The 57,230-nt window shown below is 66.3% G+C and carries 47 protein-coding genes and 2 pseudogenes (1 of these 49 running past the window's edge); 31 read left to right on the forward strand and 18 right to left on the reverse strand.

Going from position 1 to position 57,230, the window contains the following annotated elements:
* The 5 genes and pseudogenes from A9K58_RS05820 to A9K58_RS05840 all read left to right on the forward strand — a co-directional run.
* Nucleotides 1-281, forward strand: a 281-nt coding sequence (locus tag A9K58_RS05820; RefSeq protein ID WP_155760440.1) for a transposase, incomplete at its 5' end; no start/stop codon positions are given.
* A gap of 152 nt (nt 282-433) precedes the next feature.
* On the forward strand, nt 434-937 hold the full coding sequence (locus tag A9K58_RS05825) for an RNA polymerase sigma factor (protein ID WP_065198460.1): 504 nt from the start codon (nt 434-436) through the stop codon (nt 935-937).
* A 33-nt stretch (nt 938-970) separates the two neighbouring features.
* Nucleotides 971-1,966 (forward strand): annotated as a pseudogene (locus A9K58_RS05830) (sensor histidine kinase); the annotation flags it as partial.
* A 65-nt stretch (nt 1,967-2,031) separates the two neighbouring features.
* Nucleotides 2,032-2,373, forward strand: a complete 342-nt coding sequence (locus A9K58_RS05835; RefSeq protein ID WP_065198462.1) for a type II toxin-antitoxin system prevent-host-death family antitoxin — start codon at nt 2,032-2,034, stop codon at nt 2,371-2,373.
* A gap of 3 nt (nt 2,374-2,376) precedes the next feature.
* Nucleotides 2,377-3,000 carry an ATPase gene (locus A9K58_RS05840; RefSeq protein WP_065198463.1) on the forward strand — a complete coding sequence of 208 codons (624 nt, stop codon included), beginning with the start codon at nt 2,377-2,379 and terminating at the stop codon, nt 2,998-3,000.
* Nucleotides 3,001-3,050: 50 nt separating this feature from the next.
* On the opposite strand, the gene A9K58_RS05845 is transcribed toward A9K58_RS05840, so the two are convergent.
* Nucleotides 3,051-3,740 carry a hypothetical protein gene (locus A9K58_RS05845; protein ID WP_065198464.1) on the reverse strand — a complete coding sequence of 230 codons (690 nt, stop codon included), beginning with the start codon at nt 3,738-3,740 and terminating at the stop codon, nt 3,051-3,053.
* Nucleotides 3,741-3,859: 119 nt separating this feature from the next.
* On the opposite strand from A9K58_RS05845, the gene A9K58_RS05850 reads away from it, so the two are divergent.
* The gene (locus A9K58_RS05850) at nt 3,860-4,456 is read left to right on the forward strand and encodes a hypothetical protein (RefSeq protein WP_065198465.1); all 597 of its coding nucleotides are present in this window, start codon (nt 3,860-3,862) and stop codon (nt 4,454-4,456) included.
* A 33-nt stretch (nt 4,457-4,489) separates the two neighbouring features.
* Here the strand turns inward: A9K58_RS05850 and proP are convergent, their stop codons facing one another.
* Nucleotides 4,490-5,977, reverse strand: coding sequence for a glycine betaine/L-proline transporter ProP (proP, locus tag A9K58_RS05855; RefSeq protein WP_065198466.1), 1,488 nt, complete (start codon nt 5,975-5,977; stop codon nt 4,490-4,492).
* Between the two features lie 566 nt (nt 5,978-6,543).
* Here proP and A9K58_RS05860 point away from each other — a divergent pair.
* Complete coding sequence (locus A9K58_RS05860; RefSeq protein WP_065198467.1) at nt 6,544-6,960, forward strand: baeRF12 domain-containing protein; 417 nt, start codon at nt 6,544-6,546, stop codon at nt 6,958-6,960.
* Between the two features lie 5 nt (nt 6,961-6,965).
* Entirely contained in the window at nt 6,966-7,289 is a 324-nt protein-coding gene (locus A9K58_RS05865; protein ID WP_065198468.1) for a thioredoxin family protein, read from the forward strand.
* Nucleotides 7,290-7,311: 22 nt separating this feature from the next.
* Here A9K58_RS05865 and A9K58_RS05870 read toward each other — a convergent pair whose 3' ends face one another.
* From A9K58_RS05870 to A9K58_RS05885, 4 genes and pseudogenes are all read right to left on the reverse strand, one after another.
* Nucleotides 7,312-7,902, reverse strand: coding sequence for an NUDIX hydrolase (locus A9K58_RS05870; protein WP_065198469.1), 591 nt, complete (start codon nt 7,900-7,902; stop codon nt 7,312-7,314).
* A 165-nt stretch (nt 7,903-8,067) separates the two neighbouring features.
* Nucleotides 8,068-10,401: pseudogene (locus A9K58_RS20110) on the reverse strand (autotransporter family protein).
* 72 nt (nt 10,402-10,473) lie between these two features.
* The gene (locus tag A9K58_RS05880; protein WP_065198470.1) at nt 10,474-12,837 is read right to left on the reverse strand and encodes an autotransporter family protein; all 2,364 of its coding nucleotides are present in this window, start codon (nt 12,835-12,837) and stop codon (nt 10,474-10,476) included.
* 96 nt (nt 12,838-12,933) lie between these two features.
* Nucleotides 12,934-15,276: an autotransporter family protein gene (locus A9K58_RS05885; RefSeq protein WP_065198471.1), complete on the reverse strand. Its 2,343-nt coding sequence runs from the start codon at nt 15,274-15,276 to the stop codon at nt 12,934-12,936.
* A gap of 348 nt (nt 15,277-15,624) precedes the next feature.
* Between A9K58_RS05885 and A9K58_RS05890 the strand changes: the two genes are divergently transcribed.
* Nucleotides 15,625-17,976: a GH92 family glycosyl hydrolase gene (locus A9K58_RS05890; protein WP_065198472.1), complete on the forward strand. Its 2,352-nt coding sequence runs from the start codon at nt 15,625-15,627 to the stop codon at nt 17,974-17,976.
* Nucleotides 17,977-18,086: 110 nt separating this feature from the next.
* On the opposite strand, the gene A9K58_RS05895 is transcribed toward A9K58_RS05890, so the two are convergent.
* Complete coding sequence (locus A9K58_RS05895) at nt 18,087-18,827, reverse strand: SDR family oxidoreductase (protein ID WP_065198473.1); 741 nt, start codon at nt 18,825-18,827, stop codon at nt 18,087-18,089.
* 106 nt (nt 18,828-18,933) lie between these two features.
* On the opposite strand from A9K58_RS05895, the gene A9K58_RS05900 reads away from it, so the two are divergent.
* Entirely contained in the window at nt 18,934-19,827 is an 894-nt protein-coding gene (locus tag A9K58_RS05900; RefSeq protein ID WP_065198474.1) for a LysR family transcriptional regulator, read from the forward strand.
* Between the two features lie 63 nt (nt 19,828-19,890).
* Here the strand turns inward: A9K58_RS05900 and fdhD are convergent, their stop codons facing one another.
* Both fdhD and blaL1 read right to left on the reverse strand, forming a co-directional pair.
* Complete coding sequence (gene fdhD, locus A9K58_RS05905; RefSeq protein WP_065198475.1) at nt 19,891-20,742, reverse strand: formate dehydrogenase accessory sulfurtransferase FdhD; 852 nt, start codon at nt 20,740-20,742, stop codon at nt 19,891-19,893.
* A 99-nt stretch (nt 20,743-20,841) separates the two neighbouring features.
* Nucleotides 20,842-21,714 carry a L1 family subclass B3 metallo-beta-lactamase gene (gene blaL1, locus A9K58_RS05910; protein ID WP_065198476.1) on the reverse strand — a complete coding sequence of 291 codons (873 nt, stop codon included), beginning with the start codon at nt 21,712-21,714 and terminating at the stop codon, nt 20,842-20,844.
* A 203-nt stretch (nt 21,715-21,917) separates the two neighbouring features.
* Between blaL1 and A9K58_RS05915 the strand changes: the two genes are divergently transcribed.
* Nucleotides 21,918-22,184: a hypothetical protein gene (locus tag A9K58_RS05915; RefSeq protein WP_065198477.1), complete on the forward strand. Its 267-nt coding sequence runs from the start codon at nt 21,918-21,920 to the stop codon at nt 22,182-22,184.
* Nucleotides 22,185-22,193: 9 nt separating this feature from the next.
* Nucleotides 22,194-23,366, forward strand: coding sequence for a low temperature requirement protein A (locus tag A9K58_RS05920; RefSeq protein ID WP_065198478.1), 1,173 nt, complete (start codon nt 22,194-22,196; stop codon nt 23,364-23,366).
* Nucleotides 23,367-23,375: 9 nt separating this feature from the next.
* On the opposite strand, the gene A9K58_RS05925 is transcribed toward A9K58_RS05920, so the two are convergent.
* The 5 genes from A9K58_RS05925 to A9K58_RS05945 all read right to left on the reverse strand — a co-directional run bounded on the left by A9K58_RS05925 (nt 23,376) and on the right by A9K58_RS05945 (nt 26,982).
* On the reverse strand, nt 23,376-23,891 hold the full coding sequence (locus A9K58_RS05925; protein WP_065198479.1) for a DUF1697 domain-containing protein: 516 nt from the start codon (nt 23,889-23,891) through the stop codon (nt 23,376-23,378).
* On the reverse strand, nt 23,888-24,529 hold the full coding sequence (locus tag A9K58_RS05930; protein ID WP_065198480.1) for a response regulator transcription factor: 642 nt from the start codon (nt 24,527-24,529) through the stop codon (nt 23,888-23,890). Before A9K58_RS05930 ends, A9K58_RS05925 begins: the two co-directional genes overlap by 4 nt.
* Complete coding sequence (locus A9K58_RS05935) at nt 24,522-25,577, reverse strand: sensor histidine kinase (protein WP_065198481.1); 1,056 nt, start codon at nt 25,575-25,577, stop codon at nt 24,522-24,524. The genes A9K58_RS05930 and A9K58_RS05935 overlap by 8 nt, the downstream gene beginning before the upstream one ends.
* A gap of 236 nt (nt 25,578-25,813) precedes the next feature.
* Nucleotides 25,814-26,551: an MgtC/SapB family protein gene (locus tag A9K58_RS05940; protein ID WP_065198482.1), complete on the reverse strand. Its 738-nt coding sequence runs from the start codon at nt 26,549-26,551 to the stop codon at nt 25,814-25,816.
* A gap of 131 nt (nt 26,552-26,682) precedes the next feature.
* Nucleotides 26,683-26,982 carry a hypothetical protein gene (locus tag A9K58_RS05945; RefSeq protein ID WP_065198483.1) on the reverse strand — a complete coding sequence of 100 codons (300 nt, stop codon included), beginning with the start codon at nt 26,980-26,982 and terminating at the stop codon, nt 26,683-26,685.
* Between the two features lie 350 nt (nt 26,983-27,332).
* Here A9K58_RS05945 and A9K58_RS19815 point away from each other — a divergent pair, with 350 nt between their 5' ends.
* The 3 genes from A9K58_RS19815 to uilS all read left to right on the forward strand — a co-directional run bounded on the left by A9K58_RS19815 (nt 27,333) and on the right by uilS (nt 31,023).
* Complete coding sequence (locus tag A9K58_RS19815; protein WP_155760441.1) at nt 27,333-28,448, forward strand: hypothetical protein; 1,116 nt, start codon at nt 27,333-27,335, stop codon at nt 28,446-28,448.
* 3 nt (nt 28,449-28,451) lie between these two features.
* Nucleotides 28,452-29,879, forward strand: coding sequence for an autotransporter family protein (locus tag A9K58_RS19820; RefSeq protein WP_155760442.1), 1,428 nt, complete (start codon nt 28,452-28,454; stop codon nt 29,877-29,879).
* A gap of 283 nt (nt 29,880-30,162) precedes the next feature.
* On the forward strand, nt 30,163-31,023 hold the full coding sequence (gene uilS, locus A9K58_RS05955; RefSeq protein WP_065198484.1) for a UilS family quorum-quenching N-acyl-homoserine lactonase: 861 nt from the start codon (nt 30,163-30,165) through the stop codon (nt 31,021-31,023).
* A gap of 165 nt (nt 31,024-31,188) precedes the next feature.
* Here the strand turns inward: uilS and pip are convergent, their stop codons facing one another.
* Nucleotides 31,189-32,148, reverse strand: a complete 960-nt coding sequence (gene pip / locus A9K58_RS05960; RefSeq protein WP_065198485.1) for a prolyl aminopeptidase — start codon at nt 32,146-32,148, stop codon at nt 31,189-31,191.
* Between the two features lie 193 nt (nt 32,149-32,341).
* On the opposite strand from pip, the gene A9K58_RS05965 reads away from it, so the two are divergent.
* Complete coding sequence (locus tag A9K58_RS05965) at nt 32,342-32,926, forward strand: outer membrane beta-barrel protein (RefSeq protein ID WP_065198486.1); 585 nt, start codon at nt 32,342-32,344, stop codon at nt 32,924-32,926.
* Nucleotides 32,927-33,000: 74 nt separating this feature from the next.
* On the opposite strand, the gene A9K58_RS05970 is transcribed toward A9K58_RS05965, so the two are convergent.
* Nucleotides 33,001-35,085, reverse strand: coding sequence for a M13 family metallopeptidase (locus A9K58_RS05970; protein ID WP_065198487.1), 2,085 nt, complete (start codon nt 35,083-35,085; stop codon nt 33,001-33,003).
* 334 nt (nt 35,086-35,419) lie between these two features.
* On the opposite strand from A9K58_RS05970, the gene A9K58_RS05975 reads away from it, so the two are divergent.
* Both A9K58_RS05975 and A9K58_RS05980 read left to right on the forward strand, forming a co-directional pair.
* Nucleotides 35,420-38,083, forward strand: coding sequence for an ATP-binding protein (locus A9K58_RS05975; RefSeq protein ID WP_065198488.1), 2,664 nt, complete (start codon nt 35,420-35,422; stop codon nt 38,081-38,083).
* A gap of 5 nt (nt 38,084-38,088) precedes the next feature.
* Nucleotides 38,089-41,487: a hybrid sensor histidine kinase/response regulator gene (locus A9K58_RS05980; protein WP_081283987.1), complete on the forward strand. Its 3,399-nt coding sequence runs from the start codon at nt 38,089-38,091 to the stop codon at nt 41,485-41,487.
* Between the two features lie 26 nt (nt 41,488-41,513).
* On the opposite strand, the gene A9K58_RS05985 is transcribed toward A9K58_RS05980, so the two are convergent.
* The gene (locus A9K58_RS05985; protein WP_065198489.1) at nt 41,514-42,155 is read right to left on the reverse strand and encodes a response regulator; all 642 of its coding nucleotides are present in this window, start codon (nt 42,153-42,155) and stop codon (nt 41,514-41,516) included.
* Nucleotides 42,156-42,211: 56 nt separating this feature from the next.
* Here A9K58_RS05985 and A9K58_RS05990 point away from each other — a divergent pair, with 56 nt between their 5' ends.
* From A9K58_RS05990 to A9K58_RS06045, 12 genes are all read left to right on the forward strand, one after another.
* Nucleotides 42,212-42,889, forward strand: a complete 678-nt coding sequence (locus tag A9K58_RS05990; protein ID WP_065198490.1) for a response regulator — start codon at nt 42,212-42,214, stop codon at nt 42,887-42,889.
* Between the two features lie 89 nt (nt 42,890-42,978).
* Nucleotides 42,979-43,197, forward strand: coding sequence for a hypothetical protein (locus tag A9K58_RS05995; protein WP_155760443.1), 219 nt, complete (start codon nt 42,979-42,981; stop codon nt 43,195-43,197).
* Between the two features lie 99 nt (nt 43,198-43,296).
* Entirely contained in the window at nt 43,297-44,226 is a 930-nt protein-coding gene (locus tag A9K58_RS06000; RefSeq protein ID WP_065198492.1) for a hypothetical protein, read from the forward strand.
* An 89-nt stretch (nt 44,227-44,315) separates the two neighbouring features.
* A complete protein-coding gene (locus A9K58_RS06005) occupies nt 44,316-45,005 on the forward strand; it encodes an outer membrane protein (protein WP_065198493.1) in 690 nt (229 codons plus the stop codon).
* Nucleotides 45,006-45,175: 170 nt separating this feature from the next.
* On the forward strand, nt 45,176-45,706 hold the full coding sequence (locus tag A9K58_RS06010) for a fimbrial protein (RefSeq protein WP_065198494.1): 531 nt from the start codon (nt 45,176-45,178) through the stop codon (nt 45,704-45,706).
* A gap of 66 nt (nt 45,707-45,772) precedes the next feature.
* Nucleotides 45,773-46,516 (forward strand): fimbrial biogenesis chaperone, encoded by a 744-nt coding sequence (locus tag A9K58_RS06015; RefSeq protein WP_081283988.1) that lies wholly within the window; start codon nt 45,773-45,775, stop codon nt 46,514-46,516.
* 85 nt (nt 46,517-46,601) lie between these two features.
* On the forward strand, nt 46,602-49,211 hold the full coding sequence (locus A9K58_RS06020) for a fimbria/pilus outer membrane usher protein (RefSeq protein WP_065198496.1): 2,610 nt from the start codon (nt 46,602-46,604) through the stop codon (nt 49,209-49,211).
* Nucleotides 49,212-49,267: 56 nt separating this feature from the next.
* Nucleotides 49,268-50,308 (forward strand): fimbrial protein, encoded by a 1,041-nt coding sequence (locus tag A9K58_RS06025; RefSeq protein ID WP_065198497.1) that lies wholly within the window; start codon nt 49,268-49,270, stop codon nt 50,306-50,308.
* A 39-nt stretch (nt 50,309-50,347) separates the two neighbouring features.
* Nucleotides 50,348-51,076, forward strand: a complete 729-nt coding sequence (locus A9K58_RS06030) for a fimbrial biogenesis chaperone (protein ID WP_065198498.1) — start codon at nt 50,348-50,350, stop codon at nt 51,074-51,076.
* A gap of 102 nt (nt 51,077-51,178) precedes the next feature.
* Nucleotides 51,179-52,231 carry a fimbrial protein gene (locus tag A9K58_RS06035; RefSeq protein WP_231109257.1) on the forward strand — a complete coding sequence of 351 codons (1,053 nt, stop codon included), beginning with the start codon at nt 51,179-51,181 and terminating at the stop codon, nt 52,229-52,231.
* Between the two features lie 32 nt (nt 52,232-52,263).
* Nucleotides 52,264-52,971 carry a fimbrial biogenesis chaperone gene (locus A9K58_RS06040; protein ID WP_065198500.1) on the forward strand — a complete coding sequence of 236 codons (708 nt, stop codon included), beginning with the start codon at nt 52,264-52,266 and terminating at the stop codon, nt 52,969-52,971.
* A gap of 463 nt (nt 52,972-53,434) precedes the next feature.
* Complete coding sequence (locus tag A9K58_RS06045; RefSeq protein ID WP_065198501.1) at nt 53,435-53,791, forward strand: hypothetical protein; 357 nt, start codon at nt 53,435-53,437, stop codon at nt 53,789-53,791.
* A gap of 631 nt (nt 53,792-54,422) precedes the next feature.
* On the opposite strand, the gene A9K58_RS06050 is transcribed toward A9K58_RS06045, so the two are convergent.
* On the reverse strand, nt 54,423-56,621 hold the full coding sequence (locus tag A9K58_RS06050; RefSeq protein ID WP_065198502.1) for a TonB-dependent receptor: 2,199 nt from the start codon (nt 56,619-56,621) through the stop codon (nt 54,423-54,425).
* A gap of 241 nt (nt 56,622-56,862) precedes the next feature.
* Between A9K58_RS06050 and A9K58_RS06055 the strand changes: the two genes are divergently transcribed.
* Nucleotides 56,863-57,230: the 5' portion of a TetR/AcrR family transcriptional regulator gene (locus tag A9K58_RS06055; protein WP_065198503.1), read on the forward strand. The gene runs 235 nt beyond the window's last position; the window shows 368 of its 603 coding nt (coding positions 1-368); the start codon lies at nt 56,863-56,865; the stop codon falls past the right edge of the window.

Consider the following 57,230-nt stretch of genomic DNA (forward strand, 5'->3'; position numbering starts at 1 on the left):
AAGCCATAGCATCACTGGTGGGTTTGGCCCCGATGAACCGCGAAAGTGGCACTTGGCAGGGTCAGCGACGCATCAGTGGTGGGCGCGCGGTGGTGCGCGAAGCCCTTTACATGGCGGCCCTCACCGCCATCCGGTACGAGCCGAGACTGCGCGCGTTTTACGCTGGCTTGAAGGCCAAGGGCAAAGCGAGCAAGGTGGCGCTCGTGGCGGTTATGCGCAAAATGCTGGTAATCCTCAACGCCCGCAAGCGGGACGCCGAGGTGACCCCCGGCTGCCCCTGACAAGACAGTTGCTACTGGACCTGCGCCCCGGTAGCTCCGCCATGCGTGCATGATGTCGGGGCGCGGCTTGCCGCCCACGGCCGCGCAGCCCACAATCCACGCCCGGACCGTCGCCATCACGCCCATCATTCCCCGGTCCGGCCTTGGCACCTATGTCTCCCAATGCCCTGGCGCTGGTCGAGCTGCTGATCCGCGAGCGCCGTGCGCTGTCCCGCTTCATCGCGCGCTATCTCGACCCGGCCAGTACCGAGGACATCCTGCAGAACCTGTATCTGAAGGCCAGCAGCGTGCCCGGCGACCCGCCCATCCTGGAGCCGCGCGGCAATCTGTACCGGATGGCCTACCATCACGCGCTCAACCGCAGCCAGGCCGAGGCCCGCGAACGACGTACCGTGGCCGAGTACGCCGCCGACATGGCCGAGGCCAGTCGCGATGGTGAGGCGCAGGCGCTGGACCAGGCGCAGTTGCGCGAGATCACCCAGACCATCCTGGCCCTGCCGGCCCAGGTGCGCGAGTGCTTCGTGCTTAACCGCTACCTGGGTTTGAGTGAGCGTGAAATCGCCACGCGCCAGGAAATCTCCAAGAGCCTGGTCGGCAAGCATGTGCTGCGCGCAGCGCTGCTGATCCAGCAACAGCAGCAGGGAATGCGTCGATGAGCGGCGATTGCCGTGGGCAGATCGCGCCCGCCGTTGTCGGTGGGTGTCTGCATTGTCGACGCCGACGGCAACCTGCAGCTGTCCAACGACCAGATGCGCACCTATCTTTCCACCGGCAAGGTGCCCTCCACGGATCGCCCCAACCACTACCGGTGGCAGGGTACGCATCCCGATGGCACGGCCATTGAACCGCACGACTTTGCCATCGCCCGCGCGATCCGTGGCGAGACGGTCGTGCCGGGGCTGGAATTCCAGTATCTGCACGATGATGGCCGCCCGCGCTGGACCCGGGTCGCCGCCGCGCCGCTGCGCGATGGCAACGCCGAAGTGACCGGCGTGTTCGCCATTGCGGTGGACATCGACGACCTCAAGCGCGCCACCGAGCGCCAGTCGGTATTGCTGGCCGAACTGCAGCACCGGGTCCGCAACATCATGGCGACCGTTCATGCGCTCGCCTGGCGCAGCCGCGAATCGGTGGGCAGCGTCGAGGAGTATGCCGAACGCCTGTGCGGGCGGCTGATGTCGCTGGCACGTACACAGCGCCTGCTGACCCGTGGCGCCAATGCCGGCGTCTGCCTGCGCGGCATGCTCGACGGAGAAATCGCCGCCCAGGTCGCGTCGCCTGCCGTCTATCGGCTGGAGGGCGAGGACGTGCTGCTGCCGCCGAAGGCGGCGGAGGTGCTGTCGCTGGCCATCCACGAGCTGACCAGCAATGCGTTGCGCCATGGTGCGCTGGGCCACGCTGATGGCCGGATCGATGTGTCGTGGACCTTGCAGGCGGAGGACGGCGGGCCGTGGTTGAGCCTGCACTGGCGCGAGCGCCATGGGGGCGCCGGGCAGCGGGAGGCACCGCTCCAGCGTGGGCTGGGCCGGGCCCTGATCGAGCAGCGTGTGCCGTATGAACTGGCCGGCCGGGGGGAGTTGCGCTTCGGGCCGGAGGGGCTCGATGCGTGGATCCGCTTCCCGCTGCGGGAGCGCGGCAGCCTGCTGCAGACCGATGCGCCCGAGGCCGGGGTAGAGGGCAAATAGGCATTTATCCCCAATTTGGACAAATTGGGTATAGTGGCCCTGTCCATCCTGCCCTGGAGCCTGCCATGACCCTGCCACTGGATCTGCCCGGCCTTGAGAAGGCCCCGGCCTCGTCGGTGAAAACCCGTGGCTGGCCGAGCCTGATGCGCACCGTGCGCGAGAAGCAGGCACTGGTCATCACCAACCACAACCATCCCGAAGCGGTGATCGTGGACATCCGCACCTACCAGGAGCTGCTGGCCAAGGCCGCCGAGGGGGACGCCGGCGAGCGCAGCGAGGAGTTGTTGCGCCTGCGCGGCGCGTTCGACCAGACCCTGGCCAGCCTGCAGCAGGGGGAGGGCCTGGGCAAGGTGCTGGGCCAGCCGATCCGCCGCGGCCGCAAGGTCGTGCTCGGCCGTTCGCTCTGACCGATGGGGCGGATCCTGGTGCTTGCCGGCGTCAATGGCGCCGGCAAGAGTTCGCTGTTGGGCACGTGGCTGGAAGCCGAGGGGCTGAGCTGGTTCAACCCTGATTCGTTTACCCGTCGCCTGGTCGAGGCCGGTTGGCCGCTGCCCGAGGCCAACGCCGAGGCCTGGCAGGAAGGGACGCGACGGTTGCGCCAGGCCATGGCCGGCGATAGCGATTTCGCCTTCGAGACCACGCTGGGGGGAAACACCATTCCCCGCCTGTTGCGAGAGGCCTGCGACCATCACCACGTGGCGATCTGGTTCTGCGGCCTGGCCACGGTTGAACTGCACATCGCCCGCGTTGCCGCGCGGGTGGCCGCCGGTGGCCACGACATCCCGGTGGAGAAGATCCAGGCGCGCTTCGATTCGGCACGCGAGAACCTGTTGGCGCTGCTGCCGCACCTGGCCGAACTGCATGTCTACGACAACAGTGCACCGGCCGATGCTGCGGGGTGCGCCGAGCCCCTGCCGGTGCTGGCGATGGCGCATGGGCAGCTGCAGTATCCGGTTTCGGTGGCCGAACTGTTGCACACCCCGGACTGGGCCAAGCCCATCGTGATGCGCGCGATGGAACTCAACACGCTGTAGCCGAGCCCATGCTCGGCGGCCTTCTCAGGCCCGGCGAACATGGAACCGCCCTAGGGCACGTAGCTCATCTCCGCCTGGAAGCGCAGCAGCTCGCTGCGTGCCTGCTGCACCAGCCCCGAGGGCAGCACGACGTCCGGCAGTGCCCCTGCGGCCGCGAACGACGTCACCGGGCGCATCAGCAGGTACTGTGTGGCCGGGCCACCGATGCGCAGGCGGTACCAGCTCTGCCGCCCTTTGCCCGTCGCGGCCTGTGTGGTGATTGCACGTTCGAATGCGGCCTCCTGCCCGGGCCAGACCTCATACGTGTCCAGTGCGAGGAAAGGCGAGGTATCCGGCACCGGCGCCCCCCGGCTGGCGGCCTCGATGCGCATGAAGATGCCATGGCTGCGGAAGTCGGCATGCGGGGTGACGTTCACCGCATTGTCGGCGGCATCGGCGGCGGGCGCGACGGCATGGTCGAAGTCCTGCAGCGCGTGTCCAAAGGTGCCATCCATGAACTGGCCAAGCCGGTCGCCGAGCACGAACGTCCAGCCGTACCAGGTCCAGGTGTCGCGGTTGTCCCTGTGCCAGCCAAGGTGGCGCTGGTAGCCGGTCGCGAAGGCGTCCGCCTGGCCCGGCTTGGGTTGCAGCGTGACGATGCGCGCATAGGGCCCGGACGCGGTCCCGGCGAATGCGGCCTGCGGGAGCGCCGGGAGACAGAGCAGCAGCGCGAACACGGCACGACGCAATGCAAAGGGCATGGTTCCTCCACGCTTGGACCGGTGGGCGAACGATAGCAGCACGGGCCGGACGTGCGGAGGGGCCCGCATCGCCCGCCAGGCCGTTGCAGTATGCTGCGGATACATTCAAGGAGGATGTCATGCACGGATCCGCAGTTCTCCATTCAGCCCCGATGCGCCTGGCGTTGGCCCTGCTGGCGTTGTCCAGCCTGCCGGCCGCAGTCGCGGCGGTCCCACCGCCCAGCCTGGTGCAGGCGTTCCACGCAGCCGAGGCCAATCTCCGGCGCATTCCGGGCGACGACATCGAATCGGATTTCCGCCCAGTCTGGACCGGCGTTGCCGATCTGGATGGCGACGGTCAGGCCGAGGTCGTGTACTTCTACACCTCCACCTACAGCGGTGGAACCTTCGCGCAGAGCAATAGGGTGGCGGTGATGACGGCCCTGGCGGCGAACGACCCGCGTGGCCAGGAGAATCCGAAGAGCCTGTCGCCGGTCGATGCCGAGGATTACGCCGCCATCCGCAGGTACGGCTATGGCGATGATGCGAAGTTGCAGATTCCCGGCGCCGTGCAATCGCTTCGCATCGAAGGCGGCCGGATCATGGTCAATTTCAGGGTCACCGCCGGGGCCACCGTCTGCGAATGGAAGCGCCCGAACGAGCGCGACTGTCCCCCCGAGGGCGACTACACCTGGACCCTGCGCTGGACGCCGGGAACACTGGCCCGCGTGCCGTAGCGCCGGGCGCGTGCCCGACGCAGGGTGCGGTCATCAGGCGGGCTTCACCTGCTCGGCCTCCACCGCCTCCGGCAGCGGGGGCAGGGCGGGGTCCACGGTTACCGGCACATCACTCTTCAGCAGTGCAGCGGCTTCCTTGTCGCTGCCGACCGCCGGCGGCGAACCGCGCAGCGGCAGGCCGGCGGTTTCCTTCACGAACAGCATGGTCACCAGGCCGATCACGGCCGCACCCATCAGGTAGTAGGCCGGCACCAGCGGATCGCCCGTGCGTTCCACCAGCCACGCCGTCAACAGGGGCGTGGTGCCACCAAACAGCGACACGGACACGTTGAAGGCGATCGACAGCGCGCTGTAGCGCACCGGGGTATAGAACAGCGCCGGCAGCGTGGACGGCATCGAACTGGTGAAGCACACCAGCGCCAGGCCCAGCAGCATCAGGCCGAGGAAGATCAGCCCGTCGTGGCCGCTGCCGACCAGCAGCAGGCACGGTACCGCCAGCACCAGCAGCGCGATGCAGGCGCCGATGATCATCGGGCGACGGCCCAGCTTGTCGCTGAACACCCCGCCGACGATGTTCAGCGGCATCATCACCAGCATCACGATGATGATCAGCAGCAGGCCCTTGCTTTCGGCATAGCCCATGGTGACGCTGAGGTAGCTGGGCATGTAGGTCAGCAGCATGTAATCGGTGACGTTGAACACCAGTACCAGGCCCATGCAGACCAGCAGCTGGCGCCCGTGCACCCGGAACAGTGCGCCCAGCCCGGGGCGGTCGTGCTCGCGCTTCTCCGCTTCATCGGCGAAGGCACGGAAGGCCGGGGTTTCTTCCAGCTTCATGCGCATGTACAGGCCGAGCAGGCCCAGCGGGCCGGCTACCAGGAACGGGATGCGCCAACCCCAGTCCAGCATCTGCTCGCTGCCCAGCAACATGTGCAGCGCGGTCACCGTACCGGCGCCGGCGATGTAGCCGCCCAGCGTGCCGAACTCCAGCCAGCTGCCCATCAGGCCGCGATTGCGGTCGGTGGAATATTCGGCGATGAACGTGGCCGCGCCGCCGTACTCGCCCCCGGTGGAGAAGCCCTGTACCACGCGTGCCAGCAGCAACAGCGCCGGTGCCCAGAGGCCGATGCGCTCATAGGAGGGAATCAGGCCGATCGCAAACGTGCCCAGCGCCATCAGGATCATGGTGAAGGCCAGCACTTTCTGGCGGCCGTAGCGATCACCCAGCGGGCCGAACACCAGCCCACCCAGTGGCCGTACCAGGAACGCTACGGTGAAAGTGGCGAACGCGGCGATCACCTGCGCGGTCGGATTGCTGGACGGAAAGAACACCTGGCCGAGGGTGACGGCCAGATAGCCGTAGACACCGAAGTCGAACCACTCCATGGCATTGCCGAGTGCGGCGGCGCCGACGGCGCGCTTGAGCATGGGGGTGTCGACAACGGTGATCTCGTCGACCTTGAGGTGGCGGCGGCGCTTGAACCAGCCGAAATGGGCATGTGCCTCGGGTGTGTCCTGCATGGAGGGCTCCCTTGTAGGTATGGAATCGGGGAATGGGCGGTAGGTGATGTGTCCCGGAAAATCGGAAACGGCGATGCAGGCGCAAGCGGCGCAGGGGCATCGGGGGCGGCGTGGGGCCGGGAAATGTGGGCAGGCCGAACGCCACGCGCACGGCAAGGCACGGCCGCAGGGCCGGAAGCGTGGCAACGGCCTCACGACGGCGCGCGATCAGCGCCGGAAGTCACAGCGTCGTGGGAGATGCAGGCAGCATGCCCGCAGGCGTCATCCGCCGGGATCCAGCGCGAGGCGATGGAAGTGCACGGCGGGAGCATTGGCAAGTGAAGCGCCGGTCGGCAGTGCTTCCCGCGTAACAGGTGTGCCCGTTACGTAGTAGGTCGTGTCGATCATCCGTTCATGATAGCTGCTTCGACGTGAGCGTGCGGCGAAGCGGGCTGATCTGCACGCTGTGTTCCACGTCGCCTGTTCATGCCGGCGTGATGCTGACGCAGGTTCAACATCGCTTGGCCGCGCCGCTCACGCCTTGCTGTCTAGGGTGGAGGCAAACGCCCTGCAGAAGGAGAAGCGCAATGACCCGTCGCATTCCCGAAGGCACGCTCATCGTCGTTGCCGACGCCGGCTCGGCCCGCGTGTTCATCAACGTGGGAAACGAGCATCGGCTGGCGTTGAAGCAGGAAGGCGAACTGCGCCTGCAGGACCTCAGTGAGCATGGCATCTCCGGGCAGGGGCCGGGAGGCACCGTACCGAAGGACATGTCCGTCTCCCAGCTCAACGAAGCAACCTTTGCCAAGCAGGTGGCCGAGCAGCTCAACGAGGATGCATTGAACAACCGCTATCGGCATCTGGTGCTGGTCGCAGACCCGACCACGCTGGGACGCATCCGTCCCCTCCTGCACAAGGAAGCGCAGGCGCGCCTGCTCGGCGATATCGCCAAGGACCTGACCAACGTGCCGCTGGAAGACATCCAACGCACGCTCGCGGGGTAAGCCGGATGCCCTTCATGCGTGACCCGCTTTCCCGGGAGCCAAGCCGTGCGGATGTCGAGGCGCAGGCGGGTTGGCACCTGCTCGAATTCGGCGCGACCTGGTGCGGTCATTGCCAAGTGGCGCAGCCTGCGCTGCAGGCATTTGTGGGTGCCAGCGATCTTCTCCATTCGAAGATCGAAGACGGCAAGGGCAAGCCGCTGGGCCGCTCCTTCAAGGTGAAACTGTGGCCGACCCTCGTGCTGCTGCATGACGGGAAGGAGGTCGCGCGAGTGGTTCGCCCGGTGTCCAGCGCGGACCTGGCCACGCTGCAGGGCGCGTTGCCGGGGTGATGGGCGCCGGTAGCCAGCGCCACTATCGCAACGGATAGAACGGTTCGACCAGTCGCGTGCCGGTCGCCTTGTCGCCCTCGAACGACAGCTCGAAGGCGCCGCCCCACAGGGTTCCGGGATGGTCGAGCACCTGCAGCGTTTCCATGCGCAGCGATGGCATGCCGATCAGTGCCGCCGCCTCATCGCGGGTGACCCAACGGTACGCCTTGTCGGCGGTCGCGGCCGGGGGCTGGCCAGCGCGCAGCTCGGCGCGGTAATGCTGGCGGAAGGACACCGCATCGTGCGCCGGGTCCGGCGGGTCTTCGTTGAATCGATAGCTGAAGATGCCGGCCAGCCTGACCGCGGAGATCTGCAGGCCAAGCTCCGCAGCCAGCCCCCGCAGCGCCTGTTGCAGGCTCTGCTTGCGATTGGCGCGCACCGCGGGGGTCATCCAGCCACTCGGGTTGCGCTCCAGCAGCAGCCGGCCCTGGTCGTCGGTGACCAGCAGGCGCAGGATGGTGTAATCATCCTGCGGCGCCCGGGCGGAAGCCGGCACGGCCGGCGGCGCAGCCAGGCATACCGCCGGGCCGAGCAGGCCTGCCATCACCATCCATCGTGCCACGCTGGCGACCATGCGTGCTCTCCCGGGTGTGCGCGCAGGGTAGGGCGGGGGCAGGGCGTTCGACAAGTACCGGACCCGCTTGCCGCGTAGCCCGGCAAGGGGCGGGCAATGCCGCCGACCGCTGCCTCCGCCCGGGTCGGCGCGCAATGCACGCGGCCCCGGGTCGAAGGCAAGGCCCTACCAGCTGTAACTGACACCCACCTGCGCACTGGTCTGGTGATAGCCGCTGGCCTTCTGCAGCGACAGCCCGCCCCAGGCACCGATGCCGTTGCTGAACTTCACCGACGCGCCGCCGCTGAACTCGCCACGGCTGCGCGGCACGCGCGCATCGGCGATCTCGTCATCCATGCGGATCTGCGATTCGGCGCGGGTGTGCAGCCAGTTGGCGGCAAGGTACGGCTGCACCTCCGCCGCGCCATTGCCCCAGCGTGTCACGCCGGACAGGCGCAGGCCTGCACGCCCGAACACGCCATTGGCATTCTCGGTGCTCACCACCGTGCCGTTGGCCTCGGTGTGGCGGTTGCTGTCCCAGCGGCTGTAGCCCACCTGCAGCTGCGGCTCCAGGTAGATGCCGCCGTTGCTGGCACCGCCGACGCGGAACGCATACCCGGTCTCCACCGCACCCTGCCAGGCATGGCTGTCGTAGCGTTCCGTATCCAGGCCGATGCCTTGCACGCGGTTGCGGAACTGCGCGCGCTGCAGCGAGCCGTCCACATAGAAGCCTGCATACGGGTCGGCACCGTTGCCGCCGCGCCAGGTGCCGTAGATGCCCAGCGCTTCGCCCTTCACCTTGCCGCGGGCGTAGTAGCCGGTCAGCGCGTTGGTGGAGGTGCTGCTGGCGTTGCCGCTGGACAGCATCACGCCCACGCTGCTGCCCGAATCGTGACGCCACAGATCGGCACCGACGGTCAGTGCCTGGCTGTTGCCACGGATGTCGAGCTGGCGGCTGATGGCATCGAAGCCGTTGCGCGAGCCATCCACGCGCGCCCAGGCGCGGCCGGCATTCTGGCCGGCATGGCGATCGTGGTAACCCAGCCGGAACATGGTCTGCGCCGCCTACAGGTTGGCCAGGTAGGCGCCGGGCTCGGGGCGCAGCACCGGCTCCGGATCGACCGGATTGCACTCGGGCAGGCTCGGATCGACCACGCACGGATCCGGCTGGGTCGGCAGCTGCGAGCGCAGGTACCAGTTGCCGTCGGCGCCGGTGCCCTTGTGCAGGAAGTACTCGTACTGGCCACCCACCGCGCGGCCGGCCAGGTTGAACTGGCCGTTGGAAGCGCCGCCGACCTGGATCAGTTCGATGCCCTTGTCGGTCTGAGCACCGGCGCCGCCGACATTGTTGACGCGTACGTTGGCCGTGCCGCTGGTGTCACCGCCGATGATCAGCTTGTCGGTGGCTGCGTCGTCGCCGGCCAGTACGGTGTTGAAGATGATCGTGCCATCGGCACCGCTGAAGTTGCCAGCCACGTTCAGGGTGTGGAAGGCCGAGCCGTCGCCGAGGGACACGGTGCCGTTACCGAGGCTGAGCGTGCCGACCGAGGAGTTGCCGGTCATGTTCCAGGTAGCCGTGTCCAGCGTGGTACTGGTGACGTTGGTCATGACGCCGGTCAGTACCGCGCCATTGGAAAGCTCGGCGTGCAGCTGCGAGGTTGCATCGGCACGAAGCGTACCCTGCAGTTGTGACGCGCCGACGTTCAGATTCAGCGTACCGCCATCGACGGCTTCAGCAATCACGCCATTGCCGCCGCTTACAGTGCTGCCGTTTAGAACGTTGACAGTGGTTGGGGCGATGATCCCTGCACCACTGACAACAATGCCCGAGCCGTTTCGACCGGCGACGCGTGACTTGTCGATGGTGAGGACGTTGTCACTGATCGGACTGGTGGGAGTTCCCCCGATGTCCTTCACAACGATGCCGTTCTCATCTCCTGCAATTGCGGAACCATTGGTGATGTTGACGTTGGAATTGGAGAAGACCGCCAGACCGGACGAGATTTCGGGCGGAAGGAGGCCGGCTCCGATGCCGATTCCATCAATCGTTGTGTTGCTTAGCGCCAGCACGCCACCCTGAACATAGCTGCCGATCCCTTGGCCGGCGATGCTCGAGTCAGTGACCGTTGCGGTGCCGGCAGCACCACCAGTGATACGACCGGTTACCGCCAAACCCGCAGCGCGGTTGTTCTGGATCCGGGTGCCAGCGATCGTTGCGCTGGAGGAGGCAATCTGGACGGCGGCAAATGACTGGCTGGCGATGACTGCCGCCCCCGTCATGGCAAGCGTGGATCCGTCGCTGATGCCTACGGATGTGGCGGCGCTGCCGGTGTTGAACGTCAGTGTGGCGCCGTGGGCAGACCAGCCTTCAATGGGGTCTCCGGCATTGACTGTTGCGCTTTCACCCGGGTTGAGGGTGCCGGCCTGGCTGGGACCGGCAACGGCAAGGCTGGCGGCAATGGCCAACGCAAGGGAACGGCGAACAGCAATCTTCATGGAAAGTCTCCTGCGGACCGCCATCGAAGCGGTCCGCGAAAGGTCATGTGCATCGGCTGGGAGAGGCCGGTGTCGCCCGGTCTCCTGCCGCAGGGGTCACCAGCTGTAAGTCACACCTACCTGCGCATTGGTCTGGTGATAGCCGCTGGCCTTCTGCAGCGACAGCCCGCCCCAGGCAGCGATGCCGTTGCTGAACTTCACCGACGCGCCGCCACTGAACTCGCCACGGCTGCGCGGGATGCGTGCATCGGCGATCTCGTCATCCATGCGGATCTGCGATTCGGCGCGGGTGTGCAGCCAGTTGGCAGCAAGGTACGGCTGCACCTCCGCCGCGCCATTGCCCCAGCGGGTCACGCCGGACAGGCGCAGGCCTGCACGCCCGAACAGGCCATTGGCATTCTCGGTGCTCACCACCGTGCCGTTGGCCTCGGTGTGGCGATTGCTGTCCCAGCGGCTGTAGCCCACCTGCAGCTGCGGCTCCAGGTAGATGCCGCTATTGCTGGCACCGCCGACGCGGAACGCGTAGCCGGTTTCCACCGCCCCCTGCCAGGCACGGCTGTCGTAGCGTTCCGTATCCAGGCCGATGCCTTCCACACGGTTGCGGAACTGCGCGCGCTGCACCGAGCCGTCCACATAGAAGCCTGCATACGGGTCGGCACCGTTGCCGCCGCGCCAGGTGCCGTAGATGCCCAGCGCTTCGCCCTTCACCTTGCCGCGGGCGTAGTAGCCGGTCAGCGCGTTGGTGGAGGTGCTGCTGGCGTTGCCGCTGGACAGCATCACGCCCACGCTGCTGCCCGAATCGTGACGCCACAGATCGGCACCGACGGTCAGTGCCTGGCTGTTGCCACGGATGTCGAGCTGGCGGCTGATGGCATCGAAGCCGTTGCGCGAGCCATCCACGCGCGCCCAGGCGCGGCCGGCATTCTGGCCGGCATGACGATCGTGGTAACCCAGCCGGAACATGGTCTGCGCGGCCTGCAGGTTGGCCAGGTAGGCGCCGGGTTCGGGGCGCAGCACCGGCTCCGGATCGACCGGATTGCACTCGGGCAGGCTCGGATCGACCACGCATGGGTCGGGCTGGGTCGGCAGCTGCGAGCGCAGGTACCAGTTGCCGTCGGCGCCGGTGCCCTTGTGCAGGAAGTACTCGTACTGGCCACCCACCGCGCGGCCGGCCAGGTTGAACTGGCCGTTGGAAGCGCCGCCGACGGAGATCAGCTCGATGCCCTTGTCGGTCTGCGCACCCGCGCCGCCGACATTGTTGACGCGCACGTTGGCCGTGCCGCTGGTGTCACCGCCGATGATCAGCTTGTCGGTGGCTGCGTCGTCGCCGGCCAGCACGGTGTTGAAGATGATCGTGCCATCGGCACCGCTGAAGTTGCCGGCCACGTTTAGGGTGTGGAAGGCGGAGCCGTCGCCGAGGGCGACGACGCCACCGTTGCCGACACTCAGGCTCGCTACATCGCTGTTCTTGTTGAGCTGCCACTGGCCACCCTGGCTGAGTGCGACGTCGATTGCCCCGGTAATGCCGCCGACCAGCGATGCGTTGTCGCGCAGTGCCAGCGAACCGGTTGCCCCGGCACCGGCGCGGAGATCGCCGCGCAACTGGCTGTTGCTTGCATCTACGTCTGCGTGGACCTTCAGCGCAGGGGTACTGGTATTGGACTGGATGTCAATCAGAACACCGTTGCCAGCGACCAGCTCGGCGCCGTTGCGCAGAGTGATATCCACATCGGTGTCACTTCTGAAGCTGGGCCCCACATAGATCGCGCTGCCCGTCGTCCCTTCCAGGCGTGAGCCGTCCAGAACCAGCGTTGAGGGCTGCGCGGTGAACCCGGCCATCTGTGTGGAAACCAGGTATGCACCATGCAGATCGCCACGGACGGAAGAACTGCTCTGGATCACCGCGCCGCCTGCCTCGACCCATAGGCCGACACCGTTGTTGGGATCGTTGGGCAGGCTGGGGTCGGCCTTGCCGATCAGCGTGGAGCCAGAGACGGCTAGCTGACCGTTGCCATTGACCAGCGCGGCGGCCTGCAGCCCCTCTACCGTCGACGCATCCAGGGTTACCGTCGAGTGGGGTGCGCTTGGGCTACTCAGATTCGTACCCAGCGCGAGGCCATAGCCGGCGTCATTGTGGATGCTGCTGCGAAGAAAGCTGGCATTGGAATTAACGATGCTGATCAGCTCGAAGGGGGCGCTACCAGAGAGCTGGGCATCGGTAGCGTTGAGCGTGCTTTGTTCCCGGATACTGACGAGCCCTGCGGTCGCACCCGCAGCAAGGTTGAGGGTAGAGGCACCATACACCTGCCAATCTTCCTTGGCATCGCCAGCGACGACTGTGTGGCTGGCACCGCCGCCAAGGTTGCCGGCGACAGCGGGCGCTGCCATGCAGAGTGACAGTGCGGTGGCCAGCAGGCACGGTGCGAACTGGGTGGGGGAACGGCGAACAGCAATCTTCATGGAAAGTCTCCTGCGGACCGCCATCGAAGCGGTCCGCGAAAGGTCATGTGCATCGGCTGGGAGAGGCCGGTGTCGCCCGGTCTCCTGCCGCAGGGGTCACCAGCTGTAAGTCACACCTACCTGCGCACTGGTCTGGTGATAGCCGCTGGCCTTCTGCAGCGACAGCCCGCCCCAGGCACCAATGCCGTTGGCAAACTTCACCGACGCGCCGCCGCTGAACTCGCCACGGCTGCGCGGCACGCGCGCATCGGCGATCTCGTCATCCATGCGGATCTGCGATTCGGCGCGGGTGTGCAGCCAGTTGGCGGCAAGGTACGGCTGCACCTCCGCCGCGCCATTGCCCCAGCGTGTCACGCCGGACAGGCGCAGGCCTGCACGCCCGAACACGCCATTGGCATTCTCGGTGCTCACCACCGTGCCGTTGGCCTCGGTGTGGCGGTTGCTGTCCCAGCGGCTGTAGCCCACCTGCAGCTGCGGCTCCAGGTAGATGCCGCCGTTGCTGGCACCGCCGACGCGGAACGCATACCCGGTTTCCACCGCACCCTGCCAGGCACGGCTGTCGTAGCGTTCCGTATCCAGGCCGATGCCTTGCACGCGGTTGCGGAACTGCGCGCGCTGCAGCGAGCCGTCCACATAGAAGCCTGCATACGGGTCGGCACCGTTGCCGCCGCGCCAGGTGCCGTAGATGCCCAGCGCCTCGCCCTTCACCTTGCCGCGGGCGTAGTAGCCGGTCAGCGCGTTGGTGGAGGTGCTGCTGGCGTTGCCGCTGGACAGCATCACGCCCACGCTGCTGCCCGAATCGTGACGCCACAGATCGGCACCGACGGTCAGTGCCTGGCTGTTGCCACGGATGTCGAGCTGGCGGCTGATGGCATCAAAGCCGTTGCGCGAGCCATCCACGCGCGCCCAGGCGCGGCCGGAGTTCTGGCCGGCGTTGCGATCGTGGTAGCCCAGGCGGAATATCGTCTGTGCGGCCTGCAGGTTGGCCAGGTAGGCGCCGGGCTCGGGGCGCAGTACCGGCTCCGGATCGACCGGATTGCACTCGGGCAGGCTCGGATCGACCACGCATGGGTCGGGCTGGGTCGGCAGCTGCGAGCGCAGGTACCAGTTGCCGTCGGCGCCGGTACCCTTGTGCAGGAAGTACTCGTACTGGCCACCCACCGCGCGGCCGGCCAGGTTGAACTGGCCATTGGACGCGCCGCCGACGGAGATCAGCTCAATGCCCTTGTCGGTCTGCGCACCGGCGCCGCCGACATTGTTGACGCGCACGTTGGCCGTGCCGCTGGTGTCGCCGCCGATGATCAGCTTGTCGGTGGCTGCGTCGTCGCCGGCCAGTACGGTGTTGAAGACGATCGTGCCATCGGCGCCGCTGAAGTTGCCAGCCACGTTTAGGGTGTGGAAGGCGGAGCCATCACCCAGCGAGACCGTGCCTCCGCTGGCCACGTCCAACTGGGCCACAGTGCTGGCACCGGTCAGCTGCCAGTAGCCTTCATTACCGATGCTAGCCTGGTTGACCCCAATGAACCTGCCATTGATGCGACCGCCATTGGACAGTGCGACATTGCCGGTGCTGCCGTCATTGGCCACCATCACATTGCCTTCGAGCACAGTGCCCTCGACATTGAAGTTGGCTGTTGTACTTCGCGTGGTGCCCACTCCCTGCTCGACGGTGATCAGGTTCCCGTCTCCACCGCTGAGGGTTGCACCATTGCGAACGAAAATGTTGGTGGTGGAAAGGGTGCCGGTGCCGCTCGCGGCAGCATGAAGTGCACTGCCCGAAGTGGCAACGACTGTCGAATTGTCGATGATGACATCGCCATCCCCTGGGCGGGCCAGGCCGCCATCACCCAGCCTCAAGCTGATACCGTGCGACTCGCCGACGACCTGCGAGCCATTTTTCAAGGTAATGGCGCCGCCAAACGAAGTGATGGCGCCGTTCTGTCCTGTCACGCCGCTGCCGGTGACGCGAGTGTTGGAAAGCGAAAGGCTGCTTCCCGAGCTGACGGTCGCCGCGCGCCCTACACCGGAGATGCTGCTGTCGGTAAAGGTGGCGCTGGCACCAACCGTGGAAGTGGTAAATACCTGCAGCCTCAGAGCTTCTCCCCCGGTGTTGGTCAACGAGCCGCCGTTGAAGTTCGCCTTTGATTCTCCGCCGACGGCCAGCCCAGTATCACTTGCCGCGAGTATCGAGCCGCCCGTGACATTGAGTGTGGACTGGCTCTGCAGCACAGTAGCGTCGGCCACGCCGCCAGCGTGGATGTTCAGTGTCGAGGCATCCTGTACCCGCCAGGTCTCAATCGGATCGCCCGCATTGATGTCATGGGTCTGTCCGCCAATGAGATCTCCGGCGAATACCGGCATGGACAGGCAGAGTGCTAGTGAGTTGGCCAGCAGGCAGGGGGCGAGCAGGCGAGGGGAACGGCGAACAGCAATCTTCATGACGTGCTCCTGTTGGAATCAGAACCTCAGGAAAGAGGACCGCGTTCACTCGTCGGCGTTAATGAAGCGCCGAGATGTTGTGAAGCCCAGGTGATACCCGTGCCCTTTTCCGGCCCGCCCGACGCAAACTGCGCGAGAGATCACACAACGGCAGGAAATGTCGTCACTCGCTTTGCCGCGCCGTTTTGGGCACGGGGACAGTCTGGTGAAGGGGGATGGATCGATCCATGCAATTAATTGCAGTCTTCATTCGCCATAGGCTGTGTGATTGGAACCGTTCAGCCGCACCGCAACATGCGATGCCAGAACGCGGGTGCTAGGATCTGACCACCACCTGAATCGATCCAAATGCCGATGCCCACGCTGGACCGTCGTCTCCTGATCGCTTTTGCCGCGACCGCCATGCTTGCCTCTGGGGCCGCCTTGGCTGCCACGCCAAAAACCGCTGCCGAACGCGCTTATGCGTCGGTCGATCCTTTCATTGGTACCGGCGGCGAGGGCCATACCTACCCGGGGGCCACGGTGCCGTTCGGCATGGTCCAGCTCAGCCCGGACACGCGCATCCAGCCGCGCGAGAAGGCCTATGGCTGGGCAGCAGGCTATCGCTACGACGACAGCAGCATCGTCGGCTTCTCGCACACGCACTTCTCCGGCACCGGCCATTCGGACCTGGGCGACATCCTGCTGATGCCGTTTACCGGCAACCCCGGCCTGGAGCGCGGCGACGCGGAAAAGCCGCGCAGTGGCTATGCCTCGCGCTTCCGTCATGACGATGAAAAGGCCGAGCCGGGCTATTACGCGGTCACCCTCGATGACTACAAGGTGCGTGCCGAGCTGACCACCAGTGCGCGCGTGGGCGTGCATCGCTATGCCTTCCCCAAGGGCGCCGATGCCAAGGTGCTGCTGGACATGCGCACCAGCATGTACGACTACCCGGGCAAGGTGCTGTGGTCGCGGGTACGGGTGCGTGCCGACGGCACGGTCACGGGCTTCCGCGAAACCCGCGGCTGGGCGCCGGGCCGGCAGCTGTTCTTCGCGATGCGATTCTCACGCCCGCTGGCCGGGCATGAGTTGCACAACACCGAGCAGGACATCGTCTACAAGGGCTTCCCGCCGCCGGGCGAGAAGGATCCTGCGCAGCGCGCGCAGATCGAGGGCCGTCAGCTGGTCGGTACGTTCGCGTTCGGCAAGCTGGACGCGCCGCTGGTGGTCAAGGTGGCCATCTCGCCGGTCAGTGAAGCCGGTGCCATCGCCAACCTCGACGCGGAAGTGGCCGACTTCGATTTCGACCGCGTGCGTGCGCAGGCGAAGCAGGACTGGACGCAGGCGCTGTCGGTACTCGATATCGATGCCCCCGAGCATGCGCGGCGCAGTGCCTATACCGCGCTGTACCACACGATGCTGGGGCCGACGTTGTTCATGGATGCCGATGGCCAGTACCGCGGCCCGGACAATGCGGTGCACAAGGCGGATGGCTTCACGAACTACTCGACGTTCTCGCTGTGGGACACCTACCGCGCACTGCATCCGTTGCTGACGCTGGTGCAGCCGGAGAAACGCAACAGTGACTTCGTCAATTCGATGCTGGCGCACCATGAGCACAGTCCCTACGGCATGCTGCCGGTGTGGTCGTTCCATGGCCTGGAAGACTGGTGCATGATCGGCTATCACGCGGTGCCGGTGATCGCTGATGCCTATGTGAAGGGCATTCGCGGCTTCGACGCCGGCAAGGCATTGAAGGCGATGGTCGAGACCGCCAACTACGGCCCCTACGACGGTATCGCCCAGTACCGCGAGCTGGGCTACGTGCCGATCGACGAGGAAGGCGAAGCGGCCAGCAAGACACTGGAGTACGCCTTTGACGACTGGACCATTGCGCGCATGGCACAGGCGATGGGCAAGACCGATATCGCGGCCACCTTCGACAAGCGTGCAGGCAATTGGCGCAACGCCTTCGACAAGGACACCGGCTTCATGCGCGCACGCAAGCGCGATGGCAGCTTCCGCACGCCGTTCGATCCCAGCGCCAGCGGCTACGGCACCGACTACACCGAAGGCAACGCCTGGCAGTATTCCTGGTACGTGCCGCAGGACGTCGCCGGCCTGGCCGCAGTTCACGGCGGCAGCGACAAGCTGCTCGCGCGCCTGGACGAAGTGTTCAATGCCAAGGTCGATCCATCGATCTTCGCGCACATGGAGGACATTACCGGGCTGATCGGCTGGTACGCGCACGGCAACGAGCCCAGCCACCACGTAGCCTACCTGTATTCGTATGCCGGCCAGCCGTGGCGCACCCAGGCGCGGTTGAAGCAGATCATGGATACCCAGTACGCCGACCGCCCCGATGGCCTGGCCGGCAATGATGACGTCGGCCAGATGTCGGCCTGGTATGTGTTCACCGCGCTGGGCTTCTACCCGGTGGCGCCGGGCTCGGGCGAGTACATCCTTGGACGCCCGTTCCTGCCGAAGACCGCGATGCGCCTTCCCAACGGCAAGACCTTCACCATCGTGGCCGAGGGACTGGACGACAGGCATACCTACGTCGGCAGCGTGAGTCTCAACGGCAAGCCCCTGCGGCGCACCTTCCTGCGCCATGACGAGATCCTGGCCGGTGGTGAGTTGCGCTTCACCATGCAGGCCGAGCCGAACAAGGACTGGCCGGGGCAGGGCGCGCAGGCGCCGTATTCGATGAGCCGCTGATGCGCCGTTGGCGGCATACGGGGCCCCGCTTCTGGTAGATGCCAACCTTGGTGGGCACGCGGCGAGGCGCCCACCAAGGTGGGCGACTACCGGTGTGCGATGGCCGCGACCTACACCATGCCGCCGTTGGCGCGCAGCACCTGGCCGTTGATCCATCCACCGTCCGCGCCGGCCAGGAACGCCACCGCGCCGGCGATGTCGTCCGGGGTGCCCAGCCGCTCCAGGGGACTCAGCTTCGCCAGTCGCTCGATCAGCGCCGGTGACTTCCCGTCCAGGAACAGCTCGGTCGCGGTGGGGCCTGGCGCCACGGCGTTGACGGTGATGCCGCGGCCGCGCAGTTCCTTGCTGAGAATGGCGCACAGCGTTTCCACCGCCGCCTTGCTGGCGGCATACGCGCCGTAGTTCTCCGGGCGGGTGCCCACCACGCTGGTGGACAGTGCGATGATGCGGCCGCCGTCGCGCACCCGGCGCGCGCTTTCCCGCAGGACGTTGAAGGCACCGCCGAGATTGATGCCGATCACCTGCGCGAAGGCGCTGTCCTCCGTTTCCGCCAACGGTGCCAGGCGCAGCACGCCGGCACTGTTCACCACCACATCGAGACCGCCGAAGCGGGCCTCGGTCGCGTCGAACAGCTGGCGGGTGGCATTCGCATCGGAGACGTCGGCCTGCAGCGCGACGGCATGCGCGCCTGCAGCTGCCAGTTCGCTGGCCAGCGCTTCGGCCTCCTCGCGGCGGCCGGCGTAGTTGATGGCCACGGTGTAGCCGTCGGCAGCGAGACGGCGCGAGATGGCGGCGCCGATGCCACGGGAGCCGCCGGTGATCAGGGCGACGGGGGATGGGGACGTTGGCATGGAGGGCTCCAGAAGGACGCACCGGAATGGCGCCACACCATCTTCCGCAAGTCGGTGCTGCGGATAATCAGGCATAATTCGTCAACATCATCCGGTGAGTCGAACAATGGATCGTTTCACGGCCATGCGCGCCTTCGTCCGTATCGTCGAGCGGCGCAGCTTCACCCGTGCCGCCGAAGACCTCGGCCTGCCCCGGGCGACGGTCACCGACGCGATCAAGTCGCTGGAACAGCGGTTGGGTGTGCGCCTGCTGCACCGGACCACGCGGCTGGTGGTGCCGACGCTGGAAGGCGAGGCCTTCTATGGCCGTTGCCTGCGCCTCATCGCCGACATGGACGATGCCGAGGCTGCGTTCCGTGACGCGCCGCCGCGCGGACCGTTGCGCATTGAAGTGCATGGCACGCTGGGCCGGCACCTGCTGTTTCCGCACCTGCCGGGCTTCCTGCAGCGCTACCCGGAAATCGAGCTGGAGGTCAGCGAGGGCGACCGCTATGTGGACCTGCTGCGCGAGGGCGTGGACGCCGCATTGCGGGTCGGAACCCTGGCGGACAGCGACCTGGCCGCACGACGGCTGGCGATGCTGCGCGAGGTCACCGTGGCATCGCCGGGTTACGTGCAGGCGCAGGGCCTGCCGCGCACCCTTGCGTCATTGCAGGACGGCCACATCATGGTTGGCTATCGCTCCAGTGCCACTGGCCAGCTGATCCCGCTGGAGTTCCAGCAGGGCGGGCAGGTGCGCTACGTGCCGCTGCCGGCGCGGGTACGGGTGTCCGGTGCAGACGCGTTCCTCGGCGCCGCGCTGGCAGGGCTGGGCATCATCCAGGCGCCGCGCTACCGGATGGATCCGTATATCGCAGGTGGTCAGCTGGTCGAGTTGCTGCCGGACACGCCGCCGACGCCGAGCCCACTGAGCCTGGTCTACCCGCGCAACCGCACACCGTCGCCGCGGCTGCGGGTGTTCATCGATTGGGTGGCGGCCGTCTTCGAACAACGTGCCTAGCGCCGGGCCATGCCTGCAGTGATGCAGCGGCCGTAACCTGTGCCGCCAGTACCCTTCTGGCGGTTACCCGATGTGCCCGTCATCCGCTCGCAGCCGTTCGGGGTGGGTATAGACATTGAAGCCGTCCTCGCGCGCGAACCCGACCAGGCACAGCCCGGCGCTGCGCGCCAGGTCGATCGCCAGCGCGGTCGGCGCCGAAACCGCGGCCAGTACGCTGGCGCCGGCCCGTACCGCCTTGCTCACCATTTCATAGCTGGCCCGGCTGGAGATCACCAGCAACCCGCCGTCGATGACGTGCTCGTTGTGGTGCAGGGCGCCGATCAGCTTGTCCAGTGCGTTGTGGCGGCCGACGTCCTCGCGCACCCAGCCGATCCTCCCGCTGGCATCGGCCCACGCGGCCGCGTGGGTGGAGCCGCTCACCGCATTCATCGGCTGCTGGGGTGCCAGCCCGGCCAACGCCCGCCGCAGGGCGGCGTGGGAATAGGTGCGGCGCTCGCGGATCTGCGGCAGGGGCCGCAACACGTCCTCCAGTTCGCGTGCGCCGCACAGGCCGCAGCCGCCACGGCCGGGCAGCAGGCGTCCGTTGGCCGGGTCCAGGCCGGCGGCAGGGGCCTCCGCGGCCACCGTCATCTGCAGCGCGATGCCTTCAAGCTGCGGGCGCACGTCGATCGACAGCAGCTGCGAAGGCGTGCTGATCAGCGCTTCGCCCAGCGAGAAGCCCAGCGCGAAGTCCTCCAGGTCGCACGGCGTGGCCATCATCACCGCGAAGGTGGCGCCGTTGTAGCGCATGGCGATGGGCACTTCCTCGGCCACCCCGTCGACCTGCGCCTGCCACCGCTCGCCACGCCAGCGCTGCAACGGGCGCTGGGTCGTGCCTGCGGGCGGCGGAGGGGGTGATGGGGGCGAATCAGGCATTCAGCATGTCCGGACGGGGGCAGGAAGGGAGTGGGCGATCCGCCTCGCCACGGAGCATAGCGCCGTCGCGGGGCGAGGGGCACGCCTGTCGCCCTGCGCTCAGCGCCGTGCAGCGGTTTCCTTGGCCAGCTGCGCGTCGAACCTCTTCTCGGCTTCATCCGCATATGCCTTGCAGGACAGTGCCTGGGCACCAGCGTTGCGACCGGCGGCATAGTTCCAGTGGCTGGCGCCCGGATGCGGGGTCAGCAGCAGGTCGCAGGGCAGGGCACGCACCGTGGCGAAGCTGCGCCGGTAGTCGTCGATCAAGCGTGGGTAGCGGGCGTTGCCCTGCAACTGGTAGCCCGGCGCGCTCAGGCTGTCGGCGTAGGCGATGCGTACCGGCAGGCCATCGCGGGTGTCGGTCCAGGTCCAGGCCGTGCTGCCGGGCGTATGCCCGGGCATGAAATGGGCGGTGAACGCGATGCCGCCGATCGAAACGACCTCGCCATCCATGACGATGCGGTCGGCAGTGACTGGCGGGAAGGTGATGTCGTTGCCGAAGTGCAGGTCATCGCTGCCGCCGCGTGCCAGCAGCACCGCCGATTCCGCATTGGCGGCCACGTGCGCGCCGGTGCGCCGCTTCAGTTCGGCGACCGGCCCGGCGTGATCGGCGTGGGCATGGCTGAGCAGGATCAGCCGCAGGTCCCGCGGCGCCACGCCGCGTGCCGTCATGTTGGCCAGAACATGGTCGGCCATCTGCGGCATGCCGCCATCCAGCAGCACCGCGCCCTGGTCGGTCTGTACCAGCAGGGCGGTGAGGTCCTGGGTACCGATCTGCCAGGTGTGGTCGGCAATCTGCAGGGGCGCCATCGGCTGCAGCCATGAGGCGTCCACGGTGTAGGCCTGCAGCTGCGGCAGCGGGGCGTCGGCGGCGGTGGCGTCGAGGGCGAGCAGCGTGGCGGCGAGGGCAAGGGATGACAGGCAAGGGTGCATGGGGGAAGCGGGGCCGGAAGGAGGAGGTGAAACTAGCACGCAGGCGCGGCCGGCCGTTTCGCGAATAACTCATGGCTCCGATAAGGCCCCGCCACGGAAGGCGGGGTGATTGTTCGCCGGGTATGGATTGTGAATCCACGTGCACGGGCTGGAGCGCAGAATCCCCCGCAGCTAGCCTGCCTGCAGGCGCAAGGAGGTGAACCATGCATGTGCTTCTGGTGATGGTGGGCGGCCTTGTGCTGCTGGGTGTATTCCTGTTGTTCGGGCATCTGTGGAGCGTGGGCACCTCGCAGCTGCCCACGGCCCTGCTGGCATTCATCGCCACCTGGCTGCTGGTGTCGGTGGCCAACATGTGGGTGGGCGTGAGCAGGGCCGGTTACGCCGTCCGCGAGGAACTGCCGATCCTGCTGCTGGTATTCGCCGTGCCGGCGTTGCTGGCCGGCTTCCTGTACTGGCGCCTGGCGCGCTGAAGGACACCCATGACGACACGACTGCGCCTGCCCGCACTGCGCCATCGCGACGGGCACCATGCCCGCGTGACCTACGAGGAACTGTTCTTCGATCTGGTCTATGTCTTCGCGGTCACCCAGCTCAGCCACCACCTGCTGCATCACCTGGATCTGGCCGGGGTGCTGCAGGCCCTGGTGCTGTGGTTCGCGGTCTGGCTGGGCTGGCAGTACGCCTGCTGGGTCAGCAACTGGTTCGATCCGCAGGCGCCGCGCATCCGGGCGCTTCTGTTTGCCACCATGCTGCTGGCGCTGCTGATGTCCTCGTCGATTCCCGAGGCCTTCGCCGGGCGCGCCTGGGTATTTGCGGCGGCTTACGCCACGATGCAGGTCGGGCGCACCGTGTTCGTACTGTTCGAGGTTGGCCGCCGCCACCCGCTGGCGCCGAACTTCCGTCGCATGCTGGCCTGGGTCAGCGTCTCGGCCTGCTTCTGGCTGGCCGGCGCCGCAGCCGAGGGCAACGCCCGTTTGGCGCTGTGGGCCGCTGCGGTGGCCTGCGAATATGTGTCACCGATGTTCGGCTTCGCGTTTCCGGGGCTGGGCCGCTCGCATACCCGGGAATGGACCATCGAGGGCGGGCACCTGGCCGAGCGCTGCCAGTTGTTCGTCATCGTCGCGCTGGGCGAGACGCTGCTGGCGACGGGGGGCGTGCTCAGCGAGGTGGACGACTGGAGCGGCGCGGTGGTCTCGGCGGTGCTGGCAACGTTCGCCGGCACCCTCGCCATGTGGTGGCTGTACTTCGGCATCTCCAGCCGCGATGCCACCGAGGCCATCACCCATGCCGATGACCCCGGGCGGATGGGCGCCAACTTCCACTACGTGCATGCCCTGCTGATCGCCGGCATCATCGCCACCGCCGTGGGCAACGATCTGGTCATGGTCCATCCGGGTGCCGCAGTCACCCCGCTGTATGCCACGGTGCTGGTGGCCGGTCCATTGATCTACCTGCTGGGCAGTGCGCTGTACAAGCGGGTGGTCTACGGGCGTACGCCGCGTTCCCACCTGATCGGGGCGGTGGCACTGGGGGTGCTGGGCATGGCGTTGCCGCAGACCCATCTGCTGGCCGCTGGCTGGCTGACCAGCGCGGTGCTGCTGGTGGTGGGATGGATGGACACGCGGTTGAAGCGGCGGCTGCAGCGCGCCTGATGCCGACTGTCAGCGCAGCGCTGCCGCCATCGCCGCGAGCTTTGCAACGGTGTTGAGATTGCGTGCGGTGCCCTGTGCCGCACAGGGAATCCGCAGGCGCGAGTCGGCCATGCCGTCGCCATAGTGCACGAAGAGCTCGCGGGTACCCAGCGCCAACTGCTCACCGCGCAGGCCGGTCACCCCGGCCAAGGGATCGGTGGGCAGTGCGGCATCCACGAACAGCGCGACCACGCGGTTGCCGGCAGCGTCCGGAAATGGATTGCGGGCCACGACGTCGGCCATCTCGCGGGCCGAGCGCACCAGCACGCCCACCGGCTTGCCAGCGTAGGCCTGCAGGCGCTGGGCCAAGGCCTGGCGCGCGCCGGCTTCGTCAAGCGCGCTGCGGAACACCACATTGCCGCTGGCGATGTAAGTACGGATGTCGGTGAAGCCGGCGTCCACGCACAGGGCCACCAGCTCAGCCATCGGCAGCTTGCCGGTCCCGCCGACATTGACCGCACGCAGCAGCGCAACATGCACGCTCATGGGGTGCCCACCTGCAGCCGGTCGTACAGGCGTACCAGGTCGACCAGAGTGCGCGCGCCCATCTTGCGCATCACCTGAGCGCGGCGCACCTTCACGGTGATCTCGCTGACACCCAGATCGGCCGCGATCTGCTTGTTGAGGCGACCCTGCACCACGCCGACGATCACCTCGCGTTCTCCTGCGTTCAACGACGCCCAGCGCTGCTGCAGCGCGGCCAGCACGTCGTCATCGCGCCGCCGCTGGCGATCGATCTCGATGCCCCTGTGGATGGCATCGAGCAGCTCCTGGTCACGGAAGGGTTTGGTCAGGAACTCGATGGCGCCATTCTTGATCGCGTTGACCCCCATCGCGATGTCGCCGTGGCCGGTGATGAACACCACCGGCAGCTGCAGGCCTTGGCTGGCCATCGTGCGATGGAATTCCAGGCCGCTCTGGCCGGGCATGCGCACGTCCAGCACCAGGCACGCCGGTGCGTCTTCCCGTTCGTGCTCCAGGAACGCCTGGATGGAGGCGAAGGCCCGGACCTGCAGGCCCATCGAAGCGAGCAGGTCTTCCAGTGCGGCGCGCACCGACGGGTCATCGTCAATCACGTGCACGATGGGGGCCGGGTCAGCAGCAGGTGCAGCGCGCTCAGGCATGGGACACATCCGTGGCGATCGGCAGGTCGAAGCGGAAACAGGCGCCGCCCTCTGGCGGTCGTTCCGCACGGATGTTGCCGCCGTTGGCTTCGATCATCGAGCGGCTGAGGCTCAGGCCGAGGCCGAGGCCGTGCGGTTTGGTGGTCCAGAAGGCGTCGAACACGCGTTCCGGGGCATCGGCGGGCAGGCCGGCGCCGCGGTCGCGCACGCTGAGGCTGGCGCGCGTGCCCTCGCGGCGGGTGAGCAGTGACAGGCGGCGATCGGCCACGGGGGCGGCGGCCATGGCGTCCACTGCGTTGAGGATCAGGTTGCCGATCACCTGCTGAACCTGCACGCGGTCGGCCTGTATCAGGGGCAGGCCCGGATCCAGCTGCAGGGCCACGGTCACGCCCTGGCGGTCCAGTTCGCTGCGCGACAGCGCCAGCATTTCCTCGGCGGCCTGGTTCAGGTCGAAGATCGTGCGTTGGGGGGCCGCGCCCTGGGTCAGGCCACGGATGCGGGCGATCACGTCACCGGCGCGATGCGCATCGGCGAGGATGCGGGCTACCGTCTGCCGTGCCCTGTCCACGTTCGGCGGATCCTGCGCCAGCCAGCGCTGGCAGGCCTCGGCACTGCTGGCAATGGCGGCCAGCGGCTGGTTCACCTCATGGGCGATGGAGGTGGTGAGCTCGCCAACGGTAGAAGCGCGGGCGACCCGCAGCAACCGGGCCTGTGCGTCCTGCACCGCGGCCTTGGCTGCCTCCATTTTCAATGCAAGGTACGTGGTGATGATGATCACCAGCATGCCGATCACCGAATTGACCAGGCCGATGCGATAGGTGCCAAAGCGGGTGAGGGCGAAGCTCAGGGCCGTGAGCGCGACGCAGGCAACGGCCAGGGTGATCAGCCCGCGCGCCGCCATCGTCCGCGAGGCGGCCAGAATGACCGCTGCGTAGAAACAGGCGGCCGCCACCGCGTAGTCGGTCACCGTATCGAGCAGGAAGATCGCCGCCATCACGACGATCAGGGCCAGCAGCACCAGCGGGCGGCGGGGCGACAGCGATGGCATCGGGACGGCTCCCTGGCGTGGGGTGAAAGGATAGCAAAGCCGCCATCGGTGGATGCCGACCCTGGTCGGCAGGCTCTTGTGCTGTGGGTGCCGGCTCCTGGTAGGTGCCGACCGTTGGTCGGCACAGCAATTGAATGGCGGGGGCGATGAGGGTTTGTGCCGACCAACGGTCGGCACCCACCAAAGCGATGCACGGCGCGTCCGGAGATCATGAGGTTGCCGGCCAGCGGCCCGCGCTACTCCTCCAGGCTGGCGTTCCAGAACCCCTGCAGCACACCGGGCGTGGCTGCCAGCGTGGCCAGCGCGGCATCCAGTTCAGCGCCGTCGACCGTGGTGGCATACAACACCGCTTCGATTTCCACGTCACGCTCACCGAATGGCCGCTGGTCCACCGCGCGCACCGGGTACTGCGCCCGCTCCAGCAACAGCAACAACTGGTCCAGCACCTCGGCCTGCTGCTCGCGCTGGCAGACCACATTGATCGCATAGGTGGCCTCGCTGAACGCTTCCGGTAGCGGCTGTCGCTGGATGCGGTTCACCAGCGGCCGCAACAGGGTGTTGGCGGCCAGCACGAACAGCGCCGCCAGCACCGCCTCCGGCAGCAGCTTGATGCCGGCGCACGCGCCCACCGCTGCCGATCCCCACAGCGTGGCGGCGGTGTTCAGGCCCGACACCTGCGCGCCATCTTTCATGATCGCGCCGGCACCCAGGAAACCCACGCCGGAGATCACATAGGCCACCACGTGCAGCGGCGACGGCGGGCCGCCGTACAGGTCATGGAAGCGCACGGCCAGGTCGACGAACACCGCCGCGCCCACGGCCACCAGGGTGTTGGTACGCAGGCCGGCGGTGCGTTGGCGCAGCTGGCGCTCCAGGCCGATCAACGTGCCCAGCACGAAGGCGACCGACAGGCTGATCAGCGAGCTGAGGGTCGCGCCGGCATTGAATGCCGGCAGGTTCGGATTGATGTCCATTCGGGTCCTCCCGGGTGCAGGGTGGCGGGGTTGCCGCCGGCGATAACGGTGGACCTGGAAGGTCCTGGATGACGTGGCCTGCAACGCATGGCCGGGCAGGATCGGGGTCGGCCACGGACGACCGCTGCCGATCAGGCGGAGCGCAGTGCCAGCACCGCCGGTGACCACGGCTGCAGGCGCAGGCGCTGGCTGCCGCCAGTGCACAGAGGCTTCATCGCGTCACGCAGTGGATGGGGCAGGTGGCGCAGCACGTTGATGCGCTCGCTGATCGGCAGCAGCGACAGGGCATCGGCCACCACGCGTGGCGAGCCCAATGACAACGCCCGCGCGAACATCACCGGTCCGTGCTGCAAGAGCTGGCTGCGCAGGCCGGCGACATCACGCTCAGCGATCAGGCGGCGGACGGTGATGGAAAGGATCGTGGTGGACATGGCGGTGATCTCCAGGCAGGCGGCGCCTGGCGACCCCCGTCACTCGGGCAGGGAACGCTGGGCAGGCGCCAGGGAATGGCGGGAAGCGGGCGTCGCGGGCGCGTCGCGCCCAGCAGGGTCGGGGTTCATCTGCGTCTCCATGAGAGGAGGGTGCCGGGCAGGGGTGCCTTGGCCGGTGGCAATTGTCCGCCACTGGATGGGGTCGTCCTAGAGGCCCGTGGGTTAGCCCGGCTATACGTGGGTATAGCCGGTGACGGCGACCCGGCAAGGTCAAGCATTCGAATTCGTTCTATGGAGGGAAGCATGGCGGACAGAGACCATGCACGATCTCTTTCACGGATTCATAACAAATGACCACGCTACGCCGTTCACTGCTGGCGATCTCGCTGTCCTCTGCCATTGCCGCCCTCCCGGCCATGGCCGCTCCATTGATCGCCGACGGCAACGTCGTGATCGCGACACCGGACACGTACGACACGGCCGGAGTCGGTGAACATGCGTTCCATGTGCTGAACGGTGGCGAGATCGATGCCAGGGCCAGGGGATTCCATCTGAAGACCGCTGGTGATGGTGCCTACGGTGTACGCGTCGACAGTGGTGGCATCGCCACGCTGGCGGGGACCTCGGAGTTCTCGCGCTTCAACATCGAGACTGTTGGCGAAGGCGCGACCGGCATCTCGCTCAGCAGCGGCACGTTGGATTCTGCGGCCATGATGATGGTCTATACCCAGGGCAGGAATGCGCACGGCATCCAGGCGGACGACGCCGACTTCTGGGTGGAGCACAGCCAGATGATCACGCAGGGCGAAGGCGCCCACGGTGTGCTCATGCAGGGATCGAGCACGGGCACCCTGGGCAGCATCATCCTCGTCACCCAAGGGAACGAGGCCACCGGGCTGAAGGTCGTCGACAGTACCCTCAACGTGATGGGGGGCGGCAGGATCGTCACTCAGGGCGAGCGCGCCCACGGCCTGGTGATCGAGGGGACCGGCGCCGTTGACCTTCAAGACAGCACGGTGACGGCAACGGGCGCCGATGCGTGGGGCGCGGTGATCGAAGACGCCGACCGGCTGTCGCTCGACAACGCCAGCATTACGGGCAACGCCGGCGGTGTCCGGGTGACGGCGGGCACCGATTCGACGCTCGCGCTGCAGCATCGATCCGAAATCTCCGGCGGCGCTACGGGCCCCGCCGTTTCCGTGGATGCCGACGTCGACGGGCGGTTCACCGTGGACCTTGATGCGTCCGTTCTGAAGGGCGACATCGTCTACACGCAGACGGATCTGGACGCAGGTCGCATGCCGCTGTCCAGCGTCCATGTGGCGCTGGGGAACGGCTCACGCTGGGAAGGAACGTCGTCCATCGTGGATACCCTGTCGATGCAGGGCAGCGAGTGGGCGCTGCACGGTGATGCCACGATCAAAGGCCTGCATGCCCGCGGCAACAGCCATCTGGAGGTGCAGTAGCATGTGCTGAACATCGACGGCAACCTCGATGTGCAGGACACCCACTTCACCATCGGCGTTGATCTTGGCGAGGATGCATCGCCGGGCGGCCGCGTGCGCGTGCGCGGCGACACGGCTGGCAATGGCAGCATCAGCGTGTCGCGACTGGATGCGAGCCGAGGTGGGCAGACCGTCGACGGTATTCCGCTGATCGAGGTCGAAGGCAATTCCCTGGCGGACTTTACCTTGGCTTCGCGCGCCGTCGCCGGTAGCTACGAGTACTTCCTGCACAAGGGGGGCGTTCCCGGCGGCGAAGGCAACTGGTACCTGCGCTCGGAGCTGCCGACCCTGCCGGACCCGTGCGTGACCGACCCCACGGCACCGGGTTGCGTGCCGGTTGACCCGGTTGACCCGGTTGGTCCGACCGACCCGACTGATCCGACCGACCCGACTGATCCGACTGATCCGATCGACCCGACTGATCCCACCGACCCGATCATTCCGGTGGATCCGGTCAATCCCATCGTGCCACCGCAGCCGGTGCTGCGCCCGGAAGCGGGTGCCTATCTTGCCAACCAGTCCGCCGCGCTGGGCATGTTCAGTCATCGCATGGCGGACCGGCAGGGAGCCTTGGCCAGTGAAGATGCCCGCGCCGCGTGGGCGCGCATCGGCCGCCAGCAGGCCGATTTCAGCGCGGTCGGCGGCCAGCTTTCGGTGGACGGCAACACCTCGGTGCTGCAGATCGGCAGCGACCTGGCACGTGTTGGCACTACCGCCTTCGGCGTAATGCTGGGCAGTGGCCGCGCCGACAGCGTGGCGACCTCCGCATTGACCGGCTACCGCGCCAAGGGCAGGGTGCAGGGCAATGCCGTGGGTGTCTACGCCACCTGGCAGCAGAACGCCGGCGAGGGCGCCTATGTCGATGCCAGTGTCCAGCATGGCCGCTTCCGCAACAGCGTGCATGGCGAAGGCCTGCAGGTGGAACGCTACGATTCGCGCGTGAGCAGCGCCTCGCTGGAAGGCGGCTATACCCTGCCGGTGTGGAGCAGTGCGGCAGCCCGCCTGTACGTGCAGCCGCAGCTGCAACTGTCGTACAGCCGTTATGGCGCCGACCGCCATGTCGAGGACAACGGTTCGGTGGTCACCAATGCCGATGACGGTAGCCTCAGCGGCCGCGCGGGTGTGCGCGTATTCGGTCATGCCACTGGAGGCATCAACCGGGTGCAGCCGTTTCTGGGCCTGAACTGGCTGCGCAGCAGCACCGCGCATCGCCTGCAGTTCAATGGCGACGCCTTGTCGGCCGACCTGCCGCGCAACCGTTACGAAGCCCAGGCCGGTGCCGAGCTGCAGCTGGGCGAGCGTATCGACGCATGGGGAGGCATGAGCGTGCAGCGGGGTGAACAGGGTTACCGCAACGTGGGCGCCCAGGTGGGCGTGCGGCTGGCCTGGTAAACCCGGCCGGCCTGCCGCGTGCGAACACCGGCCAGGGGCACATCAGCGATGCGCCCCTGGCTGCGGTGAACCTAGCGACAGCCGCATGACCCGAACGGAATCGGGGAGGGGGGCTTGACGCTTTCGGCTCGACTCGAAGGAGGGGCCTCTGCACGCAGCGTCCCGGTGTCCTTCTTTGCTGGCGGTCTACGTCACGGATTGTGCGGAATACGAAGAGACGTTGCTCCGGGAGGCGTTGCTCTGGAAATAGACTGGCGTCCACCAGACAGACCCAGGGCCATCAATGAAGACTTCGACTCTGCATCTTCCCGAGGGGATATCCCTGACTGTTCGCGAGCCCGGAAATGGCCCGTCAAGGCCCGTCATCATCATGTGCCATGGCTTCTGCGGCATCAAGGACCTGCTCCTTCCAGACTTTGCCGATGCCTTTGCGAAGGCAGGATTTGTGACCCTCACGTTCGACTATCGGGGCTTTGGAGACAGTGACGGTGAGCGAGGCCGGCTTGTGCCTGCGATGCAGATCGAGGACATTCAATCTGTCATCAAGTGGGTTCGCGCACGTTCGGATGTGGACAGTACGCGGATCGCGCTATGGGGCACGTCGCTGGGTGCAGGGCATGTCTTCGGGGCGGCTGCGAAGGACGGCGGGATTCGCTGCGTGATCAGTCAGCTGGGCTTCGCGGACGGCGAGGAGGTGGTGACCGGACACATGAGCGATGTTGAAAAGGCGGCATTTGTGGCAACGCTGGACAAGATGGCTGAAAGGAAAGCCACGACCGGCAAGGAAATGTTCGTAGGCATCACCAAGGTGCTGAACGATGCCGAATCGAAGGCATTCTTTGAAGAGAACAGGGAGAAGCATCCAAAGATGGATGTCAAGATTCCGTTCCTGACGGTCCGCGAGACCCTGAACTACAAGCCTGCCCTGGCGGCCGCGCGGGTCACCTGTCCAACGCTGGTGGTGATTGCCGGCCAGGATCGCGTGAATCCCCCTGCGCAGGGGCGCGCCCTGTTCGATGCGGTTGCCGCAGACGAGAAGACGCTTTACCAAGAGCCGGGGGCGCGCCACTACGATGCCTACAGTGGCGAGTACTTCCACAGGATCATCAAGATCCAGATCGAATGGCTCAGGGCACATCTCTAGCTCCACGTCTCCGCCCGGAAGTGCAGCAGGTAACCAGCAGGCAGGGTTACGGCTGTCGTATGACTGCTTGCGGGGTGAGATGCATGTCGAAGGCGATTTCGTCATGGTCACCTGACCAGGACGGGCGCGCGATTGCAGGGCAGGAAGCTGCCCTGCGCTTCGTAATCAGTTGCCCGCAGTAACAGGGTCCGCGAAGTCGTCGGTGGCCCGCACCAGCGCATCCACCGTGGCCGGCTCGTTCGCGCTGTGGCCGGAGGTCACCATCTCCAGCCGCGCCTCCGGCCAGGCCTTGGCCAGGTCCCATGCGCTGCGCGGCGGGCAGATGATGTCGTAGCGCCCTTGCACGATCACGCAGGGCAGGTGGCGGATGCGATCAACGTTGCGCAACAGCTGGTCCGGTTCCAGGAAGATGCCGTTGCGGAAGTAGTGCGCTTCGATGCGGGCCTTGGCCAGTGTGTCCAGCGGATCATCGGTGGATCCGGCATCCACATCGTGCTGCAGGGTGGCCGCATTGTCCTCCCAACCCAGCCAGGCCTGTGCGGCTTCGATGCGGGTCGCCTCGTCCGGGCTGTCCAGCCGCGACCAGTAGGCCGCGATCATGTCGCCACGCTCGGCTTCCGGGATGTAGGCCTCGTAGCGGTCCCAGCGCTCCGGGAAGATCCAGCGTGCACCACCGTCGGCCTCGGCGAACCAGCGGTTCTCGATCCCGCGCCCGAGGAACACGCCGCGCAGGATCAGCCCGGTGGCGCGCTGCGGGTGTGCCTGCGCATAGGCCAGCGACAGCGTTGAGCCCCAGGAGCCGCCGTACACCAGCCAGCGCTCGATGCCGAGGTGCTCGCGGACCTTCTCGATGTCGGCGACAAGGTCCTGCGTGGTGTTGTCGCGCAGCTCGCCGAACGGCGTGGAACGGCCGCTGCCGCGCTGGTCGATCAGCACGATGCGGTAGCGCGCCGGGTCGAAGAAGCGGCGATGGGTAGGTGAAATGCCGGCGCCCGGGCCACCGTGCAGGTGCACCACCGGAATGCCATCAGGCGTGCCGCATTCTTCGACATGCAGCGTGTGCAGATCGCTCACCTTCAGGATGAACTCGCGGTAGGGCTTGATGGCGGGGTACAGCGTGCGCATGGCGGGCGTCTCACAAGCAGGGGCGGCCAGCATAGCGCTCCGCCTGCGCCGTCGGCAGTGAACGCGCTCCACGGTGCTTCATGAACGGTGACAGAGCGCCTGTTCGGGCTTCTGCGGACTCTCGCCGTTGTCCGATGCCTGTGTGCCCTCACCGTGAAGATCCTGAAATCTCCCCATCCAGGAATCGTACGGAATGAAGAAGCACATTGTCCCCCTTGCCATCGCAACCGCCTGCCTGGCTGCACCGTTGTCGGCGAGCGCTGCGGATCGGGAGGGCCTCTACGGATTCGCAGGCATGGGCATGACGTCCATCGATGCGGAATTCTCCACGGGCGGAGATCGCCGCGATCAATCTGCGAACGGAACCACGGTGCTGGCCGGCGCCGGCTATCGCATGTCGCGCCACCTTGCCGTCGAAGCAGACGCGCATTCCATGGTGCGCAAGGCGGATCTCGGGGCGCTGGGCCGGGTTGCAAGCTACGGCGTGCGCGGCTCGGTCGTGGGCATTGTTCCCATTGGAGAGAAGGTCGAGCTGTTCGGCAAGGTGTCCGTTGGCGCGGAACGGACGCGCTGGGGCGCGGGCAGTGACAAGGTATCTCGCAACGCTGCGACCACCGTGAATCTCGGTACGGGCGTGGGTGCGCGTTACTGGCTGTCACCGAATACCGGGATCAGCCTGGGTATCGATGCGGTGCCGGGCATGAAGATCAATGGTACGCGTGGCCGTGGCGAGCTGTCCGGGGCATCCGTCGGTGCCGGCGCGCAACACCAGTTCTGAACGGGTTGTAGTCATTGGCAGGGCGGCTGCGCCGTCCTGCCGTCCCGTGGAAAGCGGGCACGCCATTTCGGCCGTTACCAGATGGCGGCCCTGTCCTTGTCCGGGCGCACCATGGCTGCCCCTGGCGTGCACGCGAAGGCGGCCGCGAATGCCGGCAGATTGCCTGGCGCGGCAATGGCGCGGAACCGGTTCGGTGCGTGGGGATCCATCGCCAGCAACATCCGGGTGATTTCCGGGGCCTCCTTGCTCCGCCACAGTGCCGTCCAGCTGTAGAAGAAGCGCTGATCGCGCGTGAGCCCTTCAACCATGGGATCAGCGCGACCTTCCGAGGCCATCTGCAAGGCATCGTATGCCGTCGCCAGGCCCCCCAGGTCGGCGATGTTCTCGCCCAGCGTCATCTGCCCATTCACCGGCTGGCCATCAATGCGGTACTCGTTGAACTGGCGGACCAGCGTGTCCCCCAGCGACTTGAAGTGCTGGGCATCCTGCTCCGACCACCAGTTCTCCAGCCGCCCGGTCGCGCTGAAGCGGCTTCCCTGGTCGTCGTAGGCATGCAGCAGCTCATGGCCGATCACGGCACCGATGGCGCCGTAATTGACGGCATCATCGGCATCCACGTCAAAGAACGGCGGCTGCAGGAGGGCGGCGGGGAAGGTCAGCGCATTCAATGTTGGGTTGAACGACGCATTGACGTCCTGGGGATTCAGTGCCCACTGCTGTGTGTCCACCGGCTGGCCAATCCGGGCCATGGCCTGGCGATGACGGAATGCCATCGCCTCGTGCAGGTTGCCAAGGTAGCTGTCACGGCCGGTCTGCAGGCCATCCCAGTCGCGCCATGTGTCGGGGTGGCCAATATTCACGCTGAAGCGTTCCCATTTGGCGAGCGCCTGGGCCCGTGTGGCTTCGCTCAACCATTCTGCGCCGGCAAGGCGGTCCCTCAACGCGGATGATACGTCGTGCACCAGCACTTCCATCCGCGCCTTGGCTTCAGGCGGGAAGGCAACATGGGCATACAACTGCCCAAGCGCCTCACCCGCAGCGCCGTTGACACCCTGCAGGACCCGCTTCCAGTGCGGTTGCATTTGCTTGGCACCCATCAGCGTTTTGCCATGGAAGTCAAAGGCCTGCTGCGCGAAGGCGTCACCCAGATGCGGCGCGGCGCTGTCCAGCGTGCGGAACCGCAGATAGGCGCGCCACGCCTCGACGCTGGTGTCGCTGAGCGCCCGGCTTGCTTCCTGGTGGAATGCAGGCATGGACAACGAGAACATCTCCGGGGCCGGAACGCCCTGTGCATCGAAGAAGGCGGCCCAGTTGAATCCAGGCGTCAGCGTATCGGCCTGGGCCAGCGTGACCGGGTTGTAACGCAGCGCGTAGTCTTTGGACAGTTTCGCGCTGCTGGTCGACGCCTTGGCGAGGCGCTGCTCAAGGCCGATGGCCTGCTTGGCCATCTGCTGTGCCGTGGCCTGGTCCAGGCCGGACAACGTGAACAGCCTGGACGCATGGGCGGTATAGGCCTGGATCAGATCCGGATTGGCATAGGCGGAAGGATCGGGGAGGCCAAGCCCGCCCTGCGTCGCGTAGGCGATCATCCTCTCCGGGTCGTTGAGATCCGGGGACACCTTGAGCTCGAAGAGGACGTTGCGGCCCTGCGCCGCGCGGCTGTGCAGGAACTGGATGATGGCGTCCCGGTCAGGCAGCGCGTCGATCGCCGCCAGCTCCTCCGCCAGCGGTGAGATGCCCTGCGCGTTGCGGGTCCCGGTATCCATGCCGGTCAACCACAGGTCCGTCAGGATCTTCTCGACGGGGCTGGGATCGGCAACGCGGGACGCCTGTTCCAGCAGTTGCCTCTGGACGCCTTTCGAACGCGCGTCGAGCATGGAAAACGCCGTCCAGTACACCTGATCGGCCGGAAGCGCGGTGGTTGCCAGCCATTTTCCATTGGTGTGAGCGCCGAAGTCAGTGCACGCGTCAACGCCTGCATCGATGTCGGTGCGGAAGAAGCGGTTGTATGCCGGCAGCGCACTCTCATCGATCGCATAGGTGCCGCTGAACGCGGGGGCAGGGCCTGGGGCAACAGCGCCGCTGCCGGCGCTTCCGCAGCCGGCCAGGCTCACCGCGATGGCCAGGGTCAGGACGATTCGGCGGGGGGGGGATGACATGCAGGGGCTCCCGAAAAAGACTGAAAGGGGTAAGGGGTGCCACTACCGTAGAAGCGCGTCGGAACCGCGCTGTGTAGGACGTGTACGGGTTCGGTGGGCCGCGTACCAGGCATTCAGCGGCGCGCCAGCTTTGGCTACCGCGCGCCTGCCGAACAGGCGCCTGGCGCGGATCGCAGATGGCGGCACAGCTGCATCCAGCCTGAAAGCAGACACGTTCGACGGGCAAATGCGTCAGGAATCACCCTGCATTTGGACATCGTCCTACATCAGCGTCCGCTGCCACCTTCCATGCTGGCACTCCCCCTCGACAGGACGCGTCACCCGCGCCCATCCCATGCCATCCGCATCCCCGTCCATCGCCGAATCGCTGCGTCAATCGCGCCCTCACGCGGCGGTGGCCGGTGCGGGCGAGCTGCTGGCGCTCAAGCGATATCCGCGGCGCCTGATGCTGGCCTGCGGGGCAGTGCTGAGCCTGCTGTCCATCAGCGTCCTGATCACGCTGATCGTGGTGCAGGTCAATGCCTACGAAGCCCGCCGCATCGCCGAGTTCCGCCGCGCGCACAACGCGCTGCAGATCCAGCTGGGCCGCCAGGATGCCAGCTACGAGCGGCTGGCCAACATGGCCGAGTACGCATGGGGCCGCAACCTCGCCCTGGGCCAGCTTGATGCCGATGCCATGCGCCAGGCCTACCTGCAGGGCGGGCAACGCCTGGTGGTGGTGGCCGACGACAGCAGCCAGCCGCAGATGGCCCTGGGGCTGTCGACCGATGGCTGGGCCCCGCAGAAGCTGCAGCGCTACCTGGAACTCAGCGCAGCGGTATCGCTGATCCAGCGCCTGACCACCACGGCCAATGAGGGCGAGCCTGCCGGCGTGTCGTACTTCTTCGATCCCAGTGGGCAATACCTGTCGCTGGACCGGGGCCTGACCGAGCGCGGCCTGATCGATGCGCTGGCGGCCCCTTCGCGCAGCGAGGTGTTCGAGCATCTGCGCGCCCCTGCGCAGTTGCTGGCGCCCGCCTCGCGCCATGACCAGGTTCCGCTGCTGGAAAGCGTGTCCCACGCCGCGCTGCCGAGGCGCAGCTTCGGGCGGCATCCCGTCACGGGAGAGGCGTCGCTGGTGTCGGTGTTCCACGCCAACGAGGGCGATCGTCCCATTGCCACCTTCGTCGCCTACGAACCCATGTCGCGGCTGGAGGAGCTGCTTGCGCGCAACAGCCAGGGGCACCTGGCACTGCTCGACCGTGATGGCCTGCGGGTACTGGCGGCCAACGCACCGGATTCGGATCAGGCGCTGAGCATGGGCGACAGCGACTGGGTGCTGCTCGGGGATGCCACCCGCGCACGCTTCCATAACGGCCGGTTCACCCTGGCCCTGGCCGTGGCCGGCACCCCGTGGACCCTGGTGGAAACCTATCGCTGGAACGACATCCTGCGTGGTATTGCGCCGATGCTGGTAAGCAGCGGCGCGATGGTGCTCGCGGCACTCGCGTTGTTGTGGTTCCTGCTGCTCTGGCTGCATCGCCGCATGTACAGCCCCGCGCTGCGCCAGGTCAAAGCCATCTATGCCCGCGACCGCCGCCTCCGGCTTCTGCTCGATCACGTGCCGGTGGGGGTGGGGCTGATGGATGCGCGCACCGGCGACATCCAGGACTGGAATGGCCCATTGCAGCGGATGGACCGCGCCACCGGTGCACGCCTGTTGCCACAGCTGCGCGAGGCCGTGTTGAAGGCCGAGCTTGGCCAGGGGGCGCAGATCATCGAAGGTGACCTGCCCTTGGCCGCCGACCCCGCCGGCAGGATGTTCCACCGCACACGCATGATCGACGGCGGCGACAGCTGGCCGGGCGGCGTGCTGTTGATGGTGGCCGATGTCAGCGAGCACGAGCAGGCCGTGCACGCCGAGCGCGTGCAACGGCTGGCGGCCGAGGCCTGCAGCCAGGCCAAATCGAATTTCGTGGCGGCAATGAGCCATGAGATCCGCACGCCGCTGCACGGCATCATCGGCCATCTGGAACTTCTCTCGCGCGGCCGGCTGGCACCGGAACCCCGTGAGCGGGTGCTGCGCCTGCGGCAGTCGGCGGATTCGCTGATGGATGTCATCACCGATGTGCTGGACCTGTCCCGCATCGAATCCGGCCAGTGGGCGCTGCACCCGGAGCGCTTCTCGCCGGTCGCCATGCTCGAACGCGTGGCCCTGCTGTATGCGCCGGTCGCGCAGGCCAAGGGGCTGCAGCTGGATTGCGTGGTCGACCCGGACGTGCCTGCCGCGGCTGTCGCGCCGATGGCCGCCATCGAACGGGTGTTGCGCAACCTGGCCAGCAACGCGTTGAAGTTCACGGCCTCCGGACGGGTCCAGCTGAGCGTGTCCTGCCCGCGCACGGAGGGTCCGGCCCGCCTGCGCATGCAGGTGACCGATTCGGGCATCGGCCTGGGTGCGGCCGAGTGCGAGCGCCTGTTCCAGCCCTTCGTCCAGGCCGATACCAGCATCCCGCAGCGCTTCGGGGGTTCCGGGCTGGGCCTGGCGCTGTGCCGCCAACTCAGCGAACGCATGGGCGGGCGCATCTGGGTGGAGAGCACGCCGGGCGTGGGCAGCCGCTTCATGTTCGAAGTCCCGTTGATGGGCATTCCCAGCGAACGGCCGGTGGTGCCGCTGCAGGGGCATCAGCTTGCGCTGCTGGCACCGGCGGGCGCGTGGCGCGCCGAACTGGAACGCCGGCTGCGCCAGTGGGGGGCGCAGGTGCACCTGGCGGTGCCGGGTGAGGGCTGCCCCCCGGTGACGGCGGTCGTACTGTTCGAACCTTCTGCACCGGAACTGCAGCGCTGGTCCCGGGGCCGTGGCCCGGTCGTGAAGGTGTGCCGGGAAGGCCCGCTGCGACCGGTCTGGTGTGGCCCGGTCGCCACGGTCTCCTGCTATGCCAGTGACGCGCTCTATCAGGCGCTGCAGGGCGCCATCGATCAGTCCACGCCATATCTGACGCCAAGTGGCGCAATCGGATAAATTGCATGCACCCTCCCATCAGGATCAAGGTCGTGACAGGCTCGGATGCAGCGCATGACCCGAACGCGTCGGGCGTGGCCACGCGCCTGGATGACCTGCGCAAGCTGCGCCGCAGGCTGTTGTTCGGTGGTGGCGCCCTGATCACCGTGCTGGTGCTGCTGGCGGCCATCGTCAGCTCGATTGCCGACGTGGAGGAGTCTCATGCCCACGAGCGGCAATCATTCAATGAAGCGCGTGCGGCGATCGATTACTACCTGTACCAACGCGACCGTGCCTACGCCGCTACCATCAACGGCAATGATGTGCTCTGGCGCGACCAGCGCGCCGCATTGGTGCAGGCCGGTACTCCGCTGGCTGAGCGCTTCCAGGCCCAGGGGCAGGAGGTTGTGGTGCGGGCCGAAGGCCGCACCGCCGTGCCGTGGCTGGTGCTGGGCGCGCGGGACAATCCACTGCCGCCCGACGAGCTGAAGGCCTATCTCGGGATGATCGACATCTACTCGGCCTACACCGCCGACTCGATCACGTCGCAGGAGTCACCTGGCCCGGTGGCGATGTACGCGTATGAACCGCAGGGGCGGTTGCTGGCGGTCTCCAATGTGCGCGACGAGGCGCAACTGCTGCAGACGTTGGGCGTGGCGACCCGCCAGCAGGCGTTTGCCCGCCTGCTGCGTGATGAAGCGCAGATCCGGCGGCTGTCGCCGCGGCCGGGCCCGATCCGGGCCGCTTCGCGGGAAGGCCGGCTGTTGTCGCGCTATGGCGTCAACCCCCTCAATGGCCAGCCATCGCTGGTGGGCATGGTCACCATGGCCGAGGGCACCACGCCGTACTTCCGCAGGGTGGTGTTCGAGTCGATCGACAACGTCAAGGCCCGCCTGGCCTCGCGCCAGCAGGGCCGCTACCTGATGCTGGCCAGCGATCACAGCGTGGTACTGGCGACCGGCGGGCTGTCGGGCCAGGAACAGGCACTGCTGTCCAGCGCGGCCGGCAATGTCGAAGCCGGTACGCCGACGCGCCGCTACGCGCAGGGTCGCTTCATCCTGACCAGCACCCTGCCGGGCGTGGACTGGACGCTCAACCACGTCTACGACTGGCGCGACGTCTGGGCAGTGCAGGGTCCGTACCTGCTGGCGCGATCGATCAGCGCGGTGCTGATCATCGGCCTGCTGTGGTGGCTGCTGCGGCGCATCGACCGCCGGGTGTTCACCCCGGCATTGGCCGATGCCGCCCGCGTCTACGAGAGCGAGGCCCTGAGCAGGACCATCCTGAACACCGCCCCGGTGGGGCTGGCGCTGCTGGCGCGCGACACCGGCAACCCACTGCTGCAGAACGATGCCGCGCGTGAACTGGTCGGCGCTGCCGCTGACGCGCCGGTGCCGCTGTACGCGCGGCTGGCCGAGCTGGGGCGCAGTGCCGCGGCCGATGACGTGCTGGAACTGCACTGGTCGCCTGACGACCAGGCTCACGGTACCCAGCTGCAGGTCAGCATCGCCCAGGCCAGCTACCGCGACCAGGCGGTCTGGGTCTGCGCGCTGAGGGACGTGACGGCACAGGCCGAACTGGAAGAGAACCTGCGCCAGGCACGCGAGGACTCCGAGGCGGCGCGGCAGTCGGCCGAGGCCGCAAACCGGGCCAAGTCGGCCTTCGTGGCCACCATGAGCCATGAGATCCGCACCCCGCTCAACGGTGTGCTCGGCCATCTGGAACTGCTGGCGCGCTCGCCCTTGCAGCCTGGCCAGCGCGAGCGGCTGGACCGTATCCGCTTCTCGGCCGATGCGCTGATGGGGATCATCAGCGACGTGCTGGACTTCTCCAAGATCGAAGCGGGCCAGCTGGATGTGGAGCCGATCCCGTTCGCACTGCGCCCCTTGATCGAGGGCGTGGCACTGTTGTTCGCACCCGACGCGCTACGCAAGGGGGTGCGCCTGTATTTCACGGTGGAGACCCCGCCGGGCTTGGCCTGCGTGGGCGACATGCATCGCATCCGCCAGATTCTCACCAACCTGGTGGGCAACGCGGTGAAGTTCACCGAATCCGGGCGCATCCTGTTGCGTGCCACCCTGGAAGAGACCGCCGGCCAGCGCACGCTGCTGCGGATCCAGGTGGTCGACTCCGGCATTGGCATGAACCCGGAACAGGCCGCGCAGTTGTTCCAGCCTTTCCAGCAGGCCGATGCCAGCGTATCGCGTCGCTATGGCGGCAGCGGGCTGGGCCTGGCCCTGTGCCAGCAGCTGGCCCGGGCGATGGGCGGGCAGGTATCGGTGGAAAGCACCGAAGGGGTCGGCAGCAGCTTCACGCTGCTGCTGCCGGTGCGCACCGAAGCGCTGGTGCCCGCACCCGCGCAGCCGCTGCACGGGCGCGCGGTCACCGTGCTCTCGACCACGCCCGAATGGCGCGGCGAAATGGAGCGACTGCTGGCGGCGTGGGGGGCGGTCACCACCGTGCTCGACCAGCCGCAACCGGATGTGCACGGCGACGTCCTGCTGATCGTCGGCGACCATCGGGCCTGGGCAGCGGAAGAAGAACAGCGGTTGATGCGTGCGCATGCGCGCACGGTATATGCCCACGCGCAGGGCCCGCTTGCCGCAGAGATGCGCGGCGATCGCATTGAAGTGAGCAGCTACGCCAGTGACGCGCTGCTGGAGGCATTGGGCAGCGCAGAGCGCGCATCGGCACCGGTGCCCGGGCCGGTGCAGGCTGCTCCGACCCACTCGAGGGGCCGCGTGCTGCTGGTGGAAGACAATGCCGTGAACCGGGAGCTGATCCAGCAGCAGCTGGAGGAGCTGGGCTTTGCGGTGGACGCGGCAGAGCAGGGTGAGGCCGCACTGGCACTGTGGCAGGATGGCCTCTACCAGGCCGTGCTGACCGACATCAACATGCCGGTGATGGATGGCTATGCACTGGCGCGCGAACTCCGGCGTCGCGGCCATTCGCTGCCGATCCTGGCGATCACGGCCACCGCCCTGGCCAGCGAGCGCGAGCGCTGCCTGGCCGCAGGCATCGATGATCTGCTGCTGAAACCCTTGAACCTGGAACGGCTGGAAGCGGGCCTTTCGAAGGTGCCTGCGGAGCCGGCGCAGCCCCCCCAGGCGCCGGCCACCGCCCCGGTGCGGCCCACCGTTTCGGCGGCTATCCGCCGCATCTTCGTCGAGACCGGCGACAAGGACCTGCTGGCCATCGCCGAGGCGCGCGCAACCGGGAATGGACAGCATCTGCTGGAGCGTGTGCACGCCTTCAAAGGCGCGCTGCAGATGCTGGGCGAGAAACGTCTGGCCGCGCAGTGCGGTGTCATCGAACTCTCATTGCGTGACGGCGAGGACGTTGATGCGGACGCGCTCGATGCGCTGCACGCCGCGTTGCGGGACTGCCTGGACGCGTATCGCCGCGACCTGGAGCCGCCGCCGTGACCCTGTCCGCGCCCCCCTGGCGCCGCTCAGGCGCTCTTCAACCCCAGGTCCACCGCGAAGGTATGCAGCTCGGCATCGCTCTCGATGCCCAGCTTGCGCATGGCATTGATCTTCTGCGTGCTGACCGTCTGCTTCTTGCGGTCCAGCTTCCGCGCGATCTCGGCCACGCTCAGGCCGGAAATGAACAGCGCCACCACTTCCTGCTCGCGCGGGGTCAGCGCGGTCACGCGGCGGCGCTCCTTGCGCTTGAGCAGTTCCGCAACTCCCGGCGACAGGTAGCGACGGTGCGCATAGACCGCCATCACCGCCGCCTGCACATGCTGCAGGTCATCGCCCTTGCTGACGATGCCGGGTACGGCGCGGGCGTCGAGCTGGTGCAGCAGGGCAGGTTGGTCCAGGCCGGTCATCACCACGACGCGCAGCTGCGGGAAATGCGCATGCAGGTAATCCAGCAGCGCCAGGCCGTCGCCATGCAGCCCCCCCGGCATGGCGTAGTCGGTCACCAGCACATCACAGGGCTCGCGCTGCAGCAGCTCGACCAGTTGCGTGGAATCGGCCACCGCACCAATGCAATGCAACGCCGGCGCCTCGTCCAGCGCGCTCTGCACCCCCAGCCGGATCACCGGGTGATCGTCGGCAAGTGCAACGCGAATGGCCAGCTGGGTCATGGAATCGGGTGTCCGGTCAGTTTCAGTAGTACGAACCGCTTCAAGGAGAACGCAGCATGAGCATCCGCATCGTCATCGCCGATGACCATCCCGTCATTCTGGCCGGCATAAACGAAGCGCTGGGCAGCGAGCCGGGCATCAGGGTGATGGCTACCGCCGAGGATTCTACGGCATTGGTCGACGCATTGAGCAAGCTGCCGGTGGATGTGGCCGTCACTGATTTCTCGATGCCGGGCGGCAAATATGGGGACGGCGTGGCGCTGATCGGCTTCCTGCGTAGGCGCTTTCCCAGGGTGCCGCTGGTGGTGCTGACCGGTGTGGGCGGCCGGCAAGTGCTGGCCGGCATCCGCAAGGCCGGGGTGTCCGGCATCGTGGCCAAGGCCGACCCGGCCGGGGAATTGGCCGCGGCCATTCGCGCTGCAAGTGCAGGCAATGCCTATCTGTCGCCTGACATCCAGCAACAACTGGCGGGCGAGGTCGATGGCACCGAGGCCGCACTGACCAAGCGTGAGGCCGAAGTGCTGCGGTTGCTGGCCGAAGGCCTGAGCCAGACCGAGATCGCTGCCCAGTTGCAGCGCAGCCGGCAGACCATCAGCACGCAGAAGAGCTCGGCGATGCGCAAGCTGGGCCTGCGCCGCACGGCCGAGATCTTCGAATATGCGGTGCGCACCGGCGTGGTCTCCGCTTCGCAGGCCATGCGCGGGCGGCGGGTGGATGATGAGACGCCGACGTGATGCGGCCGCCATATGGGCATCGTCCGATGGAAATGCCAGAGCAGGGGCCTAGGGTGGGAAGGCCTATCGATGAATCCCACGGAGCCGCCGTGCCCGCCTCGCTTGACGTGCGAATCGCCTCCCTCATGTCTCGTTTCTCGCAGCTCACGCCGGTGGGGCAGAAGCGTTTCATGGAGCTGCTCAATGCGTACTTGTACGCCTCGCCGTCACAGCGCCGGCAGTTGCGGCGGAATTGGCAGGCCATCAGCAGCGATGACATAGGTGATCTCGATCTGGCGGGTGAAGATAGCGTGAAAAAATCGAACTAGTCAGACAGATTGGGCTGCGCGCTGACGGCATTCTTGGCCACGTCGCAGCTCGGGCCGTCGGAACGGGTGATAGCGGCATCCATTCCATCGAGCTATTGCATGTCCAACATCAAGACTAGTTCCTTCCGCCTTGCCGCCGCCCTGGCGGCCTCCCTGGTGTCATTCGCCGCGTCTGCGACCGAGGCCGATCTATCGCCACCCTTGAATGGCGGCAGCGGTGATATGCCCTCGGGCTACAGCCAGTTGAACTTCTTCATTGGTGACGGCTATTGGGCGCCGGAACTGCGCCTGCCGGTGGCGCCGTCGGCCAACGACCGCGTGATGGCGGATACCGTGGCAACCTTCGGCGCGCGGTTCAGGCTGGATGACACAGCATTCGCCGTGGCCGGCGGCATTGCGTTCAACAGCCCTGATACGCTGCGCTTTGCCTGGAGTGAGGGCGCCAGAAAATGGGATCTGTTGCCAGGAGGCAAGGCGCGTGTCCTTATCGGTCCAAATCGCCCGGAAGATCGCGTGCCGGCGTCGAACCACGCGCTCACCCAGTACACCATGGAAAATGGTCGTCATGCAGGCATCCTGCACCTGCCTGCATGGGCGCCGGAGCACGCGCTGCTGTCGGTGTCCAATCGCGCCCAGTGGGGCACCACGATCGTTGCCGACGGGGTGCCGTTTGAGCAGCGGGCATGCAAGGGCGGCCAGGACTGCACCTTCATTTTCGACGGCACGAAGCAGCAGTGGTCGAAGCTGGAAAAGCGTGATGTCATTCGACCGATGGCCCAGCTTCCGTTCCCGTCTGCCAGCCGGGTCAACGTTGTCACGCGTGCCGTTGATGTCCATCCGCTGGAGATGACCCTGCCGGCCATGGCCGTGCACGGTGATGTGTACACCTTCCTGCATACCCATCCCAACGATACCTATCAAGTGATGCCGGCTCACACCAGCATGACCACAGCGCTGGTGTTGCCTGAAGGACAGGAAGTTCGCTTCCGCTTCAACCGGCCGATGACCCGCTGGGAAAAGATCGACTAAGCGCTCTTAGGTAACTGACTACCCGCTTGCATGGTCGCTCCGCCCTGGGGTGGCCATGCCGTGCATTTCCGGAAATAGAGAGAACTGAAATGAACAAGAACTTCATCCTGCTCGCCGCAATGATATGCGGGGGATTGATGTCCACCGAAGTCTGCGCTGCTGATGCCGCACAGGGCCACTACGCAACGATCCGCGTGACCGACGCGCATCACCAGGCTCGCAACATGGATGCCAGTGCGCGCCCGGGCATCGGCCAGTTCGTGGCGGGCGACCAGCGCCAGCACTTTACCACCGGCTCTGTGGGATTGGGCTATGCATATGGCAACGGCTGGCGCACGGAGGGCGAGTATGTCGCTCGTCGCACCGACACCTACACCAGTGGTTCCAGCGTGTTTGCCACCAGCTTCAATAACCACGACGTGCGTTCGCAGCGGTTGATGCTCAACGTGTATCGCGACTACGCAATCAACGGCGCGTGGTCGGTGTATGGCACTGCTGGTGCCGGCCTGTCGCAACTGCAGTCGGGCGGCTGGCAGGGCAACGAAGGGCGCCAGTACGCCAAGGCCACCCGAACCGGCTTGGCCTGGTCGTTCGGTGCGGGCGTGTCCTACTCACCGACTGAACGCCTGGTGATGGATCTGGGTTACCGCTACGCGGATCTGGGAACCGCCGAAAGCGGCTGGAATACCTTCGGCAACGCCCGTGGCCTGCAGGACGAAAAGATGAGCCTGAATCTGATCTCGCGGGAACTCCTGCTGGGCGCGCGTTTCAGCTTCTGAATCCCTCCTCTGCGGGGTCTCCGTACGCGCCCGAATTTTAGTCGTCGTCCTATGCCTGGGGTGGGCGGTCATCTCTAGCATTTGATCCCGAAGGCAACGCCCCTTCACTCAAGCCCAGTAACGCGCGGCTTGAACACCATACTCCAATTTTCAACAGGAAACTCATCAACATGAACAAGATTGCAATTGCCCTGTCCGCCGCGCTGTCGCTGGGCCTGGCTGCTTCGGCCAACGCCGCCAGTGCCGACGTCACTTTCACCGGCGAAATCCTTGATGCCACCTGCGCGATCGGCGTGGGCACCGGAACCAGCACTGCAGTACCCCTGCGCAAGGTCGCTATTGCCGACCTCGCCGGCGGCGTCACGGCGCGCTCGACTCCGTTTGACCTGGTGGCCGGTGGCACCGCGGGTGGCTCCTGCCCGGACGGTGATCTGAAGATGGTGTTCAGCGGCGCCAACATCAACACTGACGGCAAGCTCGACAATACCAGCACGGGCGCTGCGGACGCCAAGAACGTGCAGCTGGTTCTGGCACACAACGGCACCGAGCTGGATCTGAACACCGCCGAGATCACCGGTACGGTCGCAGCGGGTACGGGCACGACTACCTACAAGATGGAAGCCCGTTATGAGCAGAAGGGCAGCACGGCTGTCACCAAGGGCGCCTTCACCACCGCAGTGAAGGTCGACGTCTTCTATTGATGACGGCCTCCGTGCCGATGCCGAGCGCATCGGCACGGGAATCGGATTCTTCGAGGGAATGACACCATGTGTAACTTCAAGCGAAATCTGCTGGCAGGTGCGCTGTGCTCTTTGGGGTTGATCAGTGCCGTTCAGGCCCAGGCCGCAGTGACCATGATGGGCACGCGGGTGGTCTTTGACGGCGACACCAATGAAGTCACGGTCCGGTTGCAGAATGTGGGCGAAATGCCGTCGCTGGTGCAGGTATGGATCGACGATGGCGACGCCAATGCGGCCCCTTCGTCCCTGAAGGTGCCCTTCATTGTCCGGCCACCCGTGTTTCGCATCAACGGCGGGAAGTCGCAGGTAATCCGCATCGCGAAGGCCGGCGAGGACCTGCCCGGTGACCGTGAGAGCCTATTTGGCTTCAACGTGCTGGACATGCCCGCATCGGCGCCGACGCAGAACAATGATGAAGGTGCGACGCTTCAGTTGGTCGTGCGCACCCGGGTCAAGTTGTTCTACCGGCCCAAGGGTCTGACGCGCGCAGCAGCCGCCAAGGCGCCAACGCAGCTGCAGTGGCAGGTAGTGGATGAAGCCGGCGCCCGTGCATTGCGCGTAAGCAATCCCACGCCCTATCACGTCATCCTCAAGAAGGTCGTTTCTGCGGGCGTCGCGGCGGATGAGACGGTGATCTCACCGCTGTCCAGCCACAGCTACCGCCTTGCGCCACAGCAGCACCAAGCACTGAAGGACTCGATCAACTTCGAGTACGCGGCCAGTGACACCGGCGTCGTGATCAAGGCCCAGGCGCCGCTGTCCCGTCCCTGACCGACGCAACTTCTTCCCATCCTTGTTGTCATCCGGGTCGGTATCGCCCCGGGCGGCCTGCTGCGTCCATGCCCCGGAAACTGCCATGAACAATCGCCACCCACACCTGCTGCCGCGCCATAACCGCCTTGCCGCGGCTGTGCTTGTCGCACTGCTGCCGGTGGGCGCGCTGGCTGCACCTTCGCTGGAATTCAACACCGCATTCCTGCACGGTGCCGATAGCGGCCAGATCGATATCAGCCGCTTCGAAACCGACGGGCTGTTGCCGGGTACCTACAGTGCCGACATCATCGTCAACGACGTTTCGGTGGGGCGGCGCGAGATCGAAGCTCGCACCATGGAAAGCGGCGAAGTGCGAGTCTGCCTGGACCCTGCGCTGTTCGACATGCTGCCGCTGAACATGGGCAAGCTGGAGGCTGCCCGCCAGCAGCATGAAGGCGAGCCGTTGCTGGCGTTTCCGCAGGCCCCGACCTGCGAGGCGCTGTCCCGTTTCATTCCTTCAGCGCTCGCCACGCTCGACGCGGGCGAGCAGCGCCTGGAGATCTCCATTCCGCACGCCTATGTGGACTCGCGCCGCGAAGGCTGGGTGGATCCGTCGCGCTGGGATCCGGGCATCAATGCGCTGCTGCTGAACTACCACGTCAACCATACCGAGATGGAGCAGGGTGGGCGGCGCGTCAATCATACCGGCGCCAGCCTGGACGCCGGCCTGAATCTCGGCGCGTGGCGGTTCCGCCACAGCGGCTACTTCTCGCAGAACTCCAATGGTGATCGCAGCTATGTAGCCAGCCGCAGCTACGCCGAGCGCGAAGTGCGCCGCTGGAACGCACAGCTGACGCTGGGTGAGTCATCCACCGCAGGCGATCTGTTCAGTTCGGTCAACTATCTGGGCGCCAACCTGCGTACCGATACGCGCATGCTGCCGGAAATCTACGGCAACTATGCACCCATCGTCAGCGGTGTCGCGCAGACCAACGCCAGGGTTACCATCAGCCAGCGTGGCCGGGTCATCCGCGAGATCACCGTGGCGCCGGGTCCATTCGAGATCGATGATCTGAGCAACACGTCAGGCGGCGGTGACCTGGAAGTGGAAGTGACCGAGGCCGACGGGCGCGTGGAGCGCTTCGTGGTTCCCTATGCGTCAGTGCCGCAGCTGCTGCGCCAGGGCCAACAGCGCTCCAGCCTCACCGTGGGCACGCTGCAGGGCACCTCGCACGACGAGCCCGCGTTCGTCGAAGCCACCGTGCGACGTGGCGTCGGCAGTGGGTTCACCGGCTACGGCGGTGCGCTGGTGTCCGAGGGGTATCATTCGCTGGTGCTCGGTGGTGCGCTGAATACCCGCATCGGTGCCTTCGCTGGCGACGTTACGTTCTCGGATACCCGCTTCTCCGACCCGGTTGAGGGGTTCGGCAAGAGCATGTGGGGGCAATCCTACCGCTTGGCCTACAGCCGCAGCTTCAACGCCGCCACGAGCTTTACCCTCTCGGCCTACCGCTATTCCACCGACGGCTTCCTGAGCTTCAACGATGCGGCGCGCCTGCGCGAAGACATTGCCAACGGTAACGGCGCAAGGAGTGTAATGCGCCAGCGCAGCCGTCTGGACCTCACCGTCCGCCAGCGCATTGGCAAGGGCACGCTTTCGCTGACCGGCAACACCACCGACTACTGGAACGAAAACCGGCGTACCACCAATTTCTCGCTGGGCTACAACGGGCAGATCGGTCGGGCGAGCTACAGCATCAGCGCACGACGTACGCTGGAATCTTCACTGTTCAACAGTGGTGCCCAGCGCCAGAGCACCGGTGCCTTCCTGACGCTGAGCATGCCGCTGGGCGTGGCCCCACGCGCACCACGCCTGAGCGCCAGTGCCGGCAGCGACCGTACGGGCAACAGCTACCGCTTGGGCGTTGGCGGCAACTTTGGTGAGGAACAACAGGGAACCTACAGCGCATCATACAACCGCAATCCCACTGGCAGTGACCTGAGCGCCAACGTGGCCTACTTGACGCCTGCCGCGCAGCTGGGCGTGGGTTGGGACAAGCGCAGCGGTGGCCAGCAGCTGGGCCTGTCGGCCAGCGGTGGGCTGGTACTGCACTCAGGCGGGCTGACCTTCAGTCAACGCCTGGGCGATACCGTGGGCCTGGTTCATGTGCCGGACGCCCAGGGCGCGCGAGTGGGACACATGAGGGGAATCAAGACCAATCGGCAGGGTTATGCGGTGGTCCCGTACCTGAGCGCCTATCGACTCAATGAGATTTCCGTGGACCCGCGGGGGCTGCCGCTGGACATCGAATTGAAGAGCGGCTCGGTAACGGCGGTGCCCACCTCCGGCGCCGTGGTCCGCGCGGTCATTCCGACTGCCAGCGGCCGAAGCGCGCTGATCGAGGCGCTGCAGGGCAATGGCGAGCCGCTGCCGTTTGGCCTGGACGTTGTCAATGACGACGGCGAAGCCGTGGGCGTGGTTGGCCAGGGCAGCCGCCTCTGGGTGCGTGGCATTGATGTGGCGGGACAGCTGCACGTTGATCTGGGGGGGGCAGCGGGCCGCTGCACCATCGAATACGACCTCGACCGGAGTGCCGACGGAATGCTGCTGCTGTCGCGCTGCGAATCCAGCTCGATCGCGGATTCCACGGTGGACCCGAATGCCGCGCAGGCGGCTCGGCCGACCGTGCGGGAGGAGGTCGCTGCCCGCTGAGCCGGGTGGCGGCCGTTCCCATGACATTTCATTCAACGAACAAGGCAGGACACATCATGAGCCAGATCCGCCCTGCAAGACCCATCGTCTCCGCCCGCGGCTGCATGCTTGCGCTGCTGTTGGCAGGGGGCCTCCCTGGCGTGGCCGCTGCATGCACGCCGACGCCATCGGACATGGACCCCTCCGCAGGTACACCAAGATACTGGGAGTACACGGGCGACAGGGAGCCCCTGATGGGATGGATTGAGGTCTGGGGAAGCGCGGCCATTCCCAGCAATCAGCTCTACCGAGGCTGCGCAACTGACGCGTCGGTCTTCTACGAACCCATTGAATTCAGCCCGGACTTGACCTATGCAGGCTACGAGGTGGATGGCGCAGCGGTCTTTCACGTTGGCACACAGCTCGGCGTTCAGTTCCAGATTGCGACCCATGACGGCAGCGGAAACTGGTATGGCTATCAGAATGTTGGCGCTGGGGGACTTGAGCTGAACGGCTATCACGCTAGCGGAAATGTCTTCATAAAGATCCGGTACAGGTACATCGCCACGGCCTACCCTTCTTCCGACAGGTTGGAAGCGGGCGAATTCTCGTGGAACTTTACCAATCTCTCGAGGCCCGCCCTGAGCTACAGCAAGACGACGAACACGCATGTCATCCATAAGTATGTTCCGCCGCCGGAGCCCACCTGTTACTTTTCCGCGAACCCGCCGAAGACGCTGCCGCTTCCCGATGGTCATGCCATGAAAATGAAGAACCCGGGAGACAGCAGTGACCCCGTCAGCTTTTCCTGGCGCTTCGGCTGCAATTCCACCTCACCTGGAGCTGAAATTGTCTACACCCCGACCACGAATTATTCGGGGCTGGCGACTGGGCGCATGGCGATCGAGGCGGGCGCAGACGCGGCTGAAGGCGTTGAGATTGAAGTGCGACGTGCGACCTCCTCAACAGCGACGAAGGCGCCGGTCAGGTTTGGCTCTTCTTATTATCGCGGGACATCAGGAACCGAATATCTGGATGTGCGCTATGTCCGGACTACTGGTGATCTGAAAGCCGGGTTGGCCAACGCAGGGCTCAAGATCGAGGTGGACACTTACTGAGGGTGGCGGCCGTCGCGGCCCGTCGCCACGGGAGACGCAATGATGATGCATGTTCTGAAGTGGTTGTTGCTTGCGTGTGCAGGAGCGGTTCCCGCTGTTGCACATGCGGACCTGGCCGTGCACAGGACGCGCATCGTGCATGCCGGTGGCGAGGCAAGCACGACGCTGCGCATCTGGAACCAAGGGAAGACCGCGTCGCTCGTGCAGGCATGGATAGACGCCGGAGATCGCAGTGCTTCGCCGGAACAGCTCAGGCTGCCATTTGCCGTGGTGCCGCCCTTGCTTAGGTTGCAGCCAGGGGCAAACCGGGATCTGCGTGTGCAGCTGGTCAATGCGGCCGGGCTGCCGCAGGACCGTGAATCGGTGTTCTGGCTGAACATACTGGACGTGCCCGGCAGAGCCAAAGATGCGGGGTCACCCGCTTTCGAGTACTCGGTCAGGTGGCGGCTGAAGCTGTTTCATCGCCCGGCCGGGTTGCCCGGGAGTGCCTCGGAGGCAGCCGACGGCCTGCGTTGGAACGTCGAAACGTTGCCGGACGGTCGGCTTCGGATCCATGCCCGCAATGACAGCCCCTATCATGTGAGTCTTGCGGAGGTGACAATGGGCACTCAGCCGCTGGAGGTAGGGGCAGATCAGGCGCTGGTGTCGCCATACTCCGACTGGTCGCTTGACGCACCCGCGCAGGGCGCGCGATCTGGCTTGGAGGACCTGGAGTTCGTCTGGATAGACGATCAGGACGAGCGGCACATGAGCAGGGCTGCATTCTGACGCATTCCCGGGACGGAGTGCGGGGACCATGGACGGCCCTTTCATTGTTGGCCGGTTAGGTGGATTATTGGCAGAACCCGGCCCAGTGATCCCAAGGTTCCCATGTCGGCCAGTGCCTTACGTTCGAGCCGATGGAGCAGCAGTACCCGTTGCCGTGGCGCATGGGTTACCTTTGGCTGTATCGCCGCGCTGCTCATGCACTCTCAACACGCGCATGCTGCCCATTGCGATGGTGGCGCCTATCCCGAAACCGAGATCCACCCACCCGGGCTGGTGGAGTTTTCGGCAAAGGGCGTCGAGGTGGGGCAGGGTCTGAGCCCCTGGATCGCCACCAACGGGGGAGGGCGAACCGCCGAATTCCATTGCACCGCAGATGTGCCCATCAGCTATCGCATCGAAGGACATGGTGGGTACGTGGCTCGGTATAACGAGAGCGGTGAGGAGTATCTGGTCTATCCTACCGGCGTTGCGGGCGTCGGCGTGGTCATTGGTGCGGTGTACTTCCGCAGTGTGGGAAGCAGGCCCAAACCCGCAGGCTACTACGAACACGAGGCTTATTCCGGCGCCAGCGGGATTGGCTATATCGGCGCAACCTTCTTCATCAAGTACGTCCGTACCGGCGACATAGCCAATGGCAGTGCTGCCACCAGCCGGGAGATGGTGATCGAGGCCCGGCTGTACGAGTCAGGGTCGGGCAGCCCGCTGCGCAAGCAGGTCTACATCATGCCAACCACGCTGAAGATCCAGGATCGGCCCAGCTGCAGGGTTCGCCCCCAGAACGTTGACATGGGCAGGATCTTCGTGGGGTCGTTCAAGGGCGTCGGTACCACCGCTGGCGAACGCCGTTACGAGGTGGTACTGGATTGCGAGGCGGGCGTAGGGCAAGTGAATTTCCAGGCGGCTCCGACCACACCGGTGCTGGATACCGAACAGGGGCTGGCCGAGGCCAGCGGTGGGGTGCAGGGCGTGGGGTACCAGTTCCTGCTGGGCGACGGTTCGCCCATGCGCTTCTATGCGACGCACGAGTTTGGCTATGGGGCGGCAGGGGCGTCGGTGCTGAGCAAGACCTTTGGCGTGCGCTACCGGCAAGTGTCCCCCACCATCCTGCCTGGGCATGCAAACGCGGGCTTGACCTATACGCTCATCCTTCCGTGACGGGGGGGGCGAATGACAGAACGGAGGCAGGCATGAGCAGGTCCGTCGGTTTGTGGTGGTGCGCGATTGCCCTCATCCTCGCAGTTGCCGCCGCCGCGCGGGGAGAGGTCACCGTTGAAAGCACCCGCACGGTGTATCCGGCCGCACAGCAGGACGTCAGCATCCACTTGAAGAACGATGGGAATATTCCTTCGCTGTTGCAGACCTGGATCTCCGATGGCGACCTTGAACAGGCCCCGGAGGCGTCCAATGCGCCTTTCATCATCGACAAGCCACTGCTTCGGCTGGAGCCGCACGGTTCCTACAACCTGAGGGTCCGGAGCATTCCGCAGCGTGCGCCTCGCGAAAAGCGCGAGTACCTGTATTGGTTGAACGTGCTGGAAATCCCACCCCGTGAAGCGGGCGCCGACAATGCCGTGCAGGTTGCCGTGCGTTTGCGCATGAAGGTGTTCTATCGCCCGGAGGGGGTGGGGGCCCCGGAAAATCCCGATGCCCGCGTATCCATGAAGGCAACGGTGGAGGGCCTGCAGATGCACAATGCCTCCCTCCATTACTTCAACATTGGTGAGATGGCACTGGCCTCGCCAGAGGGGGAGCGTCAGGTCGGCAGTTTCTATCTGGAACCGGGCCAGACCCGTACGCTGCCACTGCCTGCGGGGTCGAAGGGACCGCTTACAGCCGTGCGTTATGCGTGGGTGGACGATGACGGCGTCCTGCATCTACAGCGGCGTGATCTCTGAGGTGGGTCTGTCGCCATCGGCGCTGTAGTCGACTTGAATGCCATGGCCGGTCAAGGAATGCGCGCCGTGTAGACAGATGAGGAGCGCCCGGACAGGGGAGGCGCAAGTAGTTGAAAAGTCGGGCCTGTTGTCGATATGCGACAATAGCGCCGCTGCGTGAAGATCACGGTCTGTGCACTCGGGTTGCTTGGCGCCTGCCCCCCCGATGTGCGCATGATGGAGTGCCACCGAAAAAGGGTGGCCGGGTGTGGAAACCCGTCGAGAAAGTGGTGTTTACGCTTACCAGCCGGCGTCGCCTTGTGCGGCGCCGGCTGGTAATCCGTCCGTGCTTTATGGCGGGCGGTACGTGAGGTGCGCGCAAGTGCATCTACCCGAGCTGCCACGCTCTCGCGGGTTTCCACCACGTACCGTCCGCCGCCTTTGTTAAGGCGGTGGTCCCGCATGCCTTGCACGGAGACCTGCCATGAACGCATCGGAGTTCCCCCATCAGCACGCCCCGGCCAATGCCGATGAAGGGCACGACATCGCGTCTGATCCCAACAGCCTGATGGCCCTGCTGCTTCGCATCGGCCTGGGCGCCGCGGCCGACGGCCAGCCTTGGCCCGAGCGCCACCAGCTGCCCGGCCGCTGCCTGGCGTTGGCCGATGCCGATGGCGCACTGGCCGGGCTGCGCATCGTGCAGGAAATCCTGCTGGCCGCCGAACGCGCCCGCCAGAACGGCGGCCCGGAGCAATACGTGGGCGATCGCGTGATGGAAGGGCTGAAGCTGGCGGCATTGGCGTTGACCAGCCATGCCATCTATCGCCTGCAGCCGGAATGAAACGCAGATCCACACCTTGCGTGAATGCTATTCGCGGATTGCCTGATGACCTGTAGCGAGCCTACGCTCGGCTCAGCGGACGAAACGGAGCCGAGCATGGCTCGGCTCTACAGGAGATCCACGAGCGTAGAACCACGCCATGCATGGAGGCCGTTCGCGGATTGCCTGATGACCTGTAGAGCCGAGCCTACGCTCGGCTCAGCGAACGAAACGGAGCCGAGCATGGCTCGGCTCTACAGGGGATCCATGAGCGTAGGACCACGCCATGCATGGATGCCGTTCGCAGATTGCCTGATGGCCTGTAGAGCCGAGCCCATGCTCGGCTCAGCGGACGAAACGGAGCCGAGCATGGCTCGGCTCTACAGGGGATCCACGAGCGTAGAACCACGCCGTGCATGGATGCCGTTCGCGGATTGCCTGACGACCTGTAGAGCCGAGCCTACGCTCGGCTCAGCGGGCGAACGGAGCCGAGCATGGCTCGGCTCTACAGGGGATCCACGAGCGTAGAACCACGCCATGCATGGATGCCGTTCGCGGATTGCCTGATGGCCTGTAGAGCCGAGCCTACGCTCGGCTCAGCGGACGAAACGGAGCCGAGCATGGCTCGGCTCTACAGGGGTTCCACGCCAGCTCAGAAATCCATCGTTGCCGACAGCAGCACCGTCCGCGGTGCACCCAGTGCCAGGCTCGACAACAACGGCATGCCCCAGTACGCCTTGTTGGTCACGTTGTTCACCGTGGCCCGCAGTGCAAGCGGTCGTCCTGCCATCGTCGTGCTGTAGCGCGCGCCCACGTCGAACAACGTGCGCCCCGGCACCGACAGGCGGTTGTCGGCACTGATGTACTGCTTCGACATCGACGTGGCATTACCTGTCAGGGTCAGGCCTTCCAGCGCGGGCACATCCCACTCCACGCCCAGCTTGGCCTGCCGCTGCGCCACGGCGGTGGCGATGCGCCCTTCATTCACGCCGCCCGCCGTGCGGGTCAGCTTCGGCTGCACGTAGGCCACGCCACCCAGCAGACGCACGCCGTCGATGGGAGTGCCGAAGAAGCCCCATTCCACGCCCCGGTTACGTTGTTCGCCGCCAAACGAGAAGATGTTCGTGACCGGGTCGGTGTAGCTGCTGGGCCGTTTGATCTCGTACACGCTGAAGGTGTGCGCGAAGCTGCCCAGGTCCAGCTTCAGGCCCAGCTCCTTCTGCCTGGTGTGGAACGGTGCGAACACATCGCCGGCATTGGCGGCGGTCATCGGCGCGGTGGCGCCCTGGCTGAGGCCTTCGATGTAGTTGGTGTAGAGGGAGATCGTGTCAGTGGCCTTCACCCGCAGGGCCGCTGCCGGCGTGGTTGCACTCTCGTCGTAGCGCGAGGTGCGTGCACCCGTGGACACATTGAAGGTCTCGCTGACCACTTGCTGGCGGCGCACGCCCAGCGTCAGTTGCACGCGGTCATCGGCGAAGGCAAGGGTGTCGGCGAAGCCGACGCTGTCCAGCTTCAGCTCGGTATGCGAGATGTGCGGTGCCACGAACGGCGCGGCCGGGCCCCACACCGGGTTGTAGAGGTTGGTGGTCCAGTCCCAGCCCGGCACGCTGCGGCGGCCGTAGTCGTTCTGGGTGTGCTGGTAATGGGTCACGTTGGCGGCCCACTGGTGGCCGACGCTGCCCGTGCGGAAGCTGCCACGCAGGCCAGCATCGGCGGATTGCTTCTTGATATCGAAGGCGAGCTGGCCGATCACCGTGCTGAAGTCGCCGGCCGGGTTGAGGATCTGCGCGCTGATCGAACCGTTGTAGCGGTAGTCGGTCCTGCTGCTGCCGTAGGCCAGGTAAGCCATCAGGCTATCGTTGATATCCAGTTCGCCCCGCAGCATCGCGCCCTTGTCCCGGCTATCCACGTAGGCCCAGTCCGGGTTGATCAGCGTATCGCCGCGTGGCGGGCGCGGAATGGCCACGCCCGGTGCCAGGCCCACGCCACGCGCCGGACCGTCCACGCGGTCGTCGGCGCTGTACAGATCGGCCGAAAGGCGCGCGCGTTCGCCGCGCCAGTCCAGCGCCAATGAACCGAGCTGCACCTTCTTGCGCTGCTTGCCGACCGCGCCATCCCCATCACGGTACGCGCCGTTGAAGCGGATGCCGAACTGCTTGCTGGCACCCAGGCGGCGGCCGGCATCCACATGGGTACCGAACTGCGCATCGGAGGCGAAATTGGCACTGACCCGCAGCAATGGCAGCTCACCCGCACGCTTGGGCACCAGGTTGACGCTGCCACCCACCGAGCCACCCGGCGGCATGCCGTTGAGCAGCGCGGACGGCCCCTTCAGCACCTCGATGCGTTCGAACATTTCCGGCGAGGTGCGGTAGTACGGCGCCATGCCGATCAGGCCATGGAAGGTGGTGTCGCTGGTGCTGGAGGCGAAGCCGCGGATCGCGTAGTTCTCGCTCCACGCACCGGTGACGCCGTTGCTGAAGACGGTGGGGTCGGTGGCGGCGATGACGTCGGTCAGGTCCTTGGCCTGGCGGTCGCGGATGAAAGATTCGGTGTAGCTGATCGTGCTGAACGGCGTGTCCATGAAGTCCTTGTCGCCGAGCAGGCCGACGCGGCTGCCAGCCGCGACCTGGCCGCCGGCATAGTCACCCGTGACGCGGCGCTGTTCCTGCACCTGCACCGAGGGCAGGGTGGATGGCGCGGTTTCGGCCAGCGCGGCTGGCGATGCCAGCAGGGCCAATGCCAGGGCCGAAACCCGGTAGCGCCGGGCCACGCCCGGCGGATGCCCCAGGACAGGGTCTGCCGGGGGAGCGGGACGACGCGGCGGGGAAGTGAGGTTGAACACGGTCATGCCAGGTTCCTGTGGATCGCAGGTGCGACGGCGCCCGGCGCGCGGCCATCGGCTCGCACGGGATTGGGGCGCGGTGCAGGGTTGTTGGCTGGGTGGAAACCTGGCGGGAAGGTGAGCCTTGGGCTCGGTTGCCAACGGCGCGCCGGTGACGAACCCGACGCATTCCGAATTAGTTGAGTACAATAAACTAAATTGAGCGAAGCGGACAAGAGGGTCCTTTTGCTGGCACCCTCAGCCCGGTATGAGCATGCACCCCGAGATCCCGGCACCGGCCCGTGGCCGTCCCCCTACCATCACTCCGGAACGCCTGGCCGACATCGGCATCCGCCTGGGCTTGCCCAACCTGACCATGGCCAAGGTGGCTGCCGAGCTGGCGGTGACCCAGGCGGCGCTGTACAAGCGCGTGGCCAACCTGGAGGCGTTGAAGCGGCTGGTGGCCGAAGCCGTGTTCCAGCGCTGGCAGATTCCCCGCGCCTCGGCCGATGCGCCGGGTGGCCTGCAGGGCTACCTGACGGTGTTCGTGGAGTCGCTGTGCGCAGTGGTGAAGGCGCACCCGGGGCTGCCGCCCTACCTGTTGCGGCGTTCGGTGGCCACGACGCCGATGCTGCA

It is taken from the genome of Stenotrophomonas maltophilia (assembly GCF_001676385.1).
GTDB lineage: Bacteria > Pseudomonadota > Gammaproteobacteria > Xanthomonadales > Xanthomonadaceae > Stenotrophomonas > Stenotrophomonas maltophilia_J.

What these genes read in the sequence shown, in the direction of transcription:
- A9K58_RS05825 (WP_065198460.1), top strand. Translation starts at nt 434, where the DNA reads ATGTCTCCCAATGCCCTGGCGCTGGTCGAGCTGCTGATCCGCGAGCGC.
- A9K58_RS05835 (WP_065198462.1), top strand. Translation starts at nt 2,032, where the DNA reads ATGACCCTGCCACTGGATCTGCCCGGCCTTGAGAAGGCCCCGGCCTCG.
- A9K58_RS05840 (WP_065198463.1), top strand. Translation starts at nt 2,377, where the DNA reads ATGGGGCGGATCCTGGTGCTTGCCGGCGTCAATGGCGCCGGCAAGAGT.
- A9K58_RS05845 (WP_065198464.1), bottom strand. Translation starts at nt 3,740, where the DNA reads ATGCCCTTTGCATTGCGTCGTGCCGTGTTCGCGCTGCTGCTCTGTCTC.
- A9K58_RS05850 (WP_065198465.1), top strand. Translation starts at nt 3,860, where the DNA reads ATGCACGGATCCGCAGTTCTCCATTCAGCCCCGATGCGCCTGGCGTTG.
- proP (WP_065198466.1), bottom strand. Translation starts at nt 5,977, where the DNA reads ATGCAGGACACACCCGAGGCACATGCCCATTTCGGCTGGTTCAAGCGC.
- A9K58_RS05860 (WP_065198467.1), top strand. Translation starts at nt 6,544, where the DNA reads ATGACCCGTCGCATTCCCGAAGGCACGCTCATCGTCGTTGCCGACGCC.
- A9K58_RS05865 (WP_065198468.1), top strand. Translation starts at nt 6,966, where the DNA reads ATGCCCTTCATGCGTGACCCGCTTTCCCGGGAGCCAAGCCGTGCGGAT.
- A9K58_RS05870 (WP_065198469.1), bottom strand. Translation starts at nt 7,902, where the DNA reads ATGGTCGCCAGCGTGGCACGATGGATGGTGATGGCAGGCCTGCTCGGC.
- A9K58_RS05880 (WP_065198470.1), bottom strand. Translation starts at nt 12,837, where the DNA reads ATGAAGATTGCTGTTCGCCGTTCCCCCACCCAGTTCGCACCGTGCCTG.
- A9K58_RS05885 (WP_065198471.1), bottom strand. Translation starts at nt 15,276, where the DNA reads ATGAAGATTGCTGTTCGCCGTTCCCCTCGCCTGCTCGCCCCCTGCCTG.
- A9K58_RS05890 (WP_065198472.1), top strand. Translation starts at nt 15,625, where the DNA reads ATGCCGATGCCCACGCTGGACCGTCGTCTCCTGATCGCTTTTGCCGCG.
- A9K58_RS05895 (WP_065198473.1), bottom strand. Translation starts at nt 18,827, where the DNA reads ATGCCAACGTCCCCATCCCCCGTCGCCCTGATCACCGGCGGCTCCCGT.
- A9K58_RS05900 (WP_065198474.1), top strand. Translation starts at nt 18,934, where the DNA reads ATGGATCGTTTCACGGCCATGCGCGCCTTCGTCCGTATCGTCGAGCGG.
- fdhD (WP_065198475.1), bottom strand. Translation starts at nt 20,742, where the DNA reads ATGCCTGATTCGCCCCCATCACCCCCTCCGCCGCCCGCAGGCACGACC.
- blaL1 (WP_065198476.1), bottom strand. Translation starts at nt 21,714, where the DNA reads ATGCACCCTTGCCTGTCATCCCTTGCCCTCGCCGCCACGCTGCTCGCC.
- A9K58_RS05915 (WP_065198477.1), top strand. Translation starts at nt 21,918, where the DNA reads ATGCATGTGCTTCTGGTGATGGTGGGCGGCCTTGTGCTGCTGGGTGTA.
- A9K58_RS05920 (WP_065198478.1), top strand. Translation starts at nt 22,194, where the DNA reads ATGACGACACGACTGCGCCTGCCCGCACTGCGCCATCGCGACGGGCAC.
- A9K58_RS05925 (WP_065198479.1), bottom strand. Translation starts at nt 23,891, where the DNA reads ATGAGCGTGCATGTTGCGCTGCTGCGTGCGGTCAATGTCGGCGGGACC.
- A9K58_RS05930 (WP_065198480.1), bottom strand. Translation starts at nt 24,529, where the DNA reads ATGCCTGAGCGCGCTGCACCTGCTGCTGACCCGGCCCCCATCGTGCAC.
- A9K58_RS05935 (WP_065198481.1), bottom strand. Translation starts at nt 25,577, where the DNA reads ATGCCATCGCTGTCGCCCCGCCGCCCGCTGGTGCTGCTGGCCCTGATC.
- A9K58_RS05940 (WP_065198482.1), bottom strand. Translation starts at nt 26,551, where the DNA reads ATGGACATCAATCCGAACCTGCCGGCATTCAATGCCGGCGCGACCCTC.
- A9K58_RS05945 (WP_065198483.1), bottom strand. Translation starts at nt 26,982, where the DNA reads ATGTCCACCACGATCCTTTCCATCACCGTCCGCCGCCTGATCGCTGAG.
- A9K58_RS19815 (WP_155760441.1), top strand. Translation starts at nt 27,333, where the DNA reads ATGACCACGCTACGCCGTTCACTGCTGGCGATCTCGCTGTCCTCTGCC.
- uilS (WP_065198484.1), top strand. Translation starts at nt 30,163, where the DNA reads ATGAAGACTTCGACTCTGCATCTTCCCGAGGGGATATCCCTGACTGTT.
- pip (WP_065198485.1), bottom strand. Translation starts at nt 32,148, where the DNA reads ATGCGCACGCTGTACCCCGCCATCAAGCCCTACCGCGAGTTCATCCTG.
- A9K58_RS05965 (WP_065198486.1), top strand. Translation starts at nt 32,342, where the DNA reads ATGAAGAAGCACATTGTCCCCCTTGCCATCGCAACCGCCTGCCTGGCT.
- A9K58_RS05970 (WP_065198487.1), bottom strand. Translation starts at nt 35,085, where the DNA reads ATGTCATCCCCCCCCCGCCGAATCGTCCTGACCCTGGCCATCGCGGTG.
- A9K58_RS05975 (WP_065198488.1), top strand. Translation starts at nt 35,420, where the DNA reads ATGCCATCCGCATCCCCGTCCATCGCCGAATCGCTGCGTCAATCGCGC.
- A9K58_RS05980 (WP_081283987.1), top strand. Translation starts at nt 38,089, where the DNA reads ATGCACCCTCCCATCAGGATCAAGGTCGTGACAGGCTCGGATGCAGCG.
- A9K58_RS05985 (WP_065198489.1), bottom strand. Translation starts at nt 42,155, where the DNA reads ATGACCCAGCTGGCCATTCGCGTTGCACTTGCCGACGATCACCCGGTG.
- A9K58_RS05990 (WP_065198490.1), top strand. Translation starts at nt 42,212, where the DNA reads ATGAGCATCCGCATCGTCATCGCCGATGACCATCCCGTCATTCTGGCC.
- A9K58_RS06000 (WP_065198492.1), top strand. Translation starts at nt 43,297, where the DNA reads ATGTCCAACATCAAGACTAGTTCCTTCCGCCTTGCCGCCGCCCTGGCG.
- A9K58_RS06005 (WP_065198493.1), top strand. Translation starts at nt 44,316, where the DNA reads ATGAACAAGAACTTCATCCTGCTCGCCGCAATGATATGCGGGGGATTG.
- A9K58_RS06010 (WP_065198494.1), top strand. Translation starts at nt 45,176, where the DNA reads ATGAACAAGATTGCAATTGCCCTGTCCGCCGCGCTGTCGCTGGGCCTG.
- A9K58_RS06015 (WP_081283988.1), top strand. Translation starts at nt 45,773, where the DNA reads ATGTGTAACTTCAAGCGAAATCTGCTGGCAGGTGCGCTGTGCTCTTTG.
- A9K58_RS06020 (WP_065198496.1), top strand. Translation starts at nt 46,602, where the DNA reads ATGAACAATCGCCACCCACACCTGCTGCCGCGCCATAACCGCCTTGCC.
- A9K58_RS06025 (WP_065198497.1), top strand. Translation starts at nt 49,268, where the DNA reads ATGAGCCAGATCCGCCCTGCAAGACCCATCGTCTCCGCCCGCGGCTGC.
- A9K58_RS06030 (WP_065198498.1), top strand. Translation starts at nt 50,348, where the DNA reads ATGATGATGCATGTTCTGAAGTGGTTGTTGCTTGCGTGTGCAGGAGCG.
- A9K58_RS06035 (WP_231109257.1), top strand. Translation starts at nt 51,179, where the DNA reads ATGTCGGCCAGTGCCTTACGTTCGAGCCGATGGAGCAGCAGTACCCGT.
- A9K58_RS06040 (WP_065198500.1), top strand. Translation starts at nt 52,264, where the DNA reads ATGAGCAGGTCCGTCGGTTTGTGGTGGTGCGCGATTGCCCTCATCCTC.
- A9K58_RS06045 (WP_065198501.1), top strand. Translation starts at nt 53,435, where the DNA reads ATGAACGCATCGGAGTTCCCCCATCAGCACGCCCCGGCCAATGCCGAT.
- A9K58_RS06050 (WP_065198502.1), bottom strand. Translation starts at nt 56,621, where the DNA reads ATGACCGTGTTCAACCTCACTTCCCCGCCGCGTCGTCCCGCTCCCCCG.